The following is a 56,301-nucleotide window of genomic DNA, read 5'->3' as shown; positions in this document are numbered from 1 at the left end:
ACACGTCGTACCCGATCGGCCATCTGTCGACCATGTACTGGATCGGCCTGCAACCCGGCGACGTGCACCTGAACATCTCCTCACCCGGCTGGGCCAAGCACGCCTGGTCCAATCTGTTCGCCCCGTGGAACGCCGAGGCGACGGTCTTCCTGCACAACTACACGCGTTTCGACGCCGCTCGTCTCATGACCGAGATGGACCGGGCCGGCGTCACCACCTTCTGCGCCCCGCCGACCGTGTGGCGCATGCTCATCCAGGCCGACCTGACCCAGCTGCGCACCCCGCCGCGCGAGGTCGTCGCGGCCGGTGAGCCGCTCAACCCGGAGGTCATCGAGCAGGTCCGCCGCGCCTGGAACATCACCATCCGCGACGGCTTCGGCCAGACCGAGACGGCCGTCCAGGTCGCCAACAGCCCCGGCCAGCCGCTCAAGACGGGCTCGATGGGCCGGCCCGGCCCCGGCTACCGCGTCGAGCTCCTCGACCCCGTCTCCGGCGCGCCGGGCGCCGCGGAGGGCGAGATCGCGCTCGACCTGTCGCACCGCCCCCTGGGCCTGATGACCGGCTACCACGGCGACGCGGACCGCACGGCGGAGGCCATGGCGGGCGGCTACTACCGGACGGGAGACGTCGCCTCCAGGGACGACGAGGGGTACCTGACGTACATCGGGCGCAGCGACGACGTCTTCAAGGCCTCCGACTACAAGATCAGTCCGTTCGAGCTGGAGAGCGCGCTGCTGGAGCACGAGGCGGTGGCCGAGGCGGCGGTCGTGCCCGCCCCGGACGAGCTGCGGCTGGCCGTTCCCAAGGCCTATGTCGTGCTGGCCGAGGGCTGGGAGCCCGGCCCGGACACCGCCAAGGTCCTCTTCGAGCACTCCCGTCAGGTCCTGGCGCCCTACAAGCGCGTCCGCCGCCTGGAGTTCGGCGACCTGCCCAAGACGGTCTCCGGCAAGATCCGGCGGATCGAGCTGCGGGAGGCCACGGCGGCCGGGTCGGACGCCGAGTACCGCGAGGAGGACTTCCGGTGAGCTCCTACAGCCACGGCACCAGTGGGACGGCGTTGCTCGGCGACACCATCGGGGCCGACCTGGACCGGGCGGTGGCAGCCTGGCCGGACCGCGAGGCACTGGTCGACGTGCCGTCCGGGCGGCGCTGGACGTACGCCGAGTTCGGCGCGGCGGTCGACGAGCTGGCCTCCGCCCTGCACGCCTCGGGCGTCGCCAAGGGCGACCGGGTGGGCATCTGGGCGGTCAACCGCCCCGAGTGGGTGCTCGTCCAGTACGCCACCGCTCGCATCGGCGCGATCATGGTGAACATCAACCCGGCGTACCGCACCCACGAGGTGGAGTACGTCCTGAAGCAGGCGGGCGTGTCCCTGCTGTTCGCCTCCGTCGGTCACAAGACGAGCGACTACCGGGCGATGGTCGACCAGGTGCGCGGCCGGGTCCCGGAGCTGCGGGAGGTGGTCTATTTCGGCGACCCGAGCTGGGAGGCGCTGCTCGACCGGGCCGCCCCCGGGGCGGTGTACGCGGAGCTGTCCTGCGACGACCCGATCAACATCCAGTACACGTCGGGCACGACGGGCTTCCCGAAGGGCGCGACGCTCTCCCACCACAACATCCTCAACAACGGCTATTTCGTGGGGGAGTTGCTCGCCTACACCGAGCAGGACCGCATCTGCGTTCCCGTCCCCTTCTATCACTGCTTCGGCATGGTCATGGGCAATCTCGCCGCCACCTCGCACGGCGCCTGCATCGTCATCCCCGCCCCGTCCTTCGACCCGGGGGCCACCCTGGAGGCGGTCCAGCGGGAGCGCTGCACCTCGCTCTACGGCGTCCCGACCATGTTCATCGCCGAGCTGAACCTCCCCGACTTCGCCTCCTACGACCTTGCCTCCCTGCGCACCGGAATCATGGCGGGTTCGCCCTGCCCGGTGGGGGTGATGAAGCGGGTGGTCGCCGAGATGCACATGGCGGAGGTCTCCATCTGCTACGGCATGACCGAGACGTCCCCGGTGTCCCTCCAGACCCGCAGGGACGACGACCTGGAGCACCGCACCGGCACGGTCGGCCGGGTCCTGCCGCACATCGAGGTGAAGATCGTCGACCCGGCCACGGGCGTCACCCTGCCGCGCGGCACGGCGGGCGAGTTGTGCACCCGCGGCTACAGCGTGATGCTCGGCTACTGGAACGAACCGGAGAAGACCGCCGAGTCCGTCGACGCGGGCCGCTGGATGCACACCGGCGACCTCGCCGTGATGCGCGAGGACGGCTACGTCGAGATCGTCGGCCGCATCAAGGACATGATCATCCGGGGCGGGGAGAACATCTACCCGCGCGAGATCGAGGAGTTCCTCTACGGCCACCCCGGGATCCAGGACGTCCAGGTCGTCGGCGTCCCGCACGAGCGCTACGGCGAGGAGGTCCTGGCCTGCGTCATCCCCAGCGACCCGGCCGACCCGCCGACACTCGAGGAACTGCGCGGGTTCTGCGAGGGGCGGTTGGCGCACTACAAGATCCCGAGCCGGGTCCGCGTCCTCGACTCCTTCCCCATGACGGTGTCGGGGAAGGTGCGCAAGGTGGAACTGCGGGAGAGGTTCGCCGACGGCTGAGGGGGCGTGCGTCCACCGGTCACAGCGGTTGGCGCATGCACACCCGCGGCCGGCGGTCCAGGCCGTGCGCGGATTCCCTCGTGCGGATCTCGCGCAGGCCGGGGGTGAGGTCCGTCTCCGGGAGGGGGCGGAAGCCGAGGCGCGCGTAATAGGGGGCGTTCCAGGGGACCTCCGTGAAGGTGGTGAGCGTCAGGGCCGTCAGACCCTCCGCGCGAGCCCGGTCGGCGGCGTGAACCAGGAGGGTGCGGCCCACGCCCCGGCGTGCAGCGCGCGGATGGACCGAGACCTGCTCGATGTGCAGGGCGCCGTCCACGGGTTCTGCGACGAGATAGCCGGCCGGCCGGTCCCGGTCGCCCGCGGCCACCCAGCAGCGGCCGGCCCTGCGGTAGCGCTCCAGTACGTCGAGCGCGGGCGGCTCGTCGTCGGCGATCTCGGGCATGCCGAGGTCGCGGAAGGGCGCGCCGGCGGCCCGTTCGATGTCCTGGAGCACCGGCAGTTCGGCCCGGGTGGCGGGGCGGATGCGCATGCGGTGAGTATGCGGTGCGCCGGCGTCCGGCGTCAGGGTGCCCGCTTCCGGGGGCCGGTGGCGGCCAGTGTCTCGGCCGGGCGGCTCCGTGTCCGGCGCTTGCCGTCTCTTGACGCCCTTCTCCCACCCCGCCTACATTCATTCCAGATCGTAGAAAGTAAATTCCACAATACGGAAGAGCTCACCGCGGGGCGCGACGGGAGTGCGAATCCGACAGCCGAAGCAGGAGTACTCGATGGCTCGAATGACCGCTGCCCGCGCGGCAGTTGAGATCCTCAAGCGGGAGGGCGTCACCGACGCGTTCGGTGTCCCGGGCGCGGCGATCAACCCCTTCTACGCGGCGCTCAAGGCCTCCGGCGGCATCGCCCACACCCTCGCCCGGCACGTGGAGGGCGCCTCGCACATGGCCGAGGGCTACACCCGCACCCACGCGGGCAACATCGGCCTGTGCATCGGCACCTCGGGACCGGCGGGCACCGACATGATCACGGGCCTGTACTCCGCGATCGGCGACTCCGTCCCGATCCTGTGCATCACCGGCCAGGCTCCGACCGCGGTGATCCACAAGGAGGACTTCCAGGCCGTCGACATCGCCTCCATCGCCAAGCCGGTCACCAAGATGGCCGTGACCGTCCTGGAGGCCGCGCAGGTCCCGGGCGTCTTCCAGCAGGCCTTCCACCTGATGCGCTCCGGCCGCCCCGGCCCGGTCCTCATCGACCTGCCGATCGACGTGCAGCTGACGGAGATCGAGTTCGACCCGGAGACCTACGAGCCGCTCCCCGTCTACAAGCCCGCAGCGACCCGCGCCCAGATCGAGAAGGCGATCGGGATGCTGAACGCCTCCGAGCGGCCCCTGATCGTCGCGGGCGGCGGCATCATCAACGCCGACGCCGCCGAACTCCTCGTCGAGTTCGCCGAGCTGACCGGCACCCCCGTCGTGCCCACCCTGATGGGCTGGGGCCTGCTGCCCGACGACCACGAACTCAACGCCGGCATGGTCGGCCTCCAGACCTCGCACCGCTACGGCAACGCGACGTTCCTGGAATCCGACTTCGTCCTCGGCATCGGCAACCGCTGGGCCAACCGCCACACCGGCAAGCTCGACGTCTACACGGCCGGCCGGACGTTCGTCCACGTCGACATCGAACCGACCCAGATCGGCAAGATCTTCGCCCCGGACTACGGCATCGCCTCCGACGCCAAGGCGGCCCTGCGGCTGTTCGTCGAGGTCGCCCGCGAGCTGAAGGCGGCCGGCCGGCTGCCCGACCGCTCGCAGTGGGCCGCCGCCGCACAGGAGAAGAAGGCCACCCTCCAGCGCCGTACGCACTTCGACGACATCCCGATCAAGCCGCAGCGCGTCTACGAGGAGATGAACAAGGCCTTCGGCCCGGAGACCCGGTACGTCTCCACCATCGGCCTCTCGCAGATCGCCGGCGCGCAGATGCTGCACGTCTACCGGCCCCGGCACTGGATCAACTGCGGCCAGGCCGGCCCGCTCGGCTGGACCATCCCGGCCGCGCTCGGCGTCGCCAAGGCCGACCCGGAGGCGTCCGTCGTCGCGCTCTCGGGCGACTACGACTTCCAGTTCATGCTGGAGGAACTGGCCGTCGGCGCGCAGCACAGGATTCCGTACGTCCACGTCCTGGTGAACAACTCCTACCTGGGGCTGATCCGGCAGGCGCAGCGGGCGTTCGAGATCGACTTCCAGGTCAACCTGGAGTTCGAGAACCTCAACTCCCCGGAGCTCGGCGTCTACGGCGTCGACCACGTCAAGGTCGCCGAGGGCCTGGGCTGCAAGGCGATCCGCGTCACCGACCCCGCCGAGCTCGGCGAGGCCTTCGAGCAGGCGAAGAAGCTGGCCGCGCGGTACCGGGTCCCGGTCGTCGTCGAGGCGATCCTGGAGCGCGTCACCAACATCGCCATGTCGACCACCAACGACATCGGCAACGTCGTGGAGTTCGAGGAGGTCGCCACGGAGCCCGGCCACGCGCCGACGTCGATCAAGCCGCTGAAGGTCTGAGCCCGCGTGGCAAAAGGGGCGGCCCGTCCAGGAGGACGGGCCGCCCCGCATGCGTTTCCGCCGCCTCCAGGGGGCCCTGAACACTCAGTCCCCGCCTCCTCCGCCCTTGCCGCGCGGTGACTGCTTGAGGAGGCTCTTGCCGCCCACCTCGGCCCGGCGGACCAGACCCGCCCGCCCGCAGAGCGAAGCGGGGGACCAGGAGGGGGAGGGCCGGTTCGCCGCGCAGGGCTATGGCCGACAGCCGGTCGTGGTCGCTCGGGGCGCGCCCGGGCAGGAGGTGGTCGTCGCGCCGGAGGCCCGGATGTGGCGGCGGGCCGCGCGTGACGTTCTGCAGCACCAGGTTGGAGACGTTGCGTGGCAGCAGCAGGTCGCCGTCGGTCCAGACGGCGAACAGGACCACGAGAATGTGCCCGGCCCCGGGGCCGCTGAAGCCACCGGGGCCGGGTTGAGAGGTTCATCTGAGGGTTCCGCACGGGGCGTACGACCGGTGCCGTAGGCGTGCTCACGCCTCGTGGTGCTCCGACAGCCCCGGCCAGTCGTCCGGGCCGCCGCCCTGCCACTCGACGAGGTCGCTCTCCGCGACGTCGGTGACGTACAGGTCGGCCAGGCGCAGGATCTCGGCGACGTCGTCGGCGTGGGTGGCGAGGCCCAGCGGCTCCTCGCCCAGGGTGACCCGGCGGGAGCCGTCCAGAGCGGGGGCGTGGACCACGACATGCGGATGCTCGGTGGGGGGTGCCATGCCTTCAGGCTGCTGCGAACGGGACGGTTCCGCACCCTGGGGAGGCTGGCCGTCCGGCGGCGCGAGGCTGGGCGCGACAGGACGTTCGCGCCGCCGGACGGGGTCGGGGGAGAGGGGCCGTGCTCCAGGACCGCGGCGGGTGCGACGGGCTCCGGGCGGGCTTCCCTCAGGTCGAGAAGCTGGCCCGGGCCCTTCACCACCGCACTGGCTCGCAGCCGCCGCGGTCCGCGCCCTGACGGTGTCCGCGCCCAGGGGATCACCCCTCATCCGGGTCACCCCGGGCGGTCGGACACCGTCAGGGAGTCTCAGCCCTCGCGCAGGGCACGGACCGCTTCCTCCACGCGCCGCCCGTACTCGGGGTCGGCGGCGTGGAAGTGCGCGAGGTTCTTCTCGATCACGTCGTCGCGGGAGACCTGGGAGAGGTCGCCGGCGATGTTCTCGGCCAGTCGGGACTTCTCCTCGGCGGACATCGGCCGGAACAGCTCGCCGGCCTGGAAGAAGTCGTCGTCCTTGGTGTGCCGAGGTGCCTCGTGGGTGCCCGGGTGGCCGTTCACCGCGAGCGGGCCGTACGCGCCCGAGCCGCGGGCGTGCACCACGCTCCCCCACTGCCTCAAGGGCGTGGGAGGTGCCCCCACCGGGATGCGCTCGCGGTTGAAGCGCGCCGGCTACTCCAGCAGATGCTGGTCCCGCAGCAGGAGCGGGCCGCCGACGCCGGCGGTGGCGGAGTTCTGGTTGTCGGCGACGGGGGCGCCGGACTCGGTGGTGAGCACGCGCTGCGACATCGTGACCTTCCGTACGAGAGGGCAGCGGAAAGATGTTTCCGCTTTGTGGAGCCTAGGGTCGGGCAATCGGAGCATCAACAGTTTGTTGAAGCGGTGGGCAGGGCTGGTTCCGGGCGACGCCGCCCCTTTGGGCGCGACAGGACAGGTGTCAGGGGCGGCGCCGCCCGGGATCGTGGGACCCCCGGGGTCGCGAGGGTCGTAAGGGGGTCAGATCCGGGCGCCGGAGAGCCGCTCCACGGCCCGCAGCAGCGCCGAGTGGTCCAGGCCGCCGTCGCCCTGCGCCCGCAGGCTCGCGACCAGCTGGGCGACCACGGCGCCGACCGGCAGGGCCGCGCCGACGGTGCGGGCGGCGTCCGTGACGATGCCCATGTCCTTGTGGTGCAGGTCGATCCGGAAGCCCGGCTTGAAGTCCCGGGCGAGGAAGTTGTCCTTCTTGCGGGTCAGCACGGTCGAGCCGGCGAGCCCGCCGCCCAGGACGTCCAGCGCCGCCTTCAGGTCCACGCCGGACTTCTCCAGGAAGACCACGGCCTCGGCGCACGCCTGGATGTTCACGGCGACGATCAGCTGGTTGGCCGCCTTCACGGTCTGGCCCGCGCCGTGCGGACCGCACAGCACGATGGTCTTGCCGAGCGCGTCGAGGATCGGCTTCGCGGCGTCGAAGTCGGCCTGCTCACCGCCGACCATGATCGACAGTACGGCCTCGATGGCACCGGCCTCACCGCCGGACACCGGGGCGTCCAGGACGCGGATGCCCTTGTCCTTCGCCGCCTTCGCCAGGTCGACCGAGGTCTGTGGCGTGATCGAGGACATGTCGATCAGCAGTGCGCCGGACCTCGCGTTCTCCAGGATGCCGTCCGGGCCGTAGGCGATGGCCTCGACCTGTGGGGAGGCCGGGACCATCGTGATGACGACGTCGGCGTCCTTCACGGCCTCGGCGACGGAGCCGGCGGCCGTGCCGCCGGCGGCGGCCAGGCGGTCCAGCTTGTCCCGCTCCAGGGTGTGACCGGTGACCCGGTAACCCGCCTTGATCAGGTTCTCGGACATGGGGGAGCCCATGATGCCGAGGCCGATCCACGCGATGGTGGGAAGAGTGCTCATGGTGAAGTGCCTTTCGGTGCGGGGGTCAGCGGGGCAGCCAGTCGAAGGCCTCGGCGCTCGGGCGGTCGCCCGGCTTGTACTCGAGGCCGACCCAGCCGTCGTACCCCGCCTTGTTCAGCTGGTCGAGGAGGTCTTCGAAGGGCAGCGAGCCCGTCCCCGGGGCGCCGCGGCCCGGGTTGTCGGCGATCTGCACATGGCCCGTCCTCGACGCGAAGCGGTCGATCACCGACGGGAGGTCCTCGCCGTTCATGGACAGGTGGTAGAGGTCCATGAGGAAGCGGGCGTTGCCCAGCCCCGTCGCCTCGTTGACCCGGTCGACGACGGCCACGGCCGCCGGGGCCGACACCAGCGGGTAGAGCGGGGACTCGGGCCGGTTCAGTGCCTCGATCAGCAGGACGGCGCCGATCCGGTCGGCGGCCCGGGCCGCGAGGGCCAGGTTCTCCAGGGCCAGCGCGTCCTGCTCCGCCGGGTCCACGCCCTCGACGCGGTTGCCGTACAGCGCGTTGAGCGCCGTGCAGCGCAGGGAGGCGGCGAAGTCCGCGGCCACGTCGATGTTGGCGCGGAACCGGTCCGACTCCTCCCCGGGGACCGACAGGGCGCCGCGGTCCGGGCCCGGGAGCCGGCCGGCGTAGAAGTTCAGGCCGGTGAGCCGGACGCCGGCGTCCTCGATCGCGCGCTTGAGGGCGTCGAGCTCGGACCGCTCGGGGACGGGGGTGTCGACCCAGGGCCACCACAGCTCGACCGCGCTGAAGCCCGCCGCGGCGGCGGCTGCGGGACGCTCCAGGAGGGGGAGCTCCGTGAAGAGGATCGACAGGTTGACGTTGAAGCGCTGGTCTGCGAATCCCATCGGGGCGGCGCTCCCTTCCGTGTCTTCCATGGCGCGGAATCCCATGGTGCTTATTCCGTATTGTGGAATCTTACTTCTGCTTAACGGAAGATTGCCCTGAGGTGCGAAGGCTGTCAAGAGGGGCTGCCGGAAAGCCCGCCCCGCGCGTTAGGTTGAGGGCGTGCGACTGAGAGTGGAGTTCACGACCGAGCCGTTCGACCTGGACGAGGCGCCCGCGCACGCGGTGGTGGCCCGTGAGGTCGTGGAGGCCGCCGAGCTGGACGCCGTGGACGTGGGCCCGTTCGGCAACACCGCGGAGGGTGGCTCCGACGCGGTGCTCACCGCCGTGGACGCCCTGCTCCGCAAGGCGCTGGAGGCCGGCGCCACCCGGGTCTCGCTCCAGGTCAACGTGGTCGGGGAGGGCGAGGCGTGAGCGGCGGGGACGAGCCGTTCATCGCGGCCGTCAAGCCCCTGGTCGACGCCATGGGCGGCGAGATGATCCCGCCCGACGAGGCCGGCCCCGACGACGTCGTCCTCGCCTGGGAGGGCCGGGACGCCGTCGCCGTACGCCTGCCACAGCTCGCGGACTCCCTCGATCACATCCTGGCCGCCATGGAGCGCCGCAAGGGCATGCCGCTGGCCGACCTGGACCGCAGGGCCAAGCAGGAGGTCGTACGGATACTCGAGGCGCGCGGCGCCTTCTCCGTACGGCACGGGGTGGAGACCGTGGCGAGCGCCCTCGGCGTCAGCCGCTTCACCGTCTACAACTACCTCAACCGGGAAAAGGGGGCCTGACCGGACCCGCGCGGCGCCGTCGGGTTTCGCGCCCCCGAATTTTCAACAAACTGTTGACGTGCTGTCGCGGAAGGGCGTTAGCTATCGGCACGCCCGTTCAGCACGAAGGCCGCAACCGGCCACGGAGGCTCCCGTGACGTCCACTTCCACGCCGCCGGGCCTGGCCCGCTTCAACACGCTCGAGGAGCACGCGGCGCTCGCCGCACTCCACGAGGCGTGCGCCTCCACGGCGTGGGCGAAGCGGGTGCTGGCCGCCCGCCCATACGCCACCGGCGAGGACCTGTACGCCGCCAGCGACGCCGCCATGGCGGAGCTGACGGCCGCCGACCTCGACGAGGCGATGGCCGGCCACCCGCCCATCGGCCGACCCGAGCCCGGTGACCCCACCTCGGCACGGGAGCAGCGCGGTATGGCCGGCGCCCCCGACGCGCTCAAGGCGGAGATGCTGGAGCTGAACCTCGCCTACCAGGAGAAGTTCGGTCATGTCTTCCTGATCTGCGCCACCGGCCGCACCGGCGAGCAGATGCGCGACGCGGTCAGGGAACGGATCGGCAACACGCCGGAGCGGGAGCGGGAGATCGTCCGCAGTGAACTGGGGAAGATCAACCGCATCCGTCTGGCCCGACTCGTCGAAGAGGACTGACAGCAGCATGAGCACCTCCGCCACCGCGTCCGTGTCCACGCACATCCTGGACACCAGCCTCGGCCGCCCCGCCGGCGGCGTCGCCGTCCACGTCTGCGCCCGCACCGGCCGGACCGCGGACTGGCAGGCGCTCGGCGGCTCCGCGACCGACGCGGACGGGCGGTGCAAGGACCTGCCGGCGCTGCCGGAGGGCACCACCCACGTACGGCTCGACTTCGCGGTCGAGCCGTACTTCGAGAAGAAGCAAGCCGATGCGCAGCAGGACGCCCCCGCGAATCGGGACAGCGGTGCGTTCTTTCCCGAGGTGGCGATCACCTTCGCCGTAGAGCCCGGTGAGCACTACCACGTACCGCTGCTGCTCAACCCGTTCGGCTACTCCGTATACCGAGGGAGCTAGCTAGAGATGCCCACGATTCTTGGACAGAACCAGTACGGCAAGGCCGAGAACCGAGTCGTCAAGATCACGCGGGACGGCGCCACCCACCACATCAAGGACCTGAACGTCTCCGTCGCACTGAGCGGCGACATGGACGAGGTCCACTACTCCGGCTCGAACGCCCACGTCCTGCCGACCGACACCACCAAGAACACGGTGTACGCGTTCGCCAAGGAGCACGGCATCGAGTCCGCCGAGCAGTTCGGCATCCACCTCGCCCGGCACTTCGTCACCAGCCAGGAGCCGATCCACCGGGCCCGGATCCGCATCGAGGAGTACGCCTGGGAGCGGATCGAGGCCTCAGACGCCAACTCGCGGTTCATCGGCGCCGACGAGGTCAAGCACTCCTTCGTCCGCACAGGCCAGGAGACGCGGCTGACGCAGATCACCTACGACGGTGAGCGGTGGGAGGTCGTCTCGGGCCTGAAGGACCTCGTCGTGATGAACTCGACCAACTCCGAGTTCTGGGGCTACGTCAAGGACAAGTACACGACGCTGAAGGAGGCCTACGACCGCATCCTGGCCACCGAGGTATCCGGCCGCTGGCGGTTCAACTGGACCGACGACGAGCAGCGCATGCCCCACTGGGAGAAGTCCTACGAGCAGGTGCGCAAGCACATGCTCCAGGCCTTCGCCGAGACCTACTCGCTGTCGCTGCAGCAGACGCTGTACCAGATGGGTTCGCGGATCATCAACCACCGCAGTGAGATCGACGAGGTCCGCTTCTCCCTCCCGAACAAGCACCACTTCCTGGTGGACCTGGAGCCGTTCGGGCTGAAGAACGACAACGAGGTGTACTACGCCGCCGACCGCCCCTACGGCCTGATCGAGGCGACGATCCTCAGGGACGGCTGCGAGGCGCGGATCCCCGTGGACCTCACCAACCTCTGACGTTCCCCTCTTTCGGCACCCGTGGCCGGGGAACCCCCTCCCGGCCACGGCACTCAAAACTCCCAGGGTCCTGCCGTGCCCCCTCCACCTCAGCGCAAAGGACGAACCATGGCAGCAGACCGGCGCATCGTCATCGAGAACTGCGCGATCGCGACCGTCGACGGACACGACACCGAGTACGCCTCCGGGCACGTCGTCATCGCCGGCAACCGCATCGAATCCCTCGGCGCGGGCCCCGCCCCCGAGGGCCTGGAGGACGTGGCCCGCCGCATCGACGCCGCCGGTCACCTCGTGACCCCCGGCCTGATCAACACCCACCACCACTTCTACCAGTGGATCACCCGCGGCCTGGCCACCGATCACAACCTCTTCGACTGGCTCGTCGCGCTGTACCCCACGTGGGCGCGCATCGACGAACCGATGGTCCGCGCGGCGGCCCAGGGCTCCCTCGCGATGATGGCCCGCGGCGGCGTCACCACCGCCATGGACCATCACTACGTCTTCCCGCACGGCTCCGGCGACCTGTCCGGCGCGATCATCGGCGCCGCCCGCGACATGGGCGTCCGCTTCACCCTCGCCCGCGGCTCCATGGACCGCAGCGAGAAGGACGGCGGCCTGCCCCCGGACTTCGCCGTGGAGAGCCTCGACGGCGCGCTCGCCGCCACCGAGGAGACCGTGCGCCGGCACCACGATCCCTCCTTCGACGCCATGACCCAGGTCGCCGTCGCGCCCTGCTCGCCCTTCTCCGTCTCCACCGAACTGATGCGCGACGGAGCCCAATTGGCCCGCCGCCTCGGTGTACGGCTCCACACCCACGGCTCGGAGACCGTGGAGGAGGAGAAGTTCTGCCACGAACTGTTCGGCATGGGCCCGACCGACTACTTCGAGTCCACCGGCTGGCTCGGCGAGGACGTGTGGATGGCGCACTGCGTCCACATGAACGACTCCGACATCGCCGCCTTCGCCCGCACCGGGACCGGCGTCGCGCACTGCCCCTCCTCCAACGCCCGACTCGCCGCCGGTATCGCCCGCGTCCCCGACATGCTCGCGGCCGGTGTCCCCGTCGGCCTCGGCGTCGACGGCACCGCCTCCAACGAGTCCGGTGAACTCCACACCGAGCTGCGCAACGCCCTCCTCGTCAACCGCCTCGGCGCACACAAGGAGACCGCCCTGAACGCCCGTCAGGCGCTGCGCCTGGGCACCTACGGCGGCGCCCAGGTCCTGGGCCGGGCCGCGGAGACCGGCTCCCTGGAACCCGGCAAGCTCGCCGACCTGGTGCTGTGGAAGCTGGACACGCTCGCCCACGCCTCCATCGCCGACCCGGTGACCGCGCTGGTCTTCGGCGCCGCCGCCCCCGTCACCGCCTCCTTCGTGGACGGCCGGCAGATCGTCGAGGACGGGCGGCTGCTCACGGCCGACGAGGACGCCATCGCCCGCGCCACGCGGGACGAGGCACAGCGCCTGGCGCGGATCGCCGCCGAGGCCTGACCACCCGGATACTCCGGCCGGGAGGGACGGCTCCCGGCCGGCGGCCGTGGACCCGAGCGGGGACCACGGCGGTCGTCTCCGGGGCGCGCGTGCACGCGCGCCCCGGAACGGTCACTACCGTCCGCCGCGCGTCCGGTCCCTCCCCCGAGCTCTCGACTCCGCTCGAGCAGGGAGGCACCCCCAGCCCACCCGCACCACCTCCCTGACACCCACGGTGGCCCTCGGGCTCAGCCGTGTAACCGACCGGAGGGACGCCGCCGTGGCCGACCACCCCGTTGACGAGAAACTCCCCGCGCTCAACATGGCGACGACCGGCCTGCAACACGTGGCCGCCATGTACGCGGGCGTCGTCGCCCCGCCCCTGATCGTCGGCGCGGCCATCGGCCTCACCGCCACCGACCTGACCTTCCTCACCGGCGCCTGCCTGTTCACCGCCGGCCTCGCCACCTTCCTGCAGACCCTCGGCATCTGGAAGATCGGCGCCCGGCTGCCGTTCGTCAACGGCGTCACCTTCGCCGGTGTCGCCCCGATGACCGCGATCGTCGCCTCCACCGAGGACAAGTCCGACGCCCTGCCGATCATCTTCGGCGCGGTCATCGTCGCCGGACTCCTGGGCTTCCTCACCGCCCCCGTCTTCTGCAAGGCGGTCCGCTTCTTCCCGCCCGTGGTCACCGGCACGGTCATCACCCTGATCGGCATATCGCTGCTCCCGGTCGCCTTCGGCTGGGCGCAGGGCGCGAACCCGGCCGCACACGACTACGGTTCGGCGACCAACCTGGGGCTGGCCGCCGTCACGCTGCTGATCGTGCTGCTCCTGCGCCGCTTCACCACCGGCTTCGTCAAACAGATCGCCGTGCTGCTCGGTCTGGTGATCGGCACGCTGATCGCGATCCCGTTCGGAGCCACGGACTTCGGTCCCGTCACGGACGCGGCCGTCATCGGCTTCCCGACCCCCTTCCACTTCGGCGCCCCGCAGTTCCAGCTCGCCGCGATCATCTCGATGTGCGTGGTGATGGTGGTGTCGATGACCGAGTCGACCGCCGACATGCTGGCGCTGGGCGAGATCGTCGACCGCCCCGCCGACGAGAGGACCATCGCGGCCGGCCTGCGCGCCGACACCCTCGGCTCCGCGATCAGCCCCCTCTTCAACGGCTTCATGTGCAGCGCCTTCGCACAGAACATCGGCCTGGTCGCCATGACGAAGATCCGCAGCCGGTACGTCGTCGCCGCCGGCGGCGGGTTCCTGGTGCTGATGGGCCTGTGCCCGATGGCGGCCTCGCTGATCGCCGTCGTACCCCGCCCGGTGCTCGGCGGGGCGGGCGTGGTCCTGTTCGGCTCGGTCGCCGCCAGCGGCATCCAGACCCTGGTCCGGGCCGCCCTGGACAAGGACGACAACGTCCTGATCGTGGCGGTCTCCCTGGCCGTCGGCATCATCCCCATCACGGCCCCGGAGTTCTACCACTCCTTCCCGGAGACGGCCCGGATCGTCCTGGACTCGGGCATCTCGACGGGCTGTGTGGCGGCCGTGCTGCTCAACCTGGTCTTCAACCACCTGGGCGGGGGCGGCCGGGACGCCCACGAGGTGACCCACCCGATGGAGGCGGGCGGGGAACTCACGGGCGCTCCCCGGACCCCGGCCGCGCCCTGAGCCCACCGGACTCCGCTCGGGCTTCTGCCCCGGTCAACCGATGTTGACCGGGGGGTCAGGGGACGAGGGGAAGACCGCCCGATGAACCACGCGGCCGAGGTGTTCCAGCCGTTGCGGGCGGACGATCCGCCCGCGGTCGCCGGGTACCGCCTCGCGGCCCGGCTCGGCTCGGCTCGGCTCGGCCCGGCTCGGCTCGGCTCGGCTCGGCTCGGCCCGGCTCGGTCCGGCTCGGCTCGGCTCGGTCCGGCCCGGCTCGGTCCGGCTCGGCTCGGCTCGGTCCGGCCCGGCCCGGCTCGGTCCGGCTCGGCTCGGCTCGGTCCGGCCTGGCTCGGCTCGGTCCGGCTCGGCTCGGCTCGGTCCGGCCCGGCGCCGGCGGCATGGGCCGGGTCCGCGGCGGCCGGCAGCGAGAGCTGCGTCAAACCCTCCAACGGGGACATCGCCCTGCTCGTGCTCCGGACCGAGCAGACCGCCCTGTCCGAAACTCGCCGCCCTCACGGTGGACATGACGATCTGCCGGGACGCCGCCTACAGCCCGAACATCCCCGGATCAGCCGCCAGCTTCCTGAAGACACCGGCGGGATCGGCGACCAGCTTGCGCTTCTCGAGGTCCAGGATCCCGCCGACCGCCGTGATCTCGGCGGCCACCGTGCCGTCGGCCTTCAGAACGGCCTGCTCGATCCGGAACGTCTTGCCGCCGCCCCACTCGAAGGCGCAGGTCACCTCGGCCTCGTCACCCGCGAGCAGCTCGCGTTTGTAGCGGATGGTCGTCTCCAGGGCGACCGGGCCCACGCCGCTGCCGATGAGCGCGGACTGGCTGATCCCCGCGGCCCGGAGCAGCGACCAGCGGGCATGCTCCGCGTAGTTCAGGTAGACCGCCTGGTTGAGATGCCCCTGCACGTCCGTCTCGTATCCACGGACGGTCACAGGGACGGAAAACGGCTCGCTCACGGCTTCCCCTTCGGATACTCGTGCCCTGCCCGACGATCCACCGATCTTGGCATGCCCATCACGCCCGGCGCGGAGAAGCCAGCAGATACCGGCCCCCGGTGCGCGGCTCACGATGCTCGCTCACCTGCCAGCCCGCGCCTTCCAGGGTGGCCGCGCAGGCCCGCAGCGCCTCGCCGTCCACCTCGTGCACGGCGACGGCCTCCGGCTGCGGCGTCTCCCGCACGCGGTACCCCCCGCCCCGCTGCCCCGCAGGGCGGTGCCCGGAGGCCTCCAGGGCCAGCGCGGCGGCCTGCGCCAGATGCGCACGCTCCCAGCCGCACGGCCGGTCCACGGCCTGGTCCGGGTTGGTCATGCGGCGCAGCTCCAGCAGCCCCTGCCAGGCGCTGTGCACCTCGCGGCGCCGGGCGGGCCCGGCCTCGGTCGCGCCCTCCTCACCGCCGACGCGCGCGGCGAACACGCCCGTCGGTGCGGGGGTCTCTCCGGTGGGCTCGGGGGCCCTGGTGATGCCCTGCCGCACCCGGTGCCCCTCCGGGGTCAGGAAGTGGTCGTGCGGCGGCCGGGGGTGACGGAAGGCGAGGCCCCGCTTCGCCAGTGCCGTGAGCTGCGACTCCGTGCCCCTCAGGCGCCCGGTGACGGGGTCGGCTGCGTCGATGACACGCCGCTGCGCGGCGGTCGGCGGTCGGGTCACGGCGTGCTCCTCTCCGGCCTCGGACAGGCCCCGGGGCCACGGGCCCCACCTGCTCGAAGGCTACGACCCGCCACTGACAACCGCGCCGGTCACCACCCGGCCCCCTACTGCCGGTACCCGCCGAGGAACCGCCCGATCCGGCCGATCGCCGCCTCCAGATCGTCCGCGTGCGGCAGGGTCAGGATGCGGAAGTGGTCCGGGGCCGGCCAGTTGAAGCCCGTGCCCTGGACCACCTGGATCTTCTCCCGCAGCAGCAGGTCCAGGACGAACCGCTCGTCGTCGTGGATCTTGTGCACCTTGGGGTCGAGCCGCGGGAAGGCGTACAGCGCGCCCTTGGGCTTCACGCAGGTCACGCCGGGGATCTCGTTGAGCATCCGCCACGCCACGTCCCGCTGCTCCAGCAGCCGACCGCCGGGTGCGGTCAGCTCGCGGATGGACTGCCGGCCGCCGAGCGCGGCCTGGATGGCGTACTGGGCGGGCGCGTTGGCGCACAGCCGCATGGAGGCCAGCATGGTGAGGCCCTCCAGGTAGTCCTTCGCGTGCTGCCTCGGGCCCGTGACCACCAGCCAGCCGGAGCGGAAGCCCGCGACGCGGTAGGTCTTGGACAGGCCGCAGAAGGTGAGGACCACCAGGTCGGGGGCGAGGGCGGCGGCCGAGTGGTGCACGGCGTCGTCGTAGAGGATCTGGTCGTAGATCTCGTCGGCGAAGACCATGAGGCCGTGCCGCCGGGCGAGGTCGAGGATGCCCTCGACGATCTCCTTCGGGTAGACCGCGCCGGTGGGGTTGTTCGGGTTGATGATCACGACCGCCTTCGTCCGGTCTGTGATCTTCGACGCCATGTCGTCGAGGTCGGGGTACCAGTCGGCCTGCTCGTCGCACAGGTAGTGGACCGCCTTGCCGCCCGCGAGGGTCGTCACCGCCGTCCAGAGGGGGAAGTCGGGGGCGGGGACGAGGACCTCGTCGCCGTCCTCGACGAGCGCCTGCACGGCCATCGACACCAGCTCCGAGACGCCGTTGCCGAGGAAGACGTCGTCGACGCCGACCTCCAGGCCGAGGGTCTGGTAGCGCTGGGCGACCGCGCGGCGGGCGGAGAGGATGCCGCGCGAGTCGGTGTAGCCGTGCGCCTGCGGCAGGATCCGGATCATGTCCTGGAGGATCTCCTCCGGCGCCTCGAACCCGAAGAGCGCCGGGTTGCCGGTGTTCAGGCGCAGCACGCTGTGGCCCGCCTCCTCCAGCGCGTCGGCGTGCTCTATCACCGGGCCGCGGATCTCGTAACAGACCTCGCTCAGCTTGCTCGACTGCCGGAACTCCATGCGCTGCTTCCCCTCTGGCGACTGGTGGTGCTTGGTTTTACCAAGTAGCCGCTTGGAAAGTCCAACAAGTTGTCTAGACTGCGTCGCATGCCACCTCGCCGAAGCTACGACCAGTACTGCTCCGCCGCCCGCGCCCTCGACCTGGTCGGCGACCGCTGGACCCTGCTGATCGTCCGGGAGCTCCTCGCCGGTCCCCGTCGCTACACCGACCTGCACGCGGATCTGCCCGGCGTCAGCACGGACGTACTCGCCTCGCGCCTGAAGGACATGGAGCGCGACGGCCTCGCGACCCGGCGCCGGCTGCCGCCGCCCGGTGCGGCGTACGTGTACGAAGTCACCCCGCGCGGGAGGGAGTTGCTTCCCGTGTTGCAGGCGCTGGGGGAGTGGGGCCAGGCGGAGCTCGGGCAGCGCCGGCCGACGGACGCGGTGCGGGCGCACTGGTTCGCCCTGCCCCTGCTGCGCCTGCTGGACGGTGCGGGTCTCGTCGAAGTCCGCCTGGAGGAAGGCCTGTTCCATCTGTACACCGGCGCCGAGGAGGGGCCCCTGTACGGCGACGGGCCCGCACCCCGCGAGCCGGACACGCGACTCCTCCTGGACACCGCCACGTGCACGGCCGTCGCCCGCGGTGAGCTGAGCCTCCGCCACGCCGTGCGGGAGGGCCGGGTGGCGGTGAGCGGCGACGGCCCCGTCGCCAAGGCGCTGCGCGAGGCATGACGGAAGGCCCGCCGGTGGCGGGCCTTCCGCGGGTTGATGAGCCAGGCTGGTCGGAGTGAAGGCGGATCGGGTGAGATCCGGTCGGAGTGAAGGCGGATCAGGCTGCCCGGTCGGAGCGAAGACGGATCAGACTAGGCCGGTCGGACCGAAGGCGGATCGGGTGGGGTCGGCCGGGCCGAAGGCGGATCAGGCTGGCCGGTCGGAGCGAAGACGGATCAGACTAGGCCGGTCGGACCGAAGGCGGATCGGGTGAGATCCGGTCGGAGTGAAGGCGGATCAGGCTGGCCGGTCGGAGCGAAGACGGATCAGACTAGGCCGGTCGGAGTGAAGGCGGATCGGGTGAGGTCGGCCGGACCGCAGGCGGATCAGGTGAGGCCGGTCGAACCGAAGGCCGATCGAGTGAGGGCCCGTCAGGCGCTCGGCGGCACCCGGGACGGCCGCCCCGTCCCGCGCGTCAGCGCGTACCCGCCGACACCCGCCAGCGCGGCGAGGATCCCGCCGGCCGCGGTCCACACCCACCGGTCAGACCACCAGCCGGACGCCCAGCCGTCCTCGGGTTCGAGACCGGCCAGCACCGCCGCGTCCCCCCGCTCCCGCCCGGGCTTCGTGGCGGCCCCCGGCACCAGCGGCTCGGCGAGCGAGCCGTCCACCGCCGCGGAGCCGCCGATGTCCTTGGAGTCCACCCGCACCTCACTGCCGACCGGGAGACCGAGGTCGGCGGTGGCGACACCGGTGGCCGTCAGCCGCACGTAGTACGTGCCCGGCAGCGGGTCGTTCGCCCACGGCTCCGACCAGGCGCGGACCGTGCGCAGGACGCAGGCCAGCTCCACGGAGGACGTGCCCGCCGCCGCGGTGCGCGTCTGCGCCCCGTACTGGCAGGCCTGACGGCGGCGCAGACCGTCGTACACGTCGAGCTGCCAGGTCTGGGAGCCGTGGGTCTGCGGCAGCTTCACCGTCGCCTCGACCGTGGGACGCTGTCCGGTGTCGGCGGGGAACGACCAGTACAGGTAGTCGCCCGTGGAACCGCCGGCCGTGGCCGACTGCCCCTGCTCGATCTCCGTCGCCGTACGGAACGACGTGCCGGCCCGTGTGGGGGCCGCTGCGCCGTCCTGCGACGGGCTCGGCGAGGCGTCGGCCGCCGCCGGGGCGACCGCCACCCCGAGGGTCAGCAACGCCGCACTCAACACTCGTACCATCCGCATCAGTTGGTCCTCCAGACCGCGACCCGCCAGCGCGACAGCCAGCCCCAGACGAGACCGGCGAGGAAGCCGGCGAGGATCAGCACACCGAGCAGCCACCAGCCGCGGCCGAGGCCGAAGGCGGCCACATCGCCCGCCTGGCTCGGGGCGTCCACGACGTCCACCGTCAGCTCCAGCGGCAGACCGGGCGTGGTCTTCACACCCGGGGCCGCCGAGAAGGAGTGCGCGACGGCGAGGCAGACCGCCTCGGCGGGGGCGTCCTCGTCGTCGCTCTCGGCCTTCGGGTAGCGCAGACCCGTCGAGATGACGTCCGTACGGCCGGTGCCCGCCGCCTCGCCGCGCACGATCTCGCGGCCCTTCGACGTCACGGCCCGCAGCAGAACGCCGTAGCCGGGGCTCACCGCACGGTCCGCGGCGACGCTCACCGAGGCGCGCAGCTCCTGACCCGGCCGCACGGCCACCCGGTACCAGCGCTGCTGCCCGAACTCCTCGCGGTCGGTGTACAGGCCCGACTTCAGCGTCGGCGCCCCGACGCACCGGTCGGCACCCCGCGCCGGCACCGGCGTCACCACCGGATCGGCCGCCCGGTCCACCAACTGGTTGACACGGTCGGTGAGTTGGTCCTGGTGCTCGATCGAGGTGTACGTACCGCCGGTGGCCTCCGCGATGCAGCTCAGCTGCCGGCTCAGCTTGGCGGTCGGCACCAGGCCCAGCGTGTCGATGGTCAGGCCGATGCCCTTCGCCGCGATCTCCCGGGCCACCTCGCACGGGTCGAGCGGGGCGCAGGTGTCCTCGCCGTCGCTGATGAGCACGATGCGCTTGGAACCGTTGCCGCCGTCCAGGTCACCGGCCGCCTTCAGCAGGGCCGGACCGATCGGCGTCCAGCCCGTCGGGCGGAGCGTGGCGACGGCCGTCTTGGCCTCCGTGCGGTCGAGCGGACCGACCGGGTAGAGCTGCGCGGTGTCCTCGCAGCCCCTCTTCCGGTCGTCTCCCGGGTAGTTCGCGCCGAGCGTGCGGATGCCGAGTTCGACCTCCTCGGGCGTCGCGTCGAGCACTTCGTCGAACGCCTGCTTCGCTGCGGCCATCCGCGACTGCCCGTCGATGTCCCGGGCCCGCATCGAGCCGCTCACATCGAGGACGAGATCGACCTTGGGGGCGTCCTGGCCCGTGGGTTCACCGGCGGCCGCCCCGGCCGGGAAGGCGAGCCCGGCCGTCAGCGCGGCGAGCAGGGCACAGACCCCTGCCGCCAGCCGTGTTCTTGTGATCATCGCCGGATCCTATTGATCACCCCGCTCCGGCTCCAAAACGAAGGTCAGTGCAGCGGATTGGGGAGTTCCGCCCACTGGTCCCCGGGGCTGCGGGGTGAGAGCCGCATCAGCGTCAGCGCCTTCGTGGGCAGCGGATCCGCGCACAGGGCCGCGAGATCGGTGCTGCGCGGCAGATCCCGCACCGCCGTCTCCAGGGCCGCTCCCAGCACCGCGCCCGATCCGGCCGTGCCGGCCAGCGCGCCCGCCACCAGCGAGCCGAACAGCTTGCGGCGGAGCGCGCGTTCGTCGTCCGTGACCATGCGGGCGGGCAGTTCGGGCATCGTGATGCCGTGCCGGGCGAGGCGGGCCGGGCTGACGCGGATGTCGGCCAGGTCGCGGTAGACGAGCCGCAGCGGATCACCCGCCGCGGAGAGGACCACCAGGAGGTTCTGGCCGTGCGCCTCCAGGGCCACGCCCAGCTCCAGCAGCCGCAGCCCGACCGTGAGGGCGAGCCGTGCGAAACCGGCCAGCCAGGCGGGTGATCGGGAGAGGTCGGTGGTGGCGAGCGCCGCCACCGGCAGGACCCGCTCGCCGCTGCCCGCGTACGTCTGCGGCGACTCCCGCAGGACGGCCGCGAAGTCGGGGGAGCCGGCCGCCGCCGCGCCCAGGGTGCGGATGACGTGCAGCAGGCCGTCCGTGCGCGCCGCCGGTGTCCCGGCGAAATCCGACAGCACCGCCGACGCGGCCACCGAGGGCAGGGAGATGTCCCGCACCGAGGACGTCAGCCGGGCGCTCAGCGAGGTCTTCACCTGCGGCCCGCCGGGCAGGGCGAGCGTCCGCAGGGACATCAGCGGATGCGCGGGGCGCCGCTCCTCGCAGGTCCGCTTCAGCACGTGCGCCGCCTGCCACGGATGCACCGGCAGCACCACCCGCCCCCCGTCCCGCAGTTCGCCCGGCCACACGCCCGTCACCAGGCACTCCTCGGCCCGGACCGGCACCAGCCCGAGCTCCACGACGGGCCGGTGCTCGGGCCCGTAGGCGAGTTGCTCGGCCACCGAGAAACCGGGCCGGGACCGGCAGGTCGGGTGGAACGGATGCCCGTCGACGATCCGCTGCTCCCACTCCCAGTCGCTCTCGGGCCAGTCGTCCCCGCCGCCCTCCTGCCCGGCCCGCGACAGCGCCAACGAGGCCACGCTGTGCCCGAGTTCGGCGGCGAAGGAAGCGGAGTGCGGTACGGCGAGGTCCGTCATCAGCCGCGCCGGATCCTCGTACGCCGTCCGGTCGAGCCGTACGGCGGTGACGTGGGCGCCGGTCGCGTACGGGTCCGGCCGGGGGCCGTGCAACCGGCGACCGTCCGGCAGGAACAGTGTCAGCCCGTCCCCCGACCGCTCCCCGCGGGTGATCCAGGGCAGCGGATCATGGGCGAGACCGCGCCACAGCCGGGACAGCACGGCCGCCCGGGCGCCGGGCAGTTCGGCCTCGTACCGCGGCAGCAGGCCGGGCCGTACGACGGACAGCTCGTCGGCGACCTCGGTCTCGGCGGTGGGGGGACGGTGCACGGGAGGGCTCCTCGGGTACGAATAGGGGCGTCACAGCGGAATGGCGACGACCGACATACTGATCATCTCCGCCCGGAACGCTGGAAGGACCGTAGGGACGAGTGGAACGCGTGGACCTCATGCCCCCGCCCGCCGACGACGACTCGGCCCACGGCGACTGCGCCCACGGCGAAAGCGCGGCCGTCGGCGCCCTCGCCGACGCCTGTGCCGCCGTGCCCCTGCTGAACTGCCTGCTGCGGGAGGTGGCCCGGCCGGTGCGCCGGGAGGGCGAACACCGCGTCTACCGGCTGCCCGGCGGGGACCGCCTCCTGCGGGTGCGCGGGACACGGCGGCCCGCCGAACCGGAGATGTGGGCGGCGGGCGCCTGGCACCGCCTCGGCCACACCGAGCTGGTCAAGATCGTCGCCGAGGAACTGCGCCGGCACACCGGGATGTCCAACCACGAACTGCCCGCCGAGATGCTCGACAGCCGCGACGCCGTGGCCGCCCTGCTCGCCGCCCGGGCCCGGGCCACCCCGCCCGGCGACCTCTACCTGCGCTCCGAGCAGTCCCTCCTGACCGGGCACACCCACCACCCCGCCCCCAAGGCGCGCGGCGGCGGCCCCGCCGCCGGGTGGCTGCCGTACGCGCCCGAGGCGTACGCCCACTTCCCGGTGGCCCTGCTCGGCCTGCGGGAGGACGCCGTCGTCGAGGAGGGGGACACCTCCGCCCTCGACGCCCTCGGCACGGCCCCGCCCGGCTACCGCCTGCTCCCGGCCCACCCCTGGCAGCTGGACCTGGCCGGTCCGGAGCTCGCCGCCGCCTTCGCCGACGGCAGGCTCGTCCGGCTCGGCACGACCGCCTTCGACACCTGGCCCACGGCCGCGATCCGCACCCTCTACACGCCCGAGCACGACCTGTTCCTGAAGTTCAGCCTGGACGTGCGCATCACCAACGACATCCGCCGCCTGTGGCGCCACGACCTGCTCGCCCTGCGCCGGACCGACGCCACCGTCCGCTCCGCCTTCGAGACGTTCGACGGGCCCCCGGCATGGCTCGGCGACCGCGGATACCGCACCGCCGGCTTCGCCTTCGAGGCCCTGGCCGTCCTCGTCCGCGACGGCTTCGGCGGCCGTCTCCTGCCCGGCGCGACCCCGCTGCTCGCCGCCGGTCTCGTCGAGGGCTTCGACGGCAGTCCGCTCGACCGGGCCCCCGACCCCGGGGCCTGGTGGGCGGCGTACCTGGCGCAGGTGGTGCCCCCGGCCCTGACGGCGTTCGCCGAGCACGGTGTCGTCATCGAGGCTCACCTCCAGAACACCCTGGTCGCGGTGGACGCCGACGGTCTGCCGGTGCAGGCGCTGTACCGGGACGCCGAGGGCGTGAAGCTGCTGCCGGACGTGTCCCGGCAGGCCGGCTGGGAGCGGCTCGTGTACTGCCTGGTCGTCAACCACCTGCTGGAGATCGCCGGCGCCCTCGCCGAACGCCACCCCGGCTTCGACCCCTGGCCCGCCGCGCGCCGCGAACTCGCCCGTCACGCTCTCCCCGAGATCCCCGCCCTGCTCACCTCACCGACCCTGCCCGCCAAGACCAACCTGCTGCTGCGCTGGACGGGCGCGGACGGCGCCGACGCCCGCTACCGGCCGCTGCCCAACCCGCTCGGGGAGGGGACCTGACCCGCGGGGTCCGGGCGCCCGCGTGACATGATCATCACCACACGCACAGAGGGAGGGCGCGACATGTCCGCGACGCCGGACGCGGGGGTTCCCTGCCGCATCGTCGTCTGCCGGGACTGCTGCTGCGGCACCCGCAAGATCAGAGGCGTCGATCACGCCGCCCAGACCGAGCGCCTGCGCGAGGCGGCGCCGGTGCGCGTCTCCGACTGCCTCGACGTCTGCGACCAGGCCAACGTCATCGTCGTCCAGCCGTCCGCCGCGGGCCGGGCAGCCGGAGGCCGCCCGGTGTGGCTGGGCCTGGTCAACGACCCGGCGGCCACCGAGGACGTCGTCTCCTGGGTCCGGGAGGGCGGCCCCGGCGTCGTCCCGGTGCCCGACATCCTCGGCCTGTACGTCTTCACACCGCACACCGGGCGAGGCGCCGGCTCCTCATGACCCGGCCGCCGGCACGCACAGCACCGGCACGCTCGACAGGTGCGGCAGCTTGTGCGGGGTGGAGCCCGGCAGCGCTCCGCGCACCGGGCTCTCGCCCCACGTACCCACCACGATGACCCTGGCCGCGTGGCGTGCCGCGGCGTCGAGGAGTGCCTGCGCGGGCCGCTCGTCGATGAGTTCCACCGAGGTCCGCACCCCGGCCTCGTCGGCCACCCGGACCGCACGGCCGAGCGCGGTGCTGCCCGCCTCGCGGACGGCCTCGTGATGGGCGCCGTACTCCTCGCCCGTGACGCCGGGGGCGGCGACGCCGTAGACGATCACCAGCGGTTCGTCGTACGCCGCCGCCACCTCGATGGCCACCCGCAGGGCGCTCAGGGCGCCCGGGGACTCGTCGTAGCCGAGGACCACCGACATCTTCAGGACTCTTTGCCGTCGACGAGGTGCGGGTCGACCACGCTCGGGTGTTCCGACCAGAAGGCGGGCGCCGTCAGCCGCCGCACGATCATGAGGACGACACCGACGACGAGGATGCCGATCCCGATGACGAGCGGCGGCCCGAGCCCGAACCAGGAGACGCCGCTGTAGGAGTTCCCGGGATCGGACATGTCCGCCACGGATTCCACCAGCAGCCACGCCAGCAGCCCCGCACCGATCAGCGGGCCGAGACCGATCAGGAAGAAGGTGCGGACACTGCGGGTGAGTTGGCGGCGGTAGTAGACCGCACAGGCCAGTCCCGTGAGCGCGTAGTAGAAGGCGATCAGCAGGGACAGCGCCGTGAGGGAGTCGAAGAGGGCGTTCTCACTGGCGTGGTAGAGGACGAGGTACCAGGCGATGGCGATGCCGGCGACCCACCAGGTGCTCACGTCGGGGGTGCGGAAGCGTGGGTGGATGCGGGCGAAATGCGCGGGCAGTGCGTGCCGGCGTGCCATGGACAGGCCCGTGCGCGACGCCGGGATGATCGTCGTCTGCGTGGAGGCGAGCGCGGACGTCGAGACCGCCAGCAGGACGACCCAGTCCCAGCCGCCCATGGCCTCCTCGGCGAGCAGGGCGAAGATGAACTCCTCCTCCGCCGCGTTCTCGGCGAGGAAGTCGGTACCGGCGTAGGCCACGACCGCGAAGGCGACCGCGAGGTAGGTCACCAGCAGCAGCACCGTCGACCAGACGGCCGCCCTGCCGGGGGCGGTGGCGGAGTTCTCCACCTCCTCGGTGAGGTTGACCGCCGACTCCCACCCCCAGTAGATGAACACGCCCAGCAGCAGGGCGGCGGTCAGTGACGCCCCGCCGGCCCCGAACGGATCGAGCCAGCCGAACTCCGGATCGATGGCGTCGAGGGTGCCGGTGCCGGCGTGGACGCGGTGGAGCGCCACCACGGCGAAGGCGAGCAGACAGACGACCTGCGCCAGGATGAGGACGTTCTGCACCTTGGCCGACACCTCGGTGCCGATCACACAGACGGCCGTCATCACCAGGATGAGCAGCACCGTCAGCACCTGCCGCACCGCGTCGTCCTCGGCCCAGCCGTCCAGGCCGAGGGCGAGCAGGAAGAACGTCACGGCGACGTCCGCGAGCGACCCGACGACGAGGACGCCGGTCATCGTGATGGCCCAGCCGCCGAGCCAGCCCGCCCACGGCCCCATGGCGCGGGTGACCCAGGAGAACGTCGTGCCGCAGTCCTGATCGGCCTTGTTGAGGTAGTAGAACGCCGACGCGATCAGCAGCATGGGCACGAACGACGCGAGCATCACCCCGGGGGCGTGGATGCCCACCAGCGCCACGATCGGGCCGATGACCGCCGCCACGGAGTACGCGGGGGAGGTCGCGTTGAGGCCGATGACCAGCGCGTCGACGAACCCGATCGCACCCGGCTTCAGGCTCGCCTCCGGGGGCGGGCCCGGGTCCGTGATGTCCTTGGCCATGCTCCCTCGCTCCCCGTGGATGTGGATCCATACAACAGGCAGTCGCGGGGGGTTGTGGCTATTGATGCCCTTTGAGGAGGGTCATGTCGAACGCCGGCTCCGCACCAGCAGCCGCAGGAAGTACGGCGTGCCGATCACCGCCGTCATCAGGCCGGCGCCCAACTGGGCCGGTGCGATGACGGTGCGGCCCAACAGGTCCGCCGTGCAGACGAGCGCGGCGCCCAGCAGGACGGCGACCGGCACGACCCGTACGTGCCGCCGGCCCACCAGGGCCCGGGCCGCGTGCGGCGCCACCAGGCCCACGAAGCCGATCGTGCCGGCCGAGGCGACGGCGGTCGCGGCGAGCAGCACACCCAGCACCAGGAACCCCAGCCTGGCCGGCGGCAGTCCGAGGCCGAGCAGCCGCGGGGTGTCCTCGTCCAGGGAGACGAGATCCAGTTCGGTGCGCCGGGCGAGCGCGACGACCAGGCCCAGCGCCAGCACCAGTGCCACGGGCAGGACGTCCGCCGTGGTCCGCCCGTACGTCGAACCGGACAGCCAGGTCAGCGCCTTGGTGGCGTTGAACGGGTCGGTGAGCACGATGAGCAGGCTGATCAGGGCCGTGGTGCCGGCGGCCATGCCGATGCCGACGAGGACCAGCCGGTTCTGCCGGTAGCCGCCCCGGGCGGACAGCCCGAAGACGACGGCGGAGGCCAGCGCGGCACCCGCGAAGGCGGCACCCGCGATGCCCCAGGATCCGACGGCGGGCACGGTGGTGACCAGCAGGACGGCGCCCAGCGCCGCGCCGCCGGAGACGCCCAGCACCCCGGGTTCCGCGAGGGGGTTGCGGGTCACGGCCTGCACCAGCGCACCGGCCAGGGCGAGGGAGGCGCCCGCGCACAGGGCCGCGAGCACGCGGGGCACGCGGGTGTCCAGGACGAACGAGACGGTCTGCCCGGCCCGCCCCTGGAGCCAGTTGGCGACATCGCCGAGCAGGAGCTTGCTGTCGCCCAGCAGGACGCCGGCCAGCGCGACGCCGACGACTGCGGCGACGAGCGCGGACAGGGTGACGAGGAACGCCGTCCGGCTCGGGATGCGCAGCCGGTCGGGGGCGTCGGCCCCGGCGGTGTCCGGCAGCCGCAGGGCCGTCACCACCAGGAAGACGGCGCCGACCAGGCTGGTGACGATGCCCGTGGGAACGGCCACGGCCGTGTCCGCCGGGACGAGGGCGCGCAGCAGCACGTCCGACCCGAGGACCAGTCCGGCACCGGCCAGACCGGCCACGGGCAGGACCGCCCGGGCACGGACGAAGCCCCGGAACCGGCGGGCGAGCGGACGGACCAGCGCGGGTGCGCACAGGCCGACGAAGCCGATGGGCCCGGCCAGGGTGACGGCCGCCGCGGACAGCAGCGCCGCCAGCACCACCACCGTGACGCGGGTGGCGCGCACCGGGACCCCCAGCCCGCGCGCGGCGTCGTCCCCGAGGGCCAGTGCGTCGACCCGGCGGGCGACCAGCAGCAGCCCGGCGAGCCCCACCAGGGCGACGGGGAGCATCTGCAGGACGCCGTCGAAGCCGTTCTGGCTGATGCTGCCCTGGTTCCACTGGTAGAGGCCCTCCGTCTGCAGCGGGAAGAGCAGGAGCAGCCCCTCCGTGACGGAGTTCAGGCCCAGTGCGAGCGCGGTACCGGCGAGAACCAGCCGTACGGTGCCCGTGCCGAGGCCGGACAGGGCGAGCACGACGGCGGCGGCCGCCAGCCCGCCCGCGAAGGCGACACCCGAGGAGGCGAGCAGCGGCAGGGAGACGCCGGTCGCGCCGACCAGCCCGAGCGCCAGGTACGAACCGGCGTTCACCGCGAGGGTGTCGGGCGAGGCCAGCACATTGCGGCTGACGGCCTGGAGGACCGCGCCCGCGATGCCGAGCACGACGCCGACGAGGATGCCGGCGGTCATCCGCGGCAGCCGGGAGGCGACGACCACGGACGCGTCGCCCGGATCGGCCTGCCCGGTCAGGGCCTTGAACACCTGCGCCGGCCCGACGGCGGCGGTGCCCTGGGTGATGTCGACGACGGCGAGGGCGGCGACGAGGAGGACGAGCCCGGCCGTCACCGCGGCCGCACCCGTCCGGGACGCGGCCGCCGGCGGACGGGTGGCGGGGGGTGCTTCGGTGACGGCCACGACCGGCGCTACTTCGTCAGCGCGCCGACGAGGGCGTCGATGTACGCCTCCATCGACCGGGGACCGCCGAACATCCAGATGCCGTCGGGCAGCCGGTGCACCCGGTCCGCCTTCACGAACGGCAGGGAGGTCCACACGGCGTTCTTCTTCAGCTGCCCGGAGAACGGGTTGCTCGACTTGTCGTCGTCGTTGCCTATGTAGGCGAACCGCACGTCCTCCGGCAGGGCGGTGAGGCCCTCGACGTCGGTGGTGCCCAGACCGTAGGCCGGGTCGCCCTTGACCTTCCAGGCGTTCTTCAGGCCGAGCCGCTCGTTGACGGCGCCGATCAGGGAACCGCTGGTGAACGGGCGCAGGGACACCTGGTTGGAGGTGACGTAGCCGTCGGCGAAGGCGATGCCGCTGCCGTCCAGCTCGGCGTCGGCGAGGGCCTTCTTGCCCTCGGCGACCTTGGCCTCGAAGTTCTTCCGGGCCGTCTCGGCCTGGTCGGTGGTGCCGGTGGCCTCGGCGATCAGGTCGAGGTTCTGGAACATCTGCCCGATCTGGTCGGAGGCGTCGGCGGACTTCACCTCCAGCACCGGGGCGATCTTCCGTAGCTGCTTCACGGCCGCGTCCGGCAGGTCGGAGCTGGCCACGATGAGGTCGGGGGAGAGCGAGGCGACGGTGTCCATGCTCGGCTCGCCGCGCGTGCCGATGTCCTTCGGCTCGTTCTTCAGCGGAACGGCGCTGTCCCAGGTCTTGTATCCCTTGACGTCGGCGACGCCCACGGGGTCGACGCCGAGGGTGATGAGGCTCTCGACCTCGTTCCACTCGGTGGCGACGACCTTCTTGGCGGGGCCGTCGAGTTCGACCTTCGCGCCGGTGGAGTCGGTGAGGCTGATGGCCTCGGAGGTCTTCTTCTTCGGGCTGTCGGCGGCCGGCTCGGTGGTGCCGCAGGCGGCGAGGGTGAGCGCCGCGGCGGTGGTGGTGGCCGTGGTGAGCAGGAGACGTCTCATGAGGTGGTGCCGAGCCTTTCGCTTGTGGTGGTGCGGGTGTGGTGCCGGCCGATCGGGCGGGTCCGTAGCCGGCCGGTGTGGGGGTCTGTGTCGACGTCGATCCGGATGCCGTAGACGGCGGTCAGCCGCTGGGGGGTCAGGACCTCCTCGGGCCGGCCGTCGGCGACGATCCGGCCCGCTTCGAGCAGCGTGATCCGGTCGGCGATGGCCGCCGCCTGGTCGAGGTCGTGCAGCACGACCCCGACGGCGATCCCGTGGTCGTCCGCGAGGTCGCGGACGAGGTCGAGGAGTTCGATCTGGTAGCGCAGGTCGAGATAGGTCGTCGGCTCGTCCAGCAGCAGCACGCCGGTCTCCTGAGCGAGACAGCTCGCGAGCCACACGCGCTGCAACTGCCCGCCGGACAGATGGTCGGCGCCCCGCTCGGCGAGGTCCGTCACCCCGGTGAGGGCGAGCGCCCGCTCGACGGCGGCCGGGGCGTCCGGATCCGGGCGGCCGAAGCGTCCCCGGTAGGGGTAGCGGCCGAACTCGACGAGATCCCGTACGGTCAGTCCGCTCGGCGTGGGGCGCCCCTGCGTCAGCAGGGCCACGTACCGCGCGAACTCCCGGGCGGTCAGGGCGAGACCGTCGGTGCCGGTGTCGATCCTGAGCTCGGCCCGGCGGGCCCGCTGCAGCCGGGCGATCGTCCGCAGCAGCGTCGACTTCCCGCTGCCGTTGGGGCCGACCAGGACGGTCACCTCACCGGGCCGCAGCGTGATGGCCGCGTCGTGCACGACGTCGGCGCCGTCGTACGACACGGTCACGCCGGTGGCCGAGAGTTGATGCCCGCGCAGACGCGTCGCGCCGGCCGTTTCTTCACCTGATCTCACGCGGCGAAGGTTAGCCTAACCTAATATCGCCTTGACGAGGGGGTGCGGCGTACGGGCCGGACCCCGGGCTCCGGCCCGGGGTCCGGTCGTTCAGTCGCCGGTCGTCTTGTCCATCAGCGCGCTGTACGCCAGCTGCAGCGTGTCCGCCCCGGCCAGGGCGGCGAGTGTGCCCATGGCCGTGCGGGTCGCCCGGGGCCAGAGCAACTGGCCGGCGGTCAGCGTCGAGGCGACCCAGACACTCATGCAGAACGGGCACGTCGCGAGTTCGCCGACGGTGTGCTTGCCCTGCTCGGGCTGTGCCTCCTCGTGCAGCTCGGCGGGGCCCTGCGGCCCGACGTACCGGGTGAAGGGCGCCCGCAGCGGACTGGTCACCGCCGCCTTGCTGAGCAGCCTGCTGAGCCGGAAGGTGGCCACCGACGTCAGCACCACGTCCCACGGCTCGGGCCGCTCGGGCACCGGGCGCCCGCTGCGCCGCACCACCGTGGTCCAGGCCGCCGTGTACGCCGCGAAGCCCGCCATGGCCGCGAGGTAGCCGCCCAGTGGACGTTCGTGCCCGGCCGCGTACGCGCGGCCCGTGCGCCTGAGCGCGCCGTGCAGTCGGCGCGCGATGCGGTTGTCAGCCATGGTCGCCGTGCCCATGGGCGGCCCCCGTTCCCGTGGTGTCGCCCCGCCCGGCCGGTTTCCGTCCGTTCCCCGAGGCCTTCCCGCCGTTCTGATGACGCAGGCGCACCTCGACATGGCCCCCGGTGATCCGTGTCTCGAAGGAGGGCTGGGGTGCGGTGGCCGGTCCGCGTACGTTCCAGCCGTCGGAGAGCCGGAAGACGCTGCCGTGCCAGGGGCACCGGACACACCCGTCGGCGACGGTGCCCTCGGACAGCGGTCCCGCGAGGTGGCTGCACCGCTCGGCCAGCGCGTGGATCTCCCCGCCGGTCTCGCGCACCACCAGCACCGGCACGTCGTCCACGCTGCGCCGCACCGGCTCACCGGCCGGGAACTCGTCGACGGTTCCGATCCGGTGCCAGCCCGCGGAGACGACGTTCGGGACCTCTTCGGCGTGATTGGCGCCGGAGGCCTGCCGGTAGGCGAGGTGGCCGCCCAGCATGCCGCCGAGCCCCACCGCCGTCAGTCCCAGGAAGCCGTACGTCCGGCCCGCTCCCTCGCGTCCCTTGGCCCGACAGGCCAGCGAGGCGGCGTACAGACCCACGGCCGCCGTGTTGGACAGGGCGTGCACCAGCCCGACCCGCTGCTGGCGGGGGTGCAGCTCCGCCCAGTCCACCCAGCCGGAGACGGCCGCGGGGGCCGCCGCGCCCAGCCCGACCCCGATCAGCAGCCGCGACTCGCGGGAGCGGCCGGGGGACAGGTCCAGGACCGCCGCCGACAGCCAGCTCCCTATCGGCACCTGCACCAGCAGCGGGTGCACCGGGTGTCCCAGCCACCTGCCGTGCAGCAGGTCCCGGCCGCGCCCCAGGGGCAGGGCCCGCACGCCCTTGCGGAGCGTGTCGATCACCGCGTCGGCCCTGGGCTCGTGTTCCAGGCGGTCCAGCAACCACAGGATCCGGTTCTGCCGCATCACGCGGCGTGGTGGGGTTGCGCTCATGTTGGGCCGGGTCCCCACCGGCACCGACGGCAAACGGCACGGCGGTGCCGAAGAAGAATGATCGGATCGTCGTGCCCCCGGCCCGCCGCGCGGACCGGGGGCCCGCCGCGCGGACCGGGGGCCCGCCGCGCGGACCGGCGGCGGTACGGCCCGGGCCCGGCCCCGAGGCCCTTCGCCCGCGGTCACGCCTGGTTACCATGGCCCCTTCGGACCCTGCCCTCCGTGGAGCCCTGGACCATGCTGAGAGAGGTCACCGCGACCCGCTACATCGAGCCCCTGCGCTCCGGCGGCTCCGTCCCCGGAATCGTCGAGGCCGACGACCTCGGCACCTACGTCGTGAAGTTGTCCACCCAGCGACGCTGACCTGCGGTGATGCGGCTGTCCCCGTGCCTGACCTGCGGTGATGATTCTTTCAGCGTCTTTCATGTGCGCGCCGTGTTATGCGGCCGAGACTCCCCACGCGCTCCCCAGCAGCCCGGATACTCCCCAGATCCTCCCCAGGGGTGTCGACGCTCCGGGCGGCGGTGACGAGCGCAATCACCGTTGCAGGGCCACGTGAGTGACTGCAGTTGGGGCTGGGCGATGCACCGAGCCCGTCCTGTTCTGGTCAGTTGTCCCGGAAGAGACCAGCGGACGCGGTGGCCTGCGGCGATATGTGGTTGCAGGTCGCTGACCTGCACGAATGGCCTTTCGGATGTTTCACGCTCGTCCCCGTTGATGCAGCCGAAAGTCCCGGAAAAGTCCCAGGGAACTCCCACTGCCCGCAGCCACTCTTTCGGCTCCATGCAGCGTGCAGGCGCGGTGTGGGCTGATGTTCGCGCATCGGTGGTCGGCCCTGAACGAACGGCAACGCGCGCTTCTCGAACGGCTAGCGGCCGGTGCATCTGCATGCCCTCGGTCAGTTCGGCACCCTTGACCAGCTGCTGGGTGGTGGTGCTGCGGGTCCAGCCGTTTTTTCTGCAGTGGGTGACCAAAACCTACGGGACGGAAGCTGCTCCAGTGGCGTCCTCGCACTCGGGCAGTCCGGCGATGGTTATCCCGTGGCCGCGGGGTACTCGATCTCGCGTAATAGACATAACGGGCAATCCGGAGGTAGCGGAATGGCGACCCACTCCCAATCGGACATGGAAACGCATCCCGACATTCGCGCGATGCGCAGCAGGCACGAGATGGCCGAGCGTGTTGCGACGACCCCAAGGGCACAAGCCGTCGAGACCATGGCCCTGATCACGGGCCTCTACCTGGCGGCCTCACCGTGGATCGCGGGTTTCAATGACTTCTCCACCCTGGCGGTCAACAATCTGATCGTCGGCATCGCCTTCGCCCTGATCATGAGCGGAGGCTTCGGCCGGGCGTACGAGCGCTCGCACAGCATGGCGTGGGCTGCTTGTGCGCTCAGTGTGTGGACGATCGTCGCGCCCTGGGTTGTGGCAGGTGATGTCAGTACTACCAGGACCATAGTCAACAACATCATCGTGGGAGTCGTCGCGCTGATGCTGGCCCTCATGGCCGCCGCAGCCGCCCGCCCGGTGGACAAGTCATCCACCGACCGTTCGTCCCACGCGTAGATGATCAACTCCCTCCGCAGGCCGGGGCACTCATCGCGGTGCCCCGGCTCCGATCAGCGCAGAAGGGGAAATGGAGCGCTGAGCCAGTCGGAGATCAAAGTCCATACGTTTGCGATGGGTCTGGCCGTGCAAGAAGCAGCCGGTCGATCGTGAGTTCCGTTCCGAAGTCCTGGACTCTCGACCGCGACTGCCGCCGGGCAGCAAAGATGCCCGATGAGCCGGGCTTCGTGCCAAGGGGGACCGGTCCGGGTCATGGTCCGCCGCTGTCTCGCCGCGGGTCTGCCCGCTGCATGGGTCACCGCCGATGTCCCTCCCCGCGTAGCGTGAAGACCGTGACTGCAGGGGAAGTTGGGAGTGTCAATCCCCTCGCAGCGTGGACACGATCTATGCGGCCAGTCCCTCGGCGAGGGTGGCCCGGTACTCGCGTTCATAGTCGATCGGGCTTTTGAACCCGCACACGCTGTGTAGCCGCCTGGTGTTGTAGAAGTCGGTGATCCAGGTGGCGATCTTGATGCGTGCCTCGGTGCGGGTGCGGAAGGTGTGCCGGTGGACGTCGCCGTCACGTTCACGCCTGGCGAGCGCATGTAGCACGGCCTGATCGCCGTGCCGGTCACGGGCGGCTGCGACAAGGACATCGACTGCAATGGCGAGCGTGGCTTCGGGTGTCTGGCAGCGAGCGCCCACGCTCAGAACCAGGTCATCAAGGTGCACCGCCAATTCGACGCATCGGGTTTGGAGGTAGCCATCGAGCAGCATTTCCTCCCCAGGCCGGTGGAGGATGGCCACTCGCCGATCGGCTGGCTCTTGGCCCAGTCGTTGTACCAGCCTTTGCCATGCAGCGCGCGCCTGCTCAGCCACGGCGGCGGGGCCGGCGGCTGCCGTCTCATCGCTCCGCGCGCACGCCGACGTTGAGTGCGGAGTCCGGCAAAGACGTGCCGACGAGCCGCGCGTCGTAGCGCATTGGCGATACTGGCTCCGTGCCGACTATCTCGCCGTCGAGAAACCATTCGACCTGCAGGACGCTGCGCGCAAGGTGACCGGCCAGTCCACCCACCGTCATCCCCGGCAGCACTGACTCCTTGTCCCAGTAGCGCGCCACCTCTTCCGTGGCCAGCAGGTGCACAGCCCGCTCGGCGCCCAGCAGGTATGCCTTGCGTATCTCCTTAGTCATGCGAGGCATCTTGCCCGCACCGGCTTCACATCGTCCCGCATCTGGGCGACCTCCCGCTCAGGAACGTCACGGCGGCGGAACTCCGCACATACATCGCCACGTTGGAGGCGACAGTCTCCTCGGTCGACTACCGGCGCGGCATCCTGTCCGAGCTGTCCAACATTCTGCAGGCGGCCGTCGATGACAAACGGCTCCTCACAACCCCATGCACGCGAAGTCCGCCTCTCGGTGGCTGAGGAGCTGAAGTGTCACGTCGAAGCGTTCCCGCCAGTGGAGGTGGAGCTTCCGTGGGGAAAGCCGGACGCGGACAAGCAGCGGAAGAAGTTCTCCCTCCCGCTCACTGCGCGATTCGGCAACGCCGTGGCGGTCAACACGTGGAACACCGACACCTGGAAACCGGCGTTGGCCAAGGCCGGCATCATCCCGCCGCGTGCGGAGGGCGCGAAGGACTGGCAGTGGGAGGCTGCGCCGAAGGATGGCTTCCACGTGCTGCGGCACACCTATGCCTCGATCATGCTGGAGGCGGGGGAGTCCGTAGTGACGCTGGCGCGATGGCTCGGCCACTCCTCCCCGGCTGTCACGCTTGGTTACTATGCTCACTTCAGCCGAAGGCCGGAAGCAAGGGCCGCACCGCCATCGACGGACTGCTGGGGAGGCAGAGTGACGAGCATGCCAGCCGAAACTCCCCAGATTCTCCCCAGGGCTGATCGGGGAGGTTTTCCCGGATCGCGCCGCGTTGGAGCTCGCTGTGAAATCTAAGGAATTCAAGACGCGGAGCCTTGGAAGATGCTGAGAGATGTTACCGCGACCCGCTACATCGAGCCCCTGCGCTCCGGCGGCTCCGTCCCCGGAATCGTCGAGGCCGACGACCTCGGCACCTACGTCGTGAAATTCACCGGCTCCGCACAGGGCCGCAAAGCGCTCGTCGCCGAGGTGGTCGTGGGGGAACTGGCCCGGGCCCTCGGGCTGCGCTTCCCGGAGCTGGTCCTGGTGCACTTCGACCCGGCGATCGCGGAGCACGAACCGCACCAGGAGGTGCGGGGCCTGCACGCGGCCAGCGCGGGCCTCAACCTCGGTATGGACCACCTGCCGGGCGCCCGGGACTTCACCCCGGAGATCGCCCGGGTCTTCCCCGTCGACCCGCTGGAGGCGGGGAGGGTCGTCTGGCTCGACGCCCTGACCGTCAACGTCGACCGCACGGTGCACAGTTCGAACCTCATGGTGTGGCCCACCCTCGGCGTCGCACCCCCGCGCCTGTGGCTGATCGACCACGGCGCCGCCCTGGTCTTCCATCACCGCTGGGACGCGAGCGACCCACGCAAGGCCTACGACTTCCGGCACCACGCCCTGGGCCACTACGGGCCCGACGTCCGGGCCGCCGACGCCGAGCTGGCCCCCCGCGTCACCGAGGAACTGCTGCGGCGGATCCTCGCGGAGGTCCCGGACGCCTGGCTCGCCGCCGAGCCGGGCTTCGCCACCGCCGACGAGGTACGCGAGGCGTACGTGACCTACCTCCGCGCCCGCGCGCAGGCCTCCGGGGACTGGCTGCCCACCGGCTTCCCCACCCGGGAGGAGCTCGCCGCAGAGGAGGCCCTCCGGGCGGCGAGGAACCAGCAGGAACGCCCGGCGTGGCTCAAGCAGGTGCCCGATCTGCACGGCAAGCCCGCGGCCCGGCAGGATTGGTCGGTGCACCTCGGATGAGCGGACGTGTCGAGATCGAGTACTGCACCCGGTGCCGCTGGCTGCCCCGCGCGGCCTGGCTGGCGCAGGAACTGCTCACGACCTTCGAGGCGGAGCTGACGGAACTCGCCCTGAAACCGGGCACGGGCGGGGTGTTCGTCGTCCGCGTGGGCGACGAGGTCGTCTGGGACCGGCGCGAGCAGGGCTTCCCGGAGCCGACGGCCGTGAAGAAGGCCGTACGCGACCGAGTGGCCCCGGGCAAGACCCTGGGCCACTCGGAACGCTAGCGGTTCGGCCGCGCGGTCAGCCCTTGAGCTGCTCGTACGCCGGGAGCGTCAGGAAGTCGGCGTAGTCCTCGTCGAGGGACACCTTCAGCAGCAGGTCGTGCGCCTGCTGCCAGTTGCCGGCCGCGAAGGCCTCCTCGCCGATCTCCGCCCTGATGCCGGCGAGTTCCCCGGCGGCGACCTCGCGGGCCAGCTCGGCGGTGACCTGCTCGCCGTTGTCGAGGACGACTTCCGCGTTGATCCACTGCCAGATCTGGGAGCGGGAGATCTCGGCGGTGGCCGCGTCCTCCATCAGGTTGAAGATGGCGACCGCGCCGAGCCCGCGCAGCCAGGCCTCGATGTAGCGGATGCCGACCTGCACGGCGTTGACCAGGCCCGCGTACGTGGGTTTGGCGTCCAGCGAGTCGATCGCGATCAGGTCGGCCGCCTCGACGTCGACGTCCTCGCGCAGCCGGTCCTTCTGGTGGGGCTTGTCGCCGAGGACCTTGTCGAAGGACTCCATGGCGATCGGGACCAGGTCGGGGTGGGCGACCCAGGAGCCGTCGAAACCGTCGTTCGCCTCACGGTCCTTGTCGGCGCGGACCTTCTCGAAGGCGACCTTGTTGACCTCGGCGTCCCGGCGCGAGGGGATGAACGCCGCCATGCCGCCGATGGCGTGCGCGCCGCGCTTGTGACAGGTGCGCACGAGGAGTTCGGTGTAGGCGCGCATGAACGGGGCCGTCATCGTCACCGCGTTGCGGTCCGGCAGGACGAACCTCGCTCCGCCGTCACGGAAGTTCTTGACGATGGAGAACAGGTAGTCCCAGCGGCCGGCGTTCAGCCCGGAGGCGTGGTCGCGCAGCTCGTAGAGGATCTCCTCCATCTCGTATGCGGCGGTGATCGTCTCGATGAGGACGGTCGCGCGGACGGTGCCCTGCGGGATGCCGCAGTACTCCTGCGCGAAGACGAACACCTCGTTCCAGAGGCGGGCCTCCAGGTGGGACTCCGTCTTCGGGAGGTAGAAGTACGGGCCCTTGCCGAGGTCCAGCAGGCGCTGGGCGTTGTGGAAGAAGTACAGGCCGAAGTCGACGAGGGCGCCGGGCACGGGGGTGCCGTCGGCGTCGACGAGGTGACGCTCGTTCAGGTGCCAGCCGCGCGGGCGCATCACCACCGTGGCGAGCTCCTCGTCCGCCTTCAGGGCGTACGACTTGCCGGACCCCGGGTCGGTGAAGTCGATGTTCCGGGTATAGGCGTCGCTCAGGTTGACCTGGCCCAGGACCACGTTCTCCCAGGTGGGCGCGGAGGCGTCCTCGAAGTCCGCGAGCCACACCCTGGCGCCCGAGTTGAGGGCGTTGACGGTCATCTTGCGGTCGGTGGGGCCGGTGATCTCGACCCGGCGGTCGTTCAGGGCGTCCGGGGCCGGGGCGACCTTCCAGGAGTCGTCGGCGCGGACGGCGGCGGTCTCCGGGAGGAAGTCGAGGGTGCAGGTGCGGGCGATCTCGGCGCGGCGCTCGGCGCGGCGGGCCAGGAGTTCGTCCCGCCGGGGCGTGAACCGCCGGTGCAGCTCGGCGACGAAGGCGAGCGCCGCTTCGGTGAGGACCTCCTCCTGCCGGGGCAGGGGCTCGGCGTCGACGATGGCCAGCGGGGACGGCGCTGGAGCGGACATGAACGGTCACTTCCTTCAGCGAGCTGTGAAGACGATCCGGCGTGCTCGGCACCGGGTGCCAGTCTTCCCGGACACGGCGTTCGGCGCCCGCGGAGCCGTCGGGCGCTTCTGATCAGTGGATACTAGTTTCCTCATAGTGGAAGTTCAATCATTTGTTGATGTCGAGAATCTCTGAGTCGAGGCAAGGTGGCGCTCCGTGCCACCCCGCTCACTCCAGGTGGGCCAGATCGGCTTCGGTGTCGATGTCGAAGGGCCGGGCGACGTCCCCGCACTCGACGAGGGCGATCGCCCGCCGGTGCTCCGCCAGGTAGGCCCGTGCCCCCCGGTCGCCGGTCGCGGTCGCGGCGATGCCCGGCCAGTGGGCGGCGCCGAACAGCACCGGATGGCCCCGCACGCCGTCGTACGCGGCCGACGCGAGGGACGCCTCGCCCTCGTACGCCGCGAGGACCCGGGCCACCGCCTCCGGTCCGATGCCGGGCTGGTCGACGAGCGACACCAGCGCGGCCCGGGCGCCCGTGCCGGCGAGCGAGCCGAGCCCGGCGCGCAGCGATGTCCCCATGCCCTGCTCCCAGTCGGGGTTGTCGACCAGGACGCAGCCCGGCAGTGCGGCGCGTGCGCGCACGGCGTCGGCCTGTGCGCCCAGTACGACGTGGACGGTCGCACAGCCGCCCTCCCGCAGGATCCGCACCGCGTGCTCCACGAGCGGCCGTCCCCGGTGGGGAAGCAGCGCCTTGGGCCGTCCGCCGAGCCGCCGCCCGCCCCCGGCGGCGAGCAGCAGACCCGCGACCCCCCGCGCCCCGTCCGTCGTCTCCCGTGTCGTCATGACCCCTGCATACCCCACGCCCCGCACGCGGGTGCGACGGCACGGGGTGCGGATCGGACAGGCGTGCGCCTCGGGCCAGAAAGTCACTCAGCGAAACAAGTCGATGACGCAATGGACTGGCGCCTGATGGCCCGCGTCGTTTACTGTCCCCGCACCGACCGGCCGGGGTGCCCGGCCGGCCGGTGCGGGGGACTTCGTAGGGGAAGGGCACGCGCACGGCGAGGTGCGAGGGGGAGGACTGTGTTGTGGAGCGTGGAGCAGAAGCGGCAGGGGTCTGTGACGGGCGGCGACGAGGACCCGCGCGTGACGGAGCTCTCCTGCGCCGTGTCCCGGTTGCGCCGCCGACTGGCCGCCCATCCCGGCGACTTCGCCGACCGGAGCATCGCCGAGGAGGAACTGGCCGCCCTGGCCGCCCTGGCCGCGGACGGCCTCCCCGAGATCCGCCGGCTGCGCCGCTCCCTGCTGCTGATCGCGGGGGCGATCGGCTCGGTGAGCGCGCTCTCCGCGGAGCTGACGGAGGTCCGGCGGGCGGTGGATCTCTTCGGAGGGCCGATGCGGGGCCAGGGCTAGGGGGCTTCTGATGGATCTCCGCGGCGTCACGACGCCCGGCACGCACGCTCGCCGCACGCCGTGAACGGACAGGTGGCTCCGCCACATGACCGTTCACGGCGCACGCCGATCGCACGCACCGAACGCCGCTCCTTCTTCCACGTAGTTCCATCAGAAGCCCTCTAGGGCCTGCCGTTCGGCTCAGGCCGGCATGACTGGCGGCTCGACTCGGTTCCTGCCGGCCGACGCGAGTGGGGCCCGGTGCGTCCGGCTGCAGGGCGGAGGTGGGCGCCGACGCGATGGGGCCCCTGCTCGACGAGCGGCGTCGAAGCCCGGGGAAGTCGGCAACCGGCGACAGCGCCGCAGAGGGGCGTGCCAGGTCCCGCGACGCCGGGCTGACGCGGACGGCAGGGCCGGGGAGCGATCACCGCCCCGGGTCCCGTCGGCGCCCCGCACGGGCGACGGCAGGGCCGGGGAGCGTTCACCGCCCCGGGTCCCGTCGGCGCCCCGCACGGGCGTCGGCCGCCTCGCCGCCGGGAAACGGCTCCGCGAGGCCGGAGCCTCGCGGTCTGCCGCCGCTACGCGGGGTTCTGGCTGGCGAGCGCCACGGAGAGCTCCCCGGCGACCTGCTGGAGCACCGGCACGATCCTGTCCGTCGCTACCTCCGTGACCCGGCCCGCCGGGCCGGAGATGGAGATGGCCGCGGCGGTGGGGGAGTCGGGCACCGGGACCGCGAGGCAACGGACCCCGATCTCCTGCTCGTTGTCGTCGACGGCGTAGCCTTGCCGGCGCACGTCCTCCAGCGCCGCGAGGAACCCGTCGGCCGTCGTGATCGTCTTCTCCGTCGCGGCCGGCATGCCCGTACGGGACAGCAGCGCCCGTACCTCCTCCGGAGGGAAACCGGCGAGCAGGGCCTTGCCCACGCCCGTGGAATGAGGCAGCACGCGCCGGCCGACCTCCGTGAACATGCGCATCGAGTGCTTCGAGGGCACCTGCGCCACGTAGACGATCTCGTCCCCGTCCAGCAGCGCCATGTTCGCCGTCTCGCCGGTCTCCTCGACGAGTCGCGCGAGGTACGGCCGCGCCCAGGTGCCCAACAACCGGGAGGCCGACTCGCCGAGGCGGATCAGGCGCGGGCCGAGCGCGTACCGCCGGTTCGGCTGCTGACGTACGTACCCGCAGGCCACCAGCGTGCGCATCAGCCGGTGGATGGTCGGCAGGGGCAGCCCGCTGCTCGCGGACAGCTCGCTCAGGCCGACCTCGCCGCCCGCGTCCGCCATCCGTTCGAGCAGGTCGAAGGCGCGCTCCAGGGACTGGACGCCGCCGTTGGCGGAGGACCGGGCGGAGTCGGTGGTGCTGGCGCTGGACGTCGGCACGGCGCGTTCCTTTCGGGGCGGGCGGGAAGGGCAGAAGCCTACCCGGCAGTCGGTTGACTCCCCGCTTGGACGTAGTTACGTTCTGCTTGCTGGAATTTTAATTCCGCTTTGTGGAAACGTCCAGAGGTGTTCGCATGGAAGGCGCCGCGGTCCAGTGTGCCCTTGACGGCGCGGGAGAGGGAGTGAAGACTCCTTCAACAGAAAGTTGAATTCCGTTACGCGGAAGTAAGGGGTTCGGGTGTCCGACGCTGAACTGGTGCTGCGCTCGACGCGCGTCATCACTCCCGAGGGAACGCGGGCCGCGTCCGTGGCGGTGGCCGGCGGCAGGATCACGGCCGTCCTCCCGCACGACGCGCCCGTACCGGAGGCCACCCGCCTGGAGGACCTGGGCGACCACGTGCTGCTGCCCGGCCTCGTCGACACGCACGTACACGTCAACGACCCCGGCCGCACCGAGTGGGAGGGCTTCTGGACGGCCACCCGCGCCGCGGCGGCCGGCGGCATCACGACCCTCGTCGACATGCCCCTCAACTCCCTCCCGCCGACCACGACCGTCCCGCACCTGCGGACCAAGCAGCAGGTGGCCGCCGACAAGGCGCACATCGACGTCGGTTTCTGGGGCGGCGCCCTGCCCGACAACGTCAAGGAGCTCCGCCCGCTGCACGAAGCGGGCGTGTTCGGCTTCAAGGCGTTCCTGTCGCCGTCCGGCGTGGAGGAGTTCCCGCACCTGGAGCGGGAGTCCCTGGCCCGCGCCATGGCCGAGATCGCCGCCTTCGACGGACTGCTCATCGTGCACGCCGAGGACCCCCGCCGACTCGCCTCCGCCCCGCAGCAGCCCGGCCCCAGGTACGCCGACTTCCTCGCCTCCCGCCCCCGGGACGCCGAGGACACCGCCATCGCCCAGCTCATCCGTGAGGCGAAGGCCCTCCACGCGCGCGTGCACGTCCTGCACCTGTCCTCCAGCGACGCCCTGCCGATGATCGCGCGGGCGCGGGCGGAGGGCGTTCGCATCACCGTGGAGACCTGCCCCCACTACCTGACCCTCACCGCCGAGGAAGTCCCCGACGGTGCCAGCGAGTTCAAGTGCTGCCCGCCCATCCGCGAGGCCGCCAACCAGGACCTGCTCTGGCAGGCACTCGCCGACGGCACCGTCGACTGCGTCGTCACCGACCACTCCCCGTCCACGGCCGACCTGAAGACCGACGACTTCGCGACGGCCTGGGGCGGGATCTCCGGACTCCAGCTGAGCCTGGCGGCCGTGTGGACCGAGGCACGCGAGCGGGGGCACGGCCTGGAGGACGTGGTCCGCTGGATGTCGACGCGCACGTCCGCACTCGTCGGGCTCGACGACCGCAAGGGCGCCATCGCGGTGGGCCGCGACGCCGACTTCGCCGTCCTCGCCCCCGACGAGACCTTCACCGTCGACCCGGCGGCCCTCCAGCACCGCAACCACGTCACCGCGTACGCGGGCAGGACCCTGCACGGCGTCGTGAAGTCCACCTGGCTGCGCGGACAGCGGATCGTCGCGGACGGCGCGTTCACCGAGCCGAAGGGGCAGCTCCTCACCCGGACCCACTGACCACCATCCCGGACCTCGAAAGGCAGACCTGATCACCGTGACGGCGATTCCCAGTTTCACCGGCGACGCGAACCCCTACGGAGGCGGTGACCCGTACGCGGACTACCGCACCGCCGACTTCCCCTTCACCCGGTACACCGACCTCGCCGACCGGCGCCTCGGGGCCGGTGTCATCGCCGCCAACGACGAGTTCTTCGCCCAGCGCGAGAACCTGCTGGTGCCCGGGCCCGCCGAGTTCGACCCCGAGCACTTCGGGCACAAGGGCAAGATCATGGACGGCTGGGAGACGCGCCGCCGCCGCGGCGCCTCCGCAGACCACCCCTGGCCGACGGCCGAGGACCACGACTGGGCGCTGGTGCGCCTGGGCGCACCGGGCGTGATCCGCGGGATCGTCGTCGACACCGCCCACTTCCGCGGCAACCACCCGCAGGCCGTCTCCGTCCAGGGCACCCGCGTGGCGGGTTCCCCCTCGCCACAGGAGCTCCTCGGGGACGCCGTGAAGTGGACGACCCTCGTCCCGCGCACCCCGGTCGGCGGCCACGCGGCGAACGGGTTCGCCGTCGAGGTCGAGCAGTGCTTCACCCACCTGCGGATCAACCAGCACCCCGACGGCGGTATCGCCCGCCTGCGCGTCCACGGCGAGGTGATCCCCGACCCGGCCTGGCTGGAGGCGCTCGGCACCTTCGACGTCGTCGCCTTGGAGAACGGCGGCCGGGCCGAGGACGCCTCCGACCTCTTCTACTCGCCCGCCACCAACACCATCCAGCCGGGCCGCTCCCACAAGATGGACGACGGCTGGGAGACCCGCCGCCGCCGGGACCGCGGGCACGACTGGATCCGCTACCGGCTGGCCGCACAGGCGCAGATCCGCGCCCTGGAAATCGACACCGCCTACCTCAAGGGCAACAGCGCCGGCTGGGCCTCGGTATCCGTCAAGGACGGCGAGGACGGCGACTGGCAGGAGATCCTGCCCCGCACCCGCCTCCAGCCCGACACCAACCACCGCTTCGTCCTGCCGGCGCCGGCCGTCGGCACGCAGGCGCGCGTCGACATCTTCCCGGACGGCGGCATCTCCCGCCTGCGCCTGTTCGGCTCCCTGACCCGGGAGGGGGCGAGCCGGCTGGCCGCCCGCCACCAGGAACTGGGTGGCTGACCCTCCCGACGACCGTGGGGCGCCCCGGCCGGAGAACACCGGCGCGCCCCACGTCCCTCACGCCGCGTGACCGCCGTCGACCGAGAGCTCGGCACCGGTCACATACGGCGCCCCCGCCAGATACGCGACCATCGAGGCCACCTCGTCCGCCGTACCGAACCGGCCCAGCGCCGTCATCGCGGCCTGGCCGGCCGCGTACGGCCCGTCCGCCGGATTCATGTCCGTGTCGATCGGGCCGGGAAGGACGAGGTTCGCCGTGATCCCGCGCCCGCCCAGCTCCCGGGCCAGTGCCCTCGTCAGCCCGGCCAGGGCCGCCTTGCTCGTCGTGTAGAGCGTCCCGCCGGGTCCGGGCACCCGCTGGGCCATGCAACTGCCGATCGTGATGATCCGCCCGCCGTCGGGCAGCCGCGCGGCGGCCGCCTGAGAAGCCAGGAAGACGCCCCGGACGTTGACGTGGAGGACCCGGTCCACCTCGGCGAGCGACAGGGTCTCCAGCGGCCCGAGCACCCCCACCCCCGCGTTGTTCACCAGGATGTCGAGCCCGCCCAGCGCCTCGGCCGCCGCGTCCACCACCTCGGCCGCCGCGGCGGCCTCGGCCGCGTCCGCACGCAGCGCCACCGCCCGGCGCCCCAGCGCCTCCGCCGCCCGGACGACGGCCTCGGCCGCCTCCTTGCCGTTCACATAGGTGACGGCCACGTCCGCGCCCTCCCGGGCGAGGCGCACCGCCGTCGCCGCGCCGATCCCACGGCTCCCGCCGGTCACGAGAGCCACCTTGCCGTGCAGAGTTCCTCGAGAAGTCATGGCTCCATCCCAGCGGCGGCACGGCCACGCCGCTGGCGGTGAACGGACGTCGAGGTCCGGGAGGGGAGGCCGCACCGGACGCCCGCCGTCCGGATCTACGGAACCTCTTCCACGACGGCGAACCCGACCGTGGAACCCCACCCCTGGCGGACCGTCGGGCGGCGGGCCGCCTCGCAGGCCCGGGTTCCGCCGGCGGCTTGGCGGGCTACCACGGGCGGGCTGCCGCCCGAGATGCCTCGCGGGTCCGGTTCCGTCGGCGGCTTGGCGGGCTGCCGCCCCAGGCCATGCCTCGCGGGGTCCGGGTTCCGTCGACGGCACGGGCGGGCTGCCGCCCGAGATGGCTCGCAGGTCTGGGTTCCGTCGGAGGCATGGTGGCTGCCGCAGCGAGCCAGGGGCACGGCACGGCTATGCAGGCCTGCCGGCCAGGGCCGCCCTGCCGGGCGTCGCGGCGGTGAGAAAGGGCATCCGGCGCCGTCGGCGCGCATAGGCGTGTCCGGCGCGGCGATGAGTTGCGGGTGCCGGTGGGGTCTGAACCCATGGCAGCAGATCCCGTCCGACCCGGAAGGAAGGCACCCGCCATGGGCAAGCTCGTCTCCACCCTCTTCGTCACCCTCGACGGCGTCTACCAGGCCCCCGGCGGGCCGCAGGAGGACACCCGCGGCGGTTTCAGCCACGGCGGCTGGAGCTTCCCCTACGCCGACGAGGACTTCGGCCGGTTCATCGGCGAGGTCTTCGCCCGCCCGGGCGCCTTCCTGCTCGGCCGCCGCACCTACGACATCTTCGCCACCTACTGGCCCAAGGTGACCGACCCCACGGACCCGGTCGCCTCCCGGCTCAACTCGCTGCCGAAGTACGTGCCTTCCTCGACCCTGACGGACCCCGGCTGGGCGGGCACCACGGTGCTCTCCGGTGATCTGGCCGAGGAGGTCACCGCCGTGAAGGAGCGCACCGACGGGGAGGTCCAGGTGCACGGCAGCGGCGCCCTCCTGCGGTCCCTGCTGGCGCTCGACCTCGTCGACACCCTGCACCTGCTGACCTTCCCGGTCGTGCTCGGCTCCGGGTTCCGGCTGTTCGCCGAGGGCGCCGTACCGACCGCGTTCGAGCATGCCGGAGGGAGCGTCACCGGCGCGGGCGTGTCGATCCAGAGCTACGACCTGAAGGGCCGCCCGGAGTACGGCGAGTTCGGGCTGCCGGAGGACGTGTGAGGGCGTCGCGCTGCTGAACCCCGCCGGAGCCCGGGCCGGGCGTCCGTGCGCCGCTCACACGGACTTCCGGCTCCCGGCCGCCGCGAACAGGGCGACGCCCAGCACGAGCAGCGCGACGCTCGCGTAGATCTCGTAGCCGTCCAGGAACCCCAGCCGCTGCACCAGGCCCCAGTTCCAGGCGGTGAACTCGTGCACCAGGCCCGCCACACCTTGCGCCAGGGCGAGGAAACCGAGAATCTCCAGTACCTGCTTCATGCCGCGAGCCTCGCCCCGCGGATCCTCCACGCGCATCGGCCGCGGGGCGCGGGCCCGGGGACGGAAGTCCCCGCTCCGGCGCCGCCGCGGCATCGAAAGTCTGCGGCGTGCCGACTTTGGTCGACGAACCGGCCCGGGGACGGGTGGAACGGGCCACCGCTGCGTAGATTTGTCGCTCGTGAGTGGTGACGAGGTGGGGCACGCTTCCCCGCTGCCGGTGGGCGAGGCGCCCGCGCTGTTCACCGGCCGCAGATGGTTCTTCCCGTCGGCGCTCCTGCACCAACTCGACCCCGACGCCGCACGGGCCGGGCGCCGACCCCGGCGCACCGCCCGCGACTGGGTCGTCGACTTCTCCTGCTTCCTGCTGGCCGTGCTGCTGGGCGTGGTGGCCGCGGACGCGCTGGCCGACAATCCCCACGTGCCGCCCGGACTGGCCGTCATCGACCAGGTGATCGGTGCGCTGGCCTGCGCTGCGGTCTGGCTGCGGCGCCGCTGGCCGCTGGGGCTCGCCGTGGCGATGACCCCCCTCACCTTCGTCTCGGACACCGCGGGCGGCGCCGGGCTCATCGCACTGTTCACCCTCGCGGTGCACCGTCCCTTCCGGTACGTGGCCTGGGTGGGCGGCGTCAACGTGGCGGCGGTGCCCCTCTACTACTGGCTGCGCCCCGACGCGGACCTTCCCTACGTGGTGAGCGTGCTGTTCGCCGGGCTGCTCACCGTGGCGAGCGTCGGCTGGGGCATGTTCGTACGGGCCAAACGGCAGCTCGTGGTGAGCCTGCGGGACCGCGCCCGGCGCGCCGAGACGGAGGCGCGGCTGCGGGCCGAACAGGCGCAGCGGCTCGCCCGCGAGGCCATCGCGCGGGAGATGCACGACGTGCTCGCGCACCGGCTGACGCTGCTGAGCGTGCACGCGGGCGCCCTGGAGTTCCGGCCCGACGCGCCCCCGGCGCAGACGGCGCGGGCGGCGGGCGTGATCCGGGAGAGCGCGCACGACGCGCTCCAGGACCTGCGGGAGATCATCGGCGTCCTGCGGGCGGGCGAGCCCGACGACACGGGCCGGCCGCAGCCCACGCTCGCGGCGCTGGACCCACTGGTCGCCGAGTCCCGCGAGGCCGGCATGAAGGTCTCCCTCGACCAGCGCGTCGAGGATCCCGCCACCGTGCCGTCCTCCGTCGGCCGCACCGCCTACCGGATCGCCCAGGAGGGTCTGACCAACGCGCGCAAGCACGCCCCCGGCACGGAGGTCACCGTGACCGTCACCGGCGCGCCCGGCACCGGTCTCACCGTCCGCGTGCACAATCCGCCGCCCGAGGGCGAGGTGCCGGCCGTCCCCGGCTCCGGGCAGGGCCTGATCGGCCTGACGGAACGGGCGACCCTGGCGGGCGGCCGACTGGAGCACGGACCCACACCCGAGGGCGGATTCGAGGTGCGGGCGTGGCTGCCGTACGGATGAGCGCCCGCCGCCCGGGCCGTCAACCCCCTTCGCCGGGCGGGGCGTCGGCGCGGGCCGTCAACCCCCTTCGCCGGGCGGGGCGTCGGCGCGGACCGTCACCCCGTCCGGGCCCGCCGCCCGGCCCGGCCGTGATTACGTGAGACCCATGACTGCGATCAGACTGCTCCTCGTCGACGACGACCCGCTGGTGCGGGCCGGGCTGTCCTTCATGATGGGCGGCGCCGACGACATCGAGATCGTCGGCGAGGCCGCCGACGGCGCCGAGGTGGAGGCCCTCGTCGACCGAACCCGCCCGGACGTCGTCCTCATGGACATCCGGATGCCGACGGTCGACGGTCTCACCGCCACGGAGCGGCTGCGCGTCCGCCCGGACGCACCGCAGGTGGTGGTGCTCACCACCTTCCACGCCGACGAGCAGGTCCTGCGCGCACTGCGCGTGGGCGCCGCCGGGTTCGTCCTCAAGGACACCCCGCCGGCCGAGATCCTCGCCGCGGTGCGCCGCGTCGCGGCCGGCGACCCGGTCCTGTCGCCCACGGTCACCCGACAGCTGATGCGGCACGCCGTCGGCACCGCCGGTGACACGCGCCGCACCCGCGCACGCGACCGCATGGCCGTCCTCAACGACCGCGAGCGGGACGTCGCCGTCGCGGTCGGCCGGGGCCTGGCCAACGCCGAGATCGCCACCGGCCTCTTCATGAGCGTCGCCACCGTGAAGACGCACGTCTCGCGCATCCTGGCCAAGCTCGACCTCAACAACCGTGTGCAGATCGCGCTGCTCGCCCACGACGCGGGGCTCCTGGAGGAGGAACGGGAAGAGCACTGACCGCCCGGCGCCGGCCCTCGGGCGAACCCGGGTCAGGCCCCACCGGGGATCTCCGCGAGGTGCACCGGCCTGCGCTCCCGCCGCGACAGCTCGCACGCCTCGGCGATCCGCAGCGCCTGCAGCGCCTCACGCCCGTCGCAGGGATTGGCCCGCTCACCCCGGACGACCTCGACGAACGCGTTCAGCTCCGCCTCGTAGGCGGGGCCGAACCGCTCCAGGAAGCCCGTCCACGGCTTGTCCGCCGCCGGCGGCCCGGTCGGCTCGGTGGACGCGATCGGCGTACGGTCGTCCAGACCCACCACGATCTGGTCGCGCTCCCCGGCGAGCTCCATGCGCACGTCGTAGCCGGCCCCGTTCATCCGGGTCGCGGTCAGGGTGGCGAGGGTGCCGTCGTCCAGGGTGAGCACCGCGGCCGCGGTGTCCACGTCGCCCGCCTCGCGGAACATCCGGGGGCCGGCGTCGGACCCCGCGGCGTAGACGTCCGCCACCTCCCGGCCGGTCACCCAGCGCAGCACGTCGAAGTCGTGGATCAGCGTGTCCCGGTACAGCCCGCCGGACAGCGGCAGCCACGCGGCGTCCGGGGGCGCCTGGTCGCTGGTGAGGGCCCGCACGGTGTGCAGGCGCCCCAGCCGTCCGGAGCGCACGGCCTCGCGGGCACCCGTGTAGCCCGCGTCGAAGCGGCGCTGGAAGCCCATCTGGAGAGCCGTGCCGGCCGCCTCGACCTCGGCGATCGCGTTCAGGGTTCCCGGCAGATCCAGTGCGATGGGCTTCTCGCAGAAGACCGGCAGGCCCGAGCGTGCTGCCCGACCGATCAGTTCGGCGTGGGCCGAGGTCGCCGTCGTGATCACCACGGCGTCGACCCCCCAGCGGAAGATCTCCTCCACGCCGGGCGCCGCCGTCTCGCCCAGCCGGTGCGCCAGGTCCTGGGCCCGGCCGGGGTCCGCGTCCGTGAGGATCAGGGAGCCGACGTCGCGATGCCGACTGAGCGTGTTCGCGTGGATGGTGCCGATGCGGCCCGTACCGATGACGCCGATGCGCATGAGAACAAAGTGCGTGCACAGCCCGTCGCTGTCAATCTGTATGTCCGGACAATCTGACTACACGACTTCCCGTCAACAACGCACGGAGCTACGCTCGGCCCGTGCCGAAACCAGAAGTGGACCCGACCGTGCAGCTCGAGCTGAGCGTGGACCGCAGCTCTCCCGTGCCGTTGTACTTCCAGCTGTCCCAGCAGCTGGAGGCCGCGATCGAGCACGGCACGCTGACCCCCGGCAGCCTGCTGGGCAACGAGATCGAACTCGCCGCCCGGCTCGGCCTGTCCCGGCCGACCGTCCGCCAGGCCATCCAGTCGCTCGTCGACAAGGGCCTCCTCGTACGCCGCCGCGGCGTGGGCACGCAGGTCGTGCACAGCCAGGTCAAACGCCCTCTGGAGCTCAGCAGCCTCTACGACGACCTGGAAGCGGCGGGCCAACGCCCGGCCACCCGGGTCCTGGTCAACGAACTCGTCCCCGCCCCGGCCGAGATCGCGGCCGCACTCGGAGTCGCCGAGGACAGCGACGTCCACCGCGTCGAGCGCCTGCGCCTCGCCCACGGCGAGCCCATGGCCCACCTCTGCAACTTCCTGCCCCCCGGCCTGATCGGCCTCGACACCGACCAGTTGGAGACGACGGGCCTCTACCGCCTGATGCGGGCAGCGGGCATCACCCTGCACAGCGCCCGCCAGTCCATCGGCGCCCGGGCGGCGACGACGGAGGAGGCGGAGCGGCTGGCCGAGGAGACGGGCGCGCCGCTGCTGACGATGCAACGCGTCACATTCGACGACACGGGCCGCGCGGTCGAGTTCGGCACCCACACCTACCGTCCGACGCGCTATTCGTTCGAGTTCCAGTTGCTCGTACGTACGTGAGGGCTGCGGGTGGCCGCGCCACGAGCCGCCGCGCACCCGCACCCGACGACGATCCGCGCCACCCCTGTGCTCCGCACCCCGCCGCCCCGTGAGGCAGAATCGGCGGCGATGAGCACCTATCGCGACTTCACCGCCCCCATCGGCTCCCGCCGTGCCACCGTGCTCCGCACCGTCGGCACCCGGGAGCGCCGCTCCCACCTGACGGCACCCCGCGTGCCCACGGTCGGCATCGACATCGGCGGCACGAAGGTGATGGCGGGCGTCGTCGACGCCGACGGCAACATCCTGGAGATGCTCCGCACGGAGACCCCGGACAAGTCGAAAAGCCCCAAGGTCGTCGAGGACACCATCGCGGAGCTGGTCCTGGACCTCTCCGACCGGCACGACGTGCACGCCGTCGGCATCGGCGCGGCCGGATGGGTGGACGCCGACCGCAACCGGGTGCTGTTCGCACCGCACCTGTCCTGGCGCAACGAACCGCTCCGCGACCGCCTCTCGGGCCGGCTCTCCGTACCGGTCCTCGTGGACAACGACGCCAACACCGCCGCCTGGGCCGAGTGGCGCTTCGGCGCCGGCCGCGGCGAGGACCACCTGGTCATGATCACCCTGGGGACCGGCATCGGCGGCGCCATCCTGGAGGACGGCCAGGTCAAGCGCGGCAAGTACGGCGTGGCCGGCGAGTTCGGCCATATGCAGGTCGTGCCCGGCGGCCACCGCTGCCCCTGCGGCAACCGGGGCTGCTGGGAGCAGTACAGCTCGGGAAACGCCCTGGTCCGCGAGGCTCGCGAGCTGGCCGCCGCCGATTCGCCCGTCGCATACGGGATCATCGAGCACGTCAAGGGCAGCATCGGGGACATCACCGGCCCGATGATCACCGAGCTGGCCCGCGACGGCGACGCCATGTGCATCGAACTGCTCCAGGACATCGGCCAGTGGCTCGGCGTCGGCATCGCCAACCTCGCCGCCGCCCTCGACCCGTCCTGCTTCGTGATCGGCGGCGGTGTCTCGGCCGCCGACGACCTGCTGATCGGCCCGGCCCGGGACGCCTTCAAGCGGCATCTCACCGGCCGCGGTTACCGCCCCGAGGCCCGCATCGTCCGGGCCCAACTCGGTCCCGAGGCCGGCATGGTGGGCGCCGCCGACCTCGCCCGGCTGGTCGCCCGCCGCTTCCGCCGCGCCAAGCGCCGCCGCGTGGAGCGCTACGAGCGCTACGAGCGGTACACACAGTCGCTCCGCAGTACCCAGGAGACGCCGTGACCGCCTCCCTGCCCCACCAGGGATCCTGGCCCGACGAGCGGGACCGCCCGGTCGAGGACCGCCGCCGCAGGAACCGCCGCAGGGCCCTCACCCTGCTGATCATCGTGCTGCTCATCGGCATTCCGGCCGGCTACCTCGTGATCTCCGCGAACCAGAGCCGTGACAGCGGCAAGGACAAGGAGGCCAAGTACTCGGCGACCGGCCTCACCGAGGGCTGGCCCTCCAAGCTTCAGCGCCGGATCTACCAGGTGCCCGTCCCGCACCCCGCCTGGCACGTGGCGTACTACGAGACCAACAACTGGAAGACCAGCCGCCTGTACACCCAGTTCGAGACCAACGCGGCCGGTCTGGACGCCTATCTGACCGGCCTGGGCGTGACCCGGAAGGATCTGAAGAAGGGCAAGATCACGATCGGCGCCCGGGACCGGAAGGTCACCGGCTGGAAGTTCGCCGCGAACGACGCGTGGTTCGGCTTCGTCCACCGGCAGAAGAATCCCGCCCCCACCCACGACGTGGTCGTGGACCTGTCCAACCCGGCGTACCCCTGGGTGTACGTCGTGTCCCAGACGGTGCCCTGAGCCCGCCGGAGCCGATGGGACAGTCCGGCGGGACATCGGTCAGACCCTGAGCCACGACCACCGGAACCCGCTACGAGTATCAATGTCAGACCCCGCCCGTAGAGTCGGAGACAACTGATCCGGCACGCGGGGCGGGAGGTGGCAGGACATATGGGCGAGACGGCTGAGACGACCGATCGGACGGCGGACCCCACGGTCCCGGTCCGGCTCCCGGCCGTCTTCCTGCCCGCGCCCCTTCCGCGCGACGGGCGCATCGCCTTCTGGGACCCCGAGGGCGAGGTTCTTCCGGCCGAGCTCCCGCCCGCCGAGGGCACCGAGCTGACCGTCGTCCGCCCGCACGGCACCGCCGGTGTCCGGCGCCGCACCACCCCGGCCCTGTCCCTCCCGCTGGACGCGGCCCTGCCCCTCCTCGTCCGCGCCCGGCACGACCCGGCGGCCCACCCGGCCACGGCCTGCTGGGGTGCGGCGGCCCTGCACGCCCTCGGACTGACCGCGCGCGGCCGGCTGCTGCCCGGCCTGACCGCCACGGGCCACGACGCCTGGCGCGCCGGTCCCCTCGACCCGGACGACGTCGCGCACCTGCGCGCGGTCGCCGCGGCCCTGCCCCACGAAGGCCATGCCGTCCCGCTGCCCGGCCCCGGCCCGCTCCGGCTGCCCGAACCGGAAGCGCTGGTGCGCGCCTTCCTGGACGCGGTCGCCGACACCCTGCCCCGCACCCCGGCCGCGCCGCACACCTCCGGCCGGCCCTTCGCGGCCCGCCAGGCCCAGCGCCTGCCGGCCGCCCACGACTGGGCCGCCGAGGTCGCCGCGGGCATGGACGCCGGCGTGCGCGTCTCGCTGCGCCTGGACCTGTCCGCCTACGACCTGTTCGACGACGCCTCCGACGGCGGCGCCGGCGCGGCGATCGTCCAGGTGCACAGCCTCGCCGACCCCACCCTCGTGGCCGATGCCGCGGCCCTGTGGGCGGGCGCGGCCGCCGACGCCTTCGGACCCCGCGCGCGCGTGGACGCGGCCCTCGCCGTCCGCCGGGCGGCCCGGGTCTGGCCCCCGCTCGACCGGCTCGCCGACCAGGACGTGCCCGACGTGCTGGCCCTGACCGAGGACGAGCTGAACGACCTGCTCGGCGTCGCGGCGACCCGGCTCGCCGCAGCCGGGGTCGCCGTGCACTGGCCGCGGGACCTCGCGCAGGACCTGTCCGCCGCGGCGGTGGTCCGTCCGGCCCCCGGCTCGGCGACCGACGGCACCGGCTTCTTCGAGAGTGAGGACCTCCTCCAGTTCCGCTGGCAGCTGGCCCTCGGCGGCGACCCGCTCACCGACACCGAGATGGACGCCCTCGCCGAGGCCCACCGCCCGGTCGTCCGGCTGCGCGACCAGTGGGTGCTCGTCGACCCGGCGCTCGTCCGCAAGGCCCGCAAACGCGACTTGGGCCTGCTCGACCCGGTCGACGCGCTGTCCGTCGCCCTCACCGGCACCGCCGACGTGGACGGCGAGACGGTCGAGGCCGTACCGGTCGGCGCCCTGGCCGCCCTGCGCGACCGCCTGACCGCGGGCATCCGCCCGGCGGAGCCGCCCACGGCTCTGCGGGCCACCCTCCGGGACTACCAGCTCCGCGGCCTGGCCTGGCTCGACCTGATGACCTCCCTGGGCCTCGGCGGCTGCCTCGCCGACGACATGGGCCTCGGCAAGACCGTCACCCTCATCGCCCTGCACCTGAAGCGGGCCCGCCGCGAACCGACCCTCGTCGTCTGCCCGGCCTCCCTGCTCGGCAACTGGCAGCGGGAGATCACCCGCTTCGCCCCCGGAGTCCCGGTCCGCCGCTTCCACGGCCCCGACCGCAGCCTCGACGGCCGGGACGGCGGTTTCGTCCTCACCACGTACGGCACCATGCGCTCGGCGGCCCCCGCCCTGGCCGAGCGCGCCTGGGGCATGGTCGTCGCCGACGAGGCGCAGCACGTGAAGAATCCCTACTCGGCCACCGCCAAGGCGCTGCGCACCATCCCGGCCCCCGCGCGCGTGGCCCTGACCGGCACACCCGTCGAGAACAACCTCTCGGAGCTGTGGGCCCTGCTCGACTGGACCACCCCCGGCCTCCTCGGCCCCCTGAAGTCCTTCCGCGCCCGGCACGCGCGGGCCGTGGAGAACGGCGAGGACGAGGAGGCGGTGGAGCGCCTGGCCCGCCTGGTGAGGCCCTTCCTGCTGCGCCGCAAGAAGTCTGACCCGGGCATCGTGCCCGAGCTGCCGCCCAAGACGGAGACCGACCATCCGGTGCCGCTCACCCGCGAACAGGCCGCCTTGTACGAGGCGGTGGTCCGGGAGTCGATGCTCGCCATCGAAACGGCCGAGGGCATGCCCCGCCGGGGCCTGGTGCTGAAGCTCCTCACGTCGCTGAAGCAGATCTGCAACCACCCGGCGCTGTTCCTCAAGGAGGAGCACACCCCGGCCGTGGGCGACCGGCTCGCCGCCCGCTCCGGCAAACTCGCCCTGCTGGACGAGCTGCTGGACACGCTGCTGGCCGAGGACGGGTCGGCCCTCGTCTTCACCCAGTACGTCGGGATGGCCCGCCTGATCACCACCCACCTGGCCACCCGCGCGGTCCCGGTCGACCTCCTCCACGGCGGTACGGCGGTCCCCGAGCGGGAGCGCATGGTGGACCGCTTCCAGGCCGGTTCGACGCCGGTCCTGGTGCTGTCGCTCAAGGCGGCCGGCACCGGCCTGAACCTCACCCGGGCGGGCCACGTCGTGCACTTCGACCGCTGGTGGAACCCGGCCGTCGAGGAACAGGCCACCGACCGCGCCTACCGCATCGGCCAGACCCAGCCGGTCCAGGTGCACCGCCTCATCACCGAGGGCACCATCGAGGACCGCATCGCCGAGATGCTCCAGTCCAAGCGGGCCCTGGCCGACGCGATCCTCGGCTCCGGCGAGTCCTCCCTCACGGAACTGACGGACCGGGAGCTGTCCGACCTGGTGTCCCTGCGGAGGTCGTCATGACCCCCAGCCCGGCCGACGAGGCCCGCCGCGCACTGCGCGAGGCCCGGGAGCGGGCGGCCAGGGAAACCGGCCCGGCACCGACTACCCGGCCGGGCCCGCCCCCGGCCGGGCGCGCCCCTGACCAGGGAACCCCCGGCCCGGCAGACGTGGCACGCGAGGCGCTCCGCAGGGCGGCGTCCGTCCGGGACGAGGCCGGTGACGATGTTCCCGATGCCGTTGGTGTCCCTGATGCCTGTGATGACTCTGATGTATCCGATATCACCGATGTTTCCGAGGCCGCCGGTCGGGAGGACGACTGCGGGGCCATAGCCGCCGACAGCCGCGAGGCAGACCAGGGCCCTGAACCCACCAGGGCGCCCGCGACCGCCGGTTCCTCCGAGACCGTCGATACCGCCGATGCCGCCGTGACCGTCGGCGGTGCGTCCGCCGATGCCGGCGAGGCCTCCGGTTCCTCGGAGACAGTGGGTGCTGCCGAGATCGCCTCCTCCGAGGCCCTTGATGCCACCGAAGCCGCCCGTACCGGTTCATTCGAGGCCGGCGATGCCAGTGAGATTGCCGATGCCTCGGAGACTGCCGGTGCCGGGGAGGCCACTGGTGCGCTGGGCGGCGTCGGCGCACCAGGCGTCGCCCCGGCAGCCGCGACGCCGGAACCCCAGGCACCCCACGGTGACCCTCGGACCAGCCCGGCCCCGGCGGGGACCGTCCCCACCGCTGCCGCCCCCGTGCGGCCTTCCGCCCGGGCAGGGGGAGCCGCGCCACGCGCCGCCGACATCGCCCGTGAGGCGCTGCGCGCGGCGCGGGACGACGCGCGGCGGGCCCGCGAGGAGACCGAGCGGGAAGGCGCCCGCCGCAGGCGCCGGGCCCGGCAGAGGGCCGTGGACGACAGAGCGGCGGCCGCACGGCGAGCGGGCGCGGACGCCCCGGCCGTGCGCGACGCCCGGCACTTGCTGTCCGACGCGTTCCGGACGCCGAACCCGCCCACCGACGACCACGAGCGAACCACCGAGCAGGCGAGCGCTCCGGCACGCATGGCCGACCTGCCGCACCGCTCCGCCGACAGAAGCCCGGACAGGCCGCACATCGAGTACGGCCAAGAGGAGCGGTACGGCAGTATCGACCCGGCCGCGCCCAGTCCGGAGAAGCCGCCCAGCGAGTACGACCCGGCCGCGCTCGGCCCTGGGGCGCCCGACCGGGCCGGAGGTCCGGGGACCGGTTCCGAGGTCTCGGCCGTGCCGACCGGGTCCGGTAGGGCGGCCGAGGTCTCGGTAGCGCCGACCGGGTCTGGTACGGCGGCATCGTCGTGCCCGGCCCTCGCCGGGCACAGGGACAGCCCTGGGGCGCCCGACCGGGCCGGAGGTCCGGGGACCGGTTCCGAGGTCTCGGCCGTGCCGACCGGGTCCGGTAGGGCGGCCGAGGTCTCGGTA

Annotated in this window: 52 protein-coding genes and 3 pseudogenes (1 of these 55 cut by a window edge); 29 read left to right on the top strand and 26 right to left on the bottom strand. The window is 72.3% G+C overall.

Going from position 1 to position 56,301, the window contains the following annotated elements; all coding sequences use genetic code 11:
• Positions 1–1,025: the 3' portion of an AMP-binding protein gene (locus tag ABTX62_RS26380; protein ID WP_352118532.1), read on the top strand. It extends 655 nt beyond the left edge of the window; only the last 1,025 of its 1,680 coding nucleotides appear in the window; its start codon lies off the left edge, out of view; it ends in the stop codon at positions 1,023–1,025.
• Positions 1,022–2,608, top strand: coding sequence for an AMP-binding protein (locus tag ABTX62_RS26375; protein ID WP_352118531.1), 1,587 nt, complete (start codon positions 1,022–1,024; stop codon positions 2,606–2,608). Before ABTX62_RS26380 ends, ABTX62_RS26375 begins: the two co-directional genes overlap by 4 nt.
• A gap of 19 nt (positions 2,609–2,627) precedes the next feature.
• Here the strand turns inward: ABTX62_RS26375 and ABTX62_RS26370 are convergent, their stop codons facing one another.
• Entirely contained in the window at positions 2,628–3,134 is a 507-nt protein-coding gene (locus tag ABTX62_RS26370) for a GNAT family N-acetyltransferase (protein ID WP_352118530.1), read from the bottom strand.
• Between the two features lie 235 nt (positions 3,135–3,369).
• Between ABTX62_RS26370 and gcl the strand changes: the two genes are divergently transcribed.
• A complete protein-coding gene (gene gcl / locus ABTX62_RS26365; RefSeq protein ID WP_352118529.1) occupies positions 3,370–5,154 on the top strand; it encodes a glyoxylate carboligase in 1,785 nt (594 codons plus the stop codon).
• 502 nt (positions 5,155–5,656) lie between these two features.
• Here gcl and ABTX62_RS26360 read toward each other — a convergent pair.
• From ABTX62_RS26360 to ABTX62_RS26345, 4 genes and pseudogenes are all read right to left on the bottom strand, one after another.
• The gene (locus ABTX62_RS26360; protein WP_352118528.1) at positions 5,657–5,893 is read right to left on the bottom strand and encodes a hypothetical protein; all 237 of its coding nucleotides are present in this window, start codon (positions 5,891–5,893) and stop codon (positions 5,657–5,659) included.
• A 305-nt stretch (positions 5,894–6,198) separates the two neighbouring features.
• Positions 6,199–6,459, bottom strand: a pseudogene (locus ABTX62_RS26355) (catalase-related domain-containing protein); the annotation flags it as partial.
• 423 nt (positions 6,460–6,882) lie between these two features.
• On the bottom strand, positions 6,883–7,773 hold the full coding sequence (locus ABTX62_RS26350) for a 2-hydroxy-3-oxopropionate reductase (RefSeq protein ID WP_352118527.1): 891 nt from the start codon (positions 7,771–7,773) through the stop codon (positions 6,883–6,885).
• Between the two features lie 25 nt (positions 7,774–7,798).
• Positions 7,799–8,620, bottom strand: coding sequence for a TIM barrel protein (locus ABTX62_RS26345; RefSeq protein ID WP_352118526.1), 822 nt, complete (start codon positions 8,618–8,620; stop codon positions 7,799–7,801).
• 160 nt (positions 8,621–8,780) lie between these two features.
• On the opposite strand from ABTX62_RS26345, the gene ABTX62_RS26340 reads away from it, so the two are divergent.
• From ABTX62_RS26340 to ABTX62_RS26310, 7 genes are all read left to right on the top strand, one after another.
• Positions 8,781–9,032: a YkoF family thiamine-binding protein gene (locus ABTX62_RS26340; protein ID WP_283971571.1), complete on the top strand. Its 252-nt coding sequence runs from the start codon at positions 8,781–8,783 to the stop codon at positions 9,030–9,032.
• A gap of 50 nt (positions 9,033–9,082) precedes the next feature.
• Positions 9,083–9,394, top strand: a complete 312-nt coding sequence (locus ABTX62_RS26335; protein WP_051715218.1) for a helix-turn-helix domain-containing protein — start codon at positions 9,083–9,085, stop codon at positions 9,392–9,394.
• A 133-nt stretch (positions 9,395–9,527) separates the two neighbouring features.
• The gene (uraD, locus tag ABTX62_RS26330) at positions 9,528–10,037 is read left to right on the top strand and encodes a 2-oxo-4-hydroxy-4-carboxy-5-ureidoimidazoline decarboxylase (protein ID WP_352118525.1); all 510 of its coding nucleotides are present in this window, start codon (positions 9,528–9,530) and stop codon (positions 10,035–10,037) included.
• Between the two features lie 7 nt (positions 10,038–10,044).
• Positions 10,045–10,434, top strand: a complete 390-nt coding sequence (uraH, locus tag ABTX62_RS26325; RefSeq protein ID WP_352118524.1) for a hydroxyisourate hydrolase — start codon at positions 10,045–10,047, stop codon at positions 10,432–10,434.
• A gap of 6 nt (positions 10,435–10,440) precedes the next feature.
• Positions 10,441–11,364: a factor-independent urate hydroxylase gene (gene pucL / locus ABTX62_RS26320; RefSeq protein ID WP_283971567.1), complete on the top strand. Its 924-nt coding sequence runs from the start codon at positions 10,441–10,443 to the stop codon at positions 11,362–11,364.
• A 108-nt stretch (positions 11,365–11,472) separates the two neighbouring features.
• Positions 11,473–12,852, top strand: coding sequence for an 8-oxoguanine deaminase (locus ABTX62_RS26315; protein WP_352118523.1), 1,380 nt, complete (start codon positions 11,473–11,475; stop codon positions 12,850–12,852).
• 259 nt (positions 12,853–13,111) lie between these two features.
• Positions 13,112–14,500, top strand: a complete 1,389-nt coding sequence (locus ABTX62_RS26310) for a nucleobase:cation symporter-2 family protein (RefSeq protein WP_352118522.1) — start codon at positions 13,112–13,114, stop codon at positions 14,498–14,500.
• Positions 14,501–15,025: 525 nt separating this feature from the next.
• On the opposite strand, the gene ABTX62_RS26305 is transcribed toward ABTX62_RS26310, so the two are convergent.
• The 3 genes from ABTX62_RS26305 to ABTX62_RS26295 form a co-directional block, all read right to left on the bottom strand.
• The gene (locus ABTX62_RS26305) at positions 15,026–15,448 is read right to left on the bottom strand and encodes an acyl-CoA thioesterase (RefSeq protein ID WP_352118521.1); all 423 of its coding nucleotides are present in this window, start codon (positions 15,446–15,448) and stop codon (positions 15,026–15,028) included.
• A gap of 58 nt (positions 15,449–15,506) precedes the next feature.
• Entirely contained in the window at positions 15,507–16,136 is a 630-nt protein-coding gene (locus ABTX62_RS26300) for a hypothetical protein (RefSeq protein WP_352118520.1), read from the bottom strand.
• A gap of 104 nt (positions 16,137–16,240) precedes the next feature.
• Positions 16,241–17,449, bottom strand: a complete 1,209-nt coding sequence (locus ABTX62_RS26295) for a pyridoxal phosphate-dependent aminotransferase (protein WP_352118519.1) — start codon at positions 17,447–17,449, stop codon at positions 16,241–16,243.
• A gap of 87 nt (positions 17,450–17,536) precedes the next feature.
• Here ABTX62_RS26295 and ABTX62_RS26290 point away from each other — a divergent pair, with 87 nt between their 5' ends.
• A complete protein-coding gene (locus ABTX62_RS26290; RefSeq protein WP_352118518.1) occupies positions 17,537–18,163 on the top strand; it encodes a winged helix-turn-helix transcriptional regulator in 627 nt (208 codons plus the stop codon).
• A gap of 410 nt (positions 18,164–18,573) precedes the next feature.
• On the opposite strand, the gene ABTX62_RS26285 is transcribed toward ABTX62_RS26290, so the two are convergent.
• Genes ABTX62_RS26285 through ABTX62_RS26275 form a run of 3 tightly spaced genes read right to left on the bottom strand, consistent with a single transcriptional unit; the run spans position 18,574 to position 22,168 of the window.
• Complete coding sequence (locus ABTX62_RS26285; protein ID WP_352118517.1) at positions 18,574–19,365, bottom strand: hypothetical protein; 792 nt, start codon at positions 19,363–19,365, stop codon at positions 18,574–18,576.
• Entirely contained in the window at positions 19,365–20,630 is a 1,266-nt protein-coding gene (locus ABTX62_RS26280; RefSeq protein ID WP_352118516.1) for a VWA domain-containing protein, read from the bottom strand. The genes ABTX62_RS26285 and ABTX62_RS26280 overlap by 1 nt, the downstream gene beginning before the upstream one ends.
• Positions 20,631–20,674: 44 nt before the next feature.
• Entirely contained in the window at positions 20,675–22,168 is a 1,494-nt protein-coding gene (locus ABTX62_RS26275; protein WP_352118515.1) for an IucA/IucC family protein, read from the bottom strand.
• Between the two features lie 101 nt (positions 22,169–22,269).
• On the opposite strand from ABTX62_RS26275, the gene ABTX62_RS26270 reads away from it, so the two are divergent.
• Complete coding sequence (locus tag ABTX62_RS26270) at positions 22,270–23,820, top strand: IucA/IucC family protein (RefSeq protein WP_352118514.1); 1,551 nt, start codon at positions 22,270–22,272, stop codon at positions 23,818–23,820.
• 63 nt (positions 23,821–23,883) lie between these two features.
• A complete protein-coding gene (locus ABTX62_RS26265; protein WP_352118513.1) occupies positions 23,884–24,255 on the top strand; it encodes a (2Fe-2S) ferredoxin domain-containing protein in 372 nt (123 codons plus the stop codon).
• On the opposite strand, the gene ABTX62_RS26260 is transcribed toward ABTX62_RS26265, so the two are convergent.
• The 7 genes from ABTX62_RS26260 to ABTX62_RS26230 all read right to left on the bottom strand — a co-directional run bounded on the left by ABTX62_RS26260 (position 24,250) and on the right by ABTX62_RS26230 (position 31,753).
• Positions 24,250–24,669: a universal stress protein gene (locus tag ABTX62_RS26260; RefSeq protein ID WP_352118512.1), complete on the bottom strand. Its 420-nt coding sequence runs from the start codon at positions 24,667–24,669 to the stop codon at positions 24,250–24,252. The genes ABTX62_RS26265 and ABTX62_RS26260 overlap by 6 nt on opposite strands.
• 2 nt (positions 24,670–24,671) lie before the next feature.
• The gene (locus ABTX62_RS26255) at positions 24,672–26,171 is read right to left on the bottom strand and encodes an APC family permease (RefSeq protein ID WP_352118511.1); all 1,500 of its coding nucleotides are present in this window, start codon (positions 26,169–26,171) and stop codon (positions 24,672–24,674) included.
• Positions 26,172–26,252: 81 nt separating this feature from the next.
• Positions 26,253–28,325 carry an iron ABC transporter permease gene (locus tag ABTX62_RS26250; RefSeq protein ID WP_352118510.1) on the bottom strand — a complete coding sequence of 691 codons (2,073 nt, stop codon included), beginning with the start codon at positions 28,323–28,325 and terminating at the stop codon, positions 26,253–26,255.
• 8 nt (positions 28,326–28,333) lie between these two features.
• Positions 28,334–29,317, bottom strand: coding sequence for an iron-siderophore ABC transporter substrate-binding protein (locus ABTX62_RS26245; protein WP_352118509.1), 984 nt, complete (start codon positions 29,315–29,317; stop codon positions 28,334–28,336).
• The gene (locus ABTX62_RS26240) at positions 29,314–30,183 is read right to left on the bottom strand and encodes an ABC transporter ATP-binding protein (protein ID WP_352118508.1); all 870 of its coding nucleotides are present in this window, start codon (positions 30,181–30,183) and stop codon (positions 29,314–29,316) included. The genes ABTX62_RS26245 and ABTX62_RS26240 overlap by 4 nt, the downstream gene beginning before the upstream one ends.
• Positions 30,184–30,273: 90 nt before the next feature.
• On the bottom strand, positions 30,274–30,807 hold the full coding sequence (locus ABTX62_RS26235; protein WP_352118507.1) for a DUF1360 domain-containing protein: 534 nt from the start codon (positions 30,805–30,807) through the stop codon (positions 30,274–30,276).
• The gene (locus ABTX62_RS26230) at positions 30,800–31,753 is read right to left on the bottom strand and encodes a Rieske (2Fe-2S) protein (protein ID WP_352118549.1); all 954 of its coding nucleotides are present in this window, start codon (positions 31,751–31,753) and stop codon (positions 30,800–30,802) included. The genes ABTX62_RS26235 and ABTX62_RS26230 overlap by 8 nt, the downstream gene beginning before the upstream one ends.
• Before the next feature lie 264 nt (positions 31,754–32,017).
• On the opposite strand from ABTX62_RS26230, the pseudogene ABTX62_RS26225 reads away from it, so the two are divergent.
• Both ABTX62_RS26225 and ABTX62_RS26220 read left to right on the top strand, forming a co-directional pair.
• Positions 32,018–32,128 (top strand): annotated as a pseudogene (locus tag ABTX62_RS26225) (HipA family kinase); the annotation flags it as partial.
• Between the two features lie 776 nt (positions 32,129–32,904).
• Positions 32,905–33,348: an SPW repeat protein gene (locus ABTX62_RS26220; protein ID WP_352118506.1), complete on the top strand. Its 444-nt coding sequence runs from the start codon at positions 32,905–32,907 to the stop codon at positions 33,346–33,348.
• Between the two features lie 384 nt (positions 33,349–33,732).
• Here ABTX62_RS26220 and ABTX62_RS26215 read toward each other — a convergent pair whose 3' ends face one another.
• Complete coding sequence (locus ABTX62_RS26215) at positions 33,733–34,206, bottom strand: hypothetical protein (RefSeq protein WP_352118505.1); 474 nt, start codon at positions 34,204–34,206, stop codon at positions 33,733–33,735.
• A 25-nt stretch (positions 34,207–34,231) separates the two neighbouring features.
• A complete protein-coding gene (locus ABTX62_RS26210) occupies positions 34,232–34,519 on the bottom strand; it encodes a hypothetical protein (protein WP_352118504.1) in 288 nt (95 codons plus the stop codon).
• Between the two features lie 228 nt (positions 34,520–34,747).
• Here ABTX62_RS26210 and ABTX62_RS26205 point away from each other — a divergent pair, with 228 nt between their 5' ends.
• The 3 genes from ABTX62_RS26205 to ABTX62_RS26195 are packed head-to-tail and all read left to right on the top strand — an operon-like array spanning position 34,748 to position 36,486.
• A complete protein-coding gene (locus ABTX62_RS26205) occupies positions 34,748–35,278 on the top strand; it encodes a tyrosine-type recombinase/integrase (protein WP_352118503.1) in 531 nt (176 codons plus the stop codon).
• Between the two features lie 27 nt (positions 35,279–35,305).
• Positions 35,306–36,220, top strand: a complete 915-nt coding sequence (locus ABTX62_RS26200; protein WP_352118502.1) for a HipA family kinase — start codon at positions 35,306–35,308, stop codon at positions 36,218–36,220.
• Positions 36,217–36,486: an Rdx family protein gene (locus ABTX62_RS26195; protein WP_190197490.1), complete on the top strand. Its 270-nt coding sequence runs from the start codon at positions 36,217–36,219 to the stop codon at positions 36,484–36,486. The genes ABTX62_RS26200 and ABTX62_RS26195 overlap by 4 nt, the downstream gene beginning before the upstream one ends.
• Before the next feature lie 16 nt (positions 36,487–36,502).
• On the opposite strand, the gene aceB is transcribed toward ABTX62_RS26195, so the two are convergent.
• Positions 36,503–38,128, bottom strand: a complete 1,626-nt coding sequence (gene aceB / locus ABTX62_RS26190) for a malate synthase A (RefSeq protein WP_352118501.1) — start codon at positions 38,126–38,128, stop codon at positions 36,503–36,505.
• Positions 38,129–38,336: 208 nt separating this feature from the next.
• Positions 38,337–38,951 carry a nucleotidyltransferase family protein gene (locus ABTX62_RS26185; RefSeq protein WP_352118500.1) on the bottom strand — a complete coding sequence of 205 codons (615 nt, stop codon included), beginning with the start codon at positions 38,949–38,951 and terminating at the stop codon, positions 38,337–38,339.
• 276 nt (positions 38,952–39,227) lie between these two features.
• Between ABTX62_RS26185 and ABTX62_RS26180 the strand changes: the two genes are divergently transcribed.
• Positions 39,228–39,521, top strand: a complete 294-nt coding sequence (locus ABTX62_RS26180) for a DUF5955 family protein (RefSeq protein WP_352118548.1) — start codon at positions 39,228–39,230, stop codon at positions 39,519–39,521.
• Positions 39,522–40,078: 557 nt separating this feature from the next.
• Here the strand turns inward: ABTX62_RS26180 and ABTX62_RS26175 are convergent.
• Positions 40,079–40,876 (bottom strand): IclR family transcriptional regulator, encoded by a 798-nt coding sequence (locus tag ABTX62_RS26175; protein ID WP_352118499.1) that lies wholly within the window; start codon positions 40,874–40,876, stop codon positions 40,079–40,081.
• Positions 40,877–41,114: 238 nt separating this feature from the next.
• Here ABTX62_RS26175 and allB point away from each other — a divergent pair, with 238 nt between their 5' ends.
• Together allB and alc are read left to right on the top strand one after the other, a co-directional pair.
• Positions 41,115–42,455, top strand: a complete 1,341-nt coding sequence (gene allB / locus ABTX62_RS26170) for an allantoinase AllB (protein ID WP_352118498.1) — start codon at positions 41,115–41,117, stop codon at positions 42,453–42,455.
• A 37-nt stretch (positions 42,456–42,492) separates the two neighbouring features.
• Positions 42,493–43,608: an allantoicase gene (alc, locus tag ABTX62_RS26165; protein ID WP_352118497.1), complete on the top strand. Its 1,116-nt coding sequence runs from the start codon at positions 42,493–42,495 to the stop codon at positions 43,606–43,608.
• A gap of 57 nt (positions 43,609–43,665) precedes the next feature.
• On the opposite strand, the gene ABTX62_RS26160 is transcribed toward alc, so the two are convergent.
• Positions 43,666–44,409, bottom strand: a complete 744-nt coding sequence (locus tag ABTX62_RS26160) for an SDR family oxidoreductase (protein WP_352118496.1) — start codon at positions 44,407–44,409, stop codon at positions 43,666–43,668.
• A gap of 578 nt (positions 44,410–44,987) precedes the next feature.
• On the opposite strand from ABTX62_RS26160, the gene ABTX62_RS26155 reads away from it, so the two are divergent.
• Positions 44,988–45,614 (top strand): dihydrofolate reductase family protein, encoded by a 627-nt coding sequence (locus tag ABTX62_RS26155; protein WP_352118495.1) that lies wholly within the window; start codon positions 44,988–44,990, stop codon positions 45,612–45,614.
• Positions 45,615–45,668: 54 nt separating this feature from the next.
• On the opposite strand, the gene ABTX62_RS26150 is transcribed toward ABTX62_RS26155, so the two are convergent.
• The gene (locus ABTX62_RS26150) at positions 45,669–45,869 is read right to left on the bottom strand and encodes a hypothetical protein (RefSeq protein WP_352118494.1); all 201 of its coding nucleotides are present in this window, start codon (positions 45,867–45,869) and stop codon (positions 45,669–45,671) included.
• Positions 45,870–46,038: 169 nt separating this feature from the next.
• Between ABTX62_RS26150 and ABTX62_RS26145 the strand changes: the two genes are divergently transcribed.
• Together ABTX62_RS26145 and ABTX62_RS26140 are read left to right on the top strand one after the other, a co-directional pair.
• Entirely contained in the window at positions 46,039–47,322 is a 1,284-nt protein-coding gene (locus ABTX62_RS26145) for a sensor histidine kinase (protein ID WP_502998014.1), read from the top strand.
• Between the two features lie 145 nt (positions 47,323–47,467).
• Positions 47,468–48,145 (top strand): response regulator transcription factor, encoded by a 678-nt coding sequence (locus ABTX62_RS26140; protein WP_352118493.1) that lies wholly within the window; start codon positions 47,468–47,470, stop codon positions 48,143–48,145.
• A 32-nt stretch (positions 48,146–48,177) separates the two neighbouring features.
• Here ABTX62_RS26140 and ABTX62_RS26135 read toward each other — a convergent pair whose 3' ends face one another.
• Complete coding sequence (locus ABTX62_RS26135; protein ID WP_352118492.1) at positions 48,178–49,185, bottom strand: Gfo/Idh/MocA family oxidoreductase; 1,008 nt, start codon at positions 49,183–49,185, stop codon at positions 48,178–48,180.
• 128 nt (positions 49,186–49,313) lie between these two features.
• Here ABTX62_RS26135 and ABTX62_RS26130 point away from each other — a divergent pair, with 128 nt between their 5' ends.
• The 5 genes and pseudogenes from ABTX62_RS26130 to ABTX62_RS26110 all read left to right on the top strand — a co-directional run.
• Positions 49,314–50,051, top strand: coding sequence for a GntR family transcriptional regulator (locus ABTX62_RS26130; RefSeq protein WP_352118546.1), 738 nt, complete (start codon positions 49,314–49,316; stop codon positions 50,049–50,051).
• Positions 50,052–50,159: 108 nt separating this feature from the next.
• Positions 50,160–51,308 carry an ROK family glucokinase gene (locus ABTX62_RS26125; RefSeq protein WP_031106526.1) on the top strand — a complete coding sequence of 383 codons (1,149 nt, stop codon included), beginning with the start codon at positions 50,160–50,162 and terminating at the stop codon, positions 51,306–51,308.
• The gene (locus ABTX62_RS26120; RefSeq protein ID WP_352118491.1) at positions 51,305–51,886 is read left to right on the top strand and encodes a sugar kinase; all 582 of its coding nucleotides are present in this window, start codon (positions 51,305–51,307) and stop codon (positions 51,884–51,886) included. Before ABTX62_RS26125 ends, ABTX62_RS26120 begins: the two co-directional genes overlap by 4 nt.
• A 150-nt stretch (positions 51,887–52,036) precedes the next feature.
• Positions 52,037–54,877, top strand: a complete 2,841-nt coding sequence (locus ABTX62_RS26115) for an SCO1167/SCO6262 family helicase (RefSeq protein ID WP_352118490.1) — start codon at positions 52,037–52,039, stop codon at positions 54,875–54,877.
• Positions 54,874–56,301: pseudogene (locus ABTX62_RS26110) on the top strand (hypothetical protein); the annotation flags it as partial. The gene ABTX62_RS26115 and the pseudogene ABTX62_RS26110, both read left to right, overlap by 4 nt.

Source organism: Streptomyces sp. NPDC096046 (genome assembly GCF_040303285.1).
Lineage (GTDB): Bacteria > Actinomycetota > Actinomycetes > Streptomycetales > Streptomycetaceae > Streptomyces.
Note: the sequence above shows the minus strand (reverse complement) of the source record. Positions and strands in the feature narration are given on the sequence as shown.

What these genes read in the sequence shown, in the direction of transcription:
- ABTX62_RS26135 (WP_352118492.1), bottom strand. Translation starts at nt 49,185, where the DNA reads ATGCGCATCGGCGTCATCGGTACGGGCCGCATCGGCACCATCCACGCG.
- ABTX62_RS26230 (WP_352118549.1), bottom strand. Translation starts at nt 31,753, where the DNA reads ATGCGGCAGAACCGGATCCTGTGGTTGCTGGACCGCCTGGAACACGAG.
- ABTX62_RS26160 (WP_352118496.1), bottom strand. Translation starts at nt 44,409, where the DNA reads ATGACTTCTCGAGGAACTCTGCACGGCAAGGTGGCTCTCGTGACCGGC.
- ABTX62_RS26265 (WP_352118513.1), top strand. Translation starts at nt 23,884, where the DNA reads ATGTCCGCGACGCCGGACGCGGGGGTTCCCTGCCGCATCGTCGTCTGC.
- ABTX62_RS26255 (WP_352118511.1), bottom strand. Translation starts at nt 26,171, where the DNA reads ATGGCCAAGGACATCACGGACCCGGGCCCGCCCCCGGAGGCGAGCCTG.
- ABTX62_RS26245 (WP_352118509.1), bottom strand. Translation starts at nt 29,317, where the DNA reads ATGAGACGTCTCCTGCTCACCACGGCCACCACCACCGCCGCGGCGCTC.
- ABTX62_RS26115 (WP_352118490.1), top strand. Translation starts at nt 52,037, where the DNA reads ATGGGCGAGACGGCTGAGACGACCGATCGGACGGCGGACCCCACGGTC.
- ABTX62_RS26235 (WP_352118507.1), bottom strand. Translation starts at nt 30,807, where the DNA reads ATGGCTGACAACCGCATCGCGCGCCGACTGCACGGCGCGCTCAGGCGC.
- ABTX62_RS26345 (WP_352118526.1), bottom strand. Translation starts at nt 8,620, where the DNA reads ATGGGATTCGCAGACCAGCGCTTCAACGTCAACCTGTCGATCCTCTTC.
- ABTX62_RS26140 (WP_352118493.1), top strand. Translation starts at nt 47,468, where the DNA reads ATGACTGCGATCAGACTGCTCCTCGTCGACGACGACCCGCTGGTGCGG.
- ABTX62_RS26295 (WP_352118519.1), bottom strand. Translation starts at nt 17,449, where the DNA reads ATGGAGTTCCGGCAGTCGAGCAAGCTGAGCGAGGTCTGTTACGAGATC.
- ABTX62_RS26260 (WP_352118512.1), bottom strand. Translation starts at nt 24,669, where the DNA reads ATGTCGGTGGTCCTCGGCTACGACGAGTCCCCGGGCGCCCTGAGCGCC.
- ABTX62_RS26350 (WP_352118527.1), bottom strand. Translation starts at nt 7,773, where the DNA reads ATGAGCACTCTTCCCACCATCGCGTGGATCGGCCTCGGCATCATGGGC.
- ABTX62_RS26150 (WP_352118494.1), bottom strand. Translation starts at nt 45,869, where the DNA reads ATGAAGCAGGTACTGGAGATTCTCGGTTTCCTCGCCCTGGCGCAAGGT.
- aceB (WP_352118501.1), bottom strand. Translation starts at nt 38,128, where the DNA reads ATGTCCGCTCCAGCGCCGTCCCCGCTGGCCATCGTCGACGCCGAGCCC.
- ABTX62_RS26370 (WP_352118530.1), bottom strand. Translation starts at nt 3,134, where the DNA reads ATGCGCATCCGCCCCGCCACCCGGGCCGAACTGCCGGTGCTCCAGGAC.
- ABTX62_RS26155 (WP_352118495.1), top strand. Translation starts at nt 44,988, where the DNA reads ATGGGCAAGCTCGTCTCCACCCTCTTCGTCACCCTCGACGGCGTCTAC.
- gcl (WP_352118529.1), top strand. Translation starts at nt 3,370, where the DNA reads ATGGCTCGAATGACCGCTGCCCGCGCGGCAGTTGAGATCCTCAAGCGG.
- ABTX62_RS26285 (WP_352118517.1), bottom strand. Translation starts at nt 19,365, where the DNA reads ATGCGGATGGTACGAGTGTTGAGTGCGGCGTTGCTGACCCTCGGGGTG.
- ABTX62_RS26360 (WP_352118528.1), bottom strand. Translation starts at nt 5,893, where the DNA reads ATGGCACCCCCCACCGAGCATCCGCATGTCGTGGTCCACGCCCCCGCT.
- ABTX62_RS26195 (WP_190197490.1), top strand. Translation starts at nt 36,217, where the DNA reads ATGAGCGGACGTGTCGAGATCGAGTACTGCACCCGGTGCCGCTGGCTG.
- ABTX62_RS26315 (WP_352118523.1), top strand. Translation starts at nt 11,473, where the DNA reads ATGGCAGCAGACCGGCGCATCGTCATCGAGAACTGCGCGATCGCGACC.
- ABTX62_RS26125 (WP_031106526.1), top strand. Translation starts at nt 50,160, where the DNA reads ATGAGCACCTATCGCGACTTCACCGCCCCCATCGGCTCCCGCCGTGCC.
- ABTX62_RS26280 (WP_352118516.1), bottom strand. Translation starts at nt 20,630, where the DNA reads ATGATCACAAGAACACGGCTGGCGGCAGGGGTCTGTGCCCTGCTCGCC.
- uraH (WP_352118524.1), top strand. Translation starts at nt 10,045, where the DNA reads ATGAGCACCTCCGCCACCGCGTCCGTGTCCACGCACATCCTGGACACC.
- ABTX62_RS26220 (WP_352118506.1), top strand. Translation starts at nt 32,905, where the DNA reads ATGGAAACGCATCCCGACATTCGCGCGATGCGCAGCAGGCACGAGATG.
- ABTX62_RS26290 (WP_352118518.1), top strand. Translation starts at nt 17,537, where the DNA reads ATGCCACCTCGCCGAAGCTACGACCAGTACTGCTCCGCCGCCCGCGCC.
- pucL (WP_283971567.1), top strand. Translation starts at nt 10,441, where the DNA reads ATGCCCACGATTCTTGGACAGAACCAGTACGGCAAGGCCGAGAACCGA.
- ABTX62_RS26185 (WP_352118500.1), bottom strand. Translation starts at nt 38,951, where the DNA reads ATGACGACACGGGAGACGACGGACGGGGCGCGGGGGGTCGCGGGTCTG.
- ABTX62_RS26200 (WP_352118502.1), top strand. Translation starts at nt 35,306, where the DNA reads ATGCTGAGAGATGTTACCGCGACCCGCTACATCGAGCCCCTGCGCTCC.
- ABTX62_RS26210 (WP_352118504.1), bottom strand. Translation starts at nt 34,519, where the DNA reads ATGACTAAGGAGATACGCAAGGCATACCTGCTGGGCGCCGAGCGGGCT.
- ABTX62_RS26335 (WP_051715218.1), top strand. Translation starts at nt 9,083, where the DNA reads ATGGGCGGCGAGATGATCCCGCCCGACGAGGCCGGCCCCGACGACGTC.